49 protein-coding genes, 1 pseudogene, 1 riboswitch and 1 other annotated feature (2 of these 52 only partly in view) are annotated in these 57,671 nt (G+C 49.7%); of the genes and pseudogenes, 18 read left to right on the forward strand and 32 right to left on the reverse strand.

Features of this window, described 5'->3' with window-relative positions; genetic code table 11:
• Positions 1–1,402 carry the 5' portion of a NarK family nitrate/nitrite MFS transporter gene (locus U0008_RS15640; RefSeq protein ID WP_043494906.1) on the reverse strand. The gene continues 14 nt to the left of window position 1, outside the view, so only the first 1,402 of its 1,416 coding nucleotides appear in the window; it begins with the start codon at positions 1,400–1,402; the stop codon falls past the left edge of the window.
• 316 nt (positions 1,403–1,718) lie between these two features.
• On the opposite strand from U0008_RS15640, the gene narX reads away from it, so the two are divergent.
• Together narX and narL are read left to right on the forward strand one after the other, a co-directional pair.
• Positions 1,719–3,503, forward strand: coding sequence for a nitrate/nitrite two-component system sensor histidine kinase NarX (gene narX, locus U0008_RS15645; protein WP_043494840.1), 1,785 nt, complete (start codon positions 1,719–1,721; stop codon positions 3,501–3,503).
• Between the two features lie 31 nt (positions 3,504–3,534).
• Positions 3,535–4,197 (forward strand): two-component system response regulator NarL, encoded by a 663-nt coding sequence (gene narL / locus U0008_RS15650; protein ID WP_025799849.1) that lies wholly within the window; start codon positions 3,535–3,537, stop codon positions 4,195–4,197.
• Positions 4,198–4,255: 58 nt separating this feature from the next.
• On the opposite strand, the gene U0008_RS15655 is transcribed toward narL, so the two are convergent.
• The gene (locus tag U0008_RS15655) at positions 4,256–4,891 is read right to left on the reverse strand and encodes a DsbA family protein (RefSeq protein WP_043494908.1); all 636 of its coding nucleotides are present in this window, start codon (positions 4,889–4,891) and stop codon (positions 4,256–4,258) included.
• Positions 4,892–5,156: 265 nt separating this feature from the next.
• Positions 5,157–5,618 (reverse strand): inhibitor of vertebrate lysozyme family protein, encoded by a 462-nt coding sequence (locus U0008_RS15660; protein WP_025799851.1) that lies wholly within the window; start codon positions 5,616–5,618, stop codon positions 5,157–5,159.
• Positions 5,619–5,813: 195 nt separating this feature from the next.
• Here U0008_RS15660 and U0008_RS15665 point away from each other — a divergent pair, with 195 nt between their 5' ends.
• Positions 5,814–6,665: a hypothetical protein gene (locus U0008_RS15665; RefSeq protein ID WP_043494843.1), complete on the forward strand. Its 852-nt coding sequence runs from the start codon at positions 5,814–5,816 to the stop codon at positions 6,663–6,665.
• Positions 6,666–6,703: 38 nt separating this feature from the next.
• Here the strand turns inward: U0008_RS15665 and U0008_RS15670 are convergent, their stop codons facing one another.
• The 10 genes from U0008_RS15670 to cysJ all read right to left on the reverse strand — a co-directional run bounded on the left by U0008_RS15670 (position 6,704) and on the right by cysJ (position 20,388).
• On the reverse strand, positions 6,704–7,798 hold the full coding sequence (locus tag U0008_RS15670; protein WP_043494846.1) for an Ig-like domain-containing protein: 1,095 nt from the start codon (positions 7,796–7,798) through the stop codon (positions 6,704–6,706).
• Positions 7,799–7,858: 60 nt separating this feature from the next.
• The gene (locus tag U0008_RS15675) at positions 7,859–8,746 is read right to left on the reverse strand and encodes a SinI family autotransporter-associated protein (protein WP_051874168.1); all 888 of its coding nucleotides are present in this window, start codon (positions 8,744–8,746) and stop codon (positions 7,859–7,861) included.
• A 54-nt stretch (positions 8,747–8,800) separates the two neighbouring features.
• Complete coding sequence (locus tag U0008_RS15680; RefSeq protein ID WP_121626076.1) at positions 8,801–11,053, reverse strand: inverse autotransporter beta domain-containing protein; 2,253 nt, start codon at positions 11,051–11,053, stop codon at positions 8,801–8,803.
• A 375-nt stretch (positions 11,054–11,428) separates the two neighbouring features.
• Positions 11,429–12,076, reverse strand: a complete 648-nt coding sequence (locus U0008_RS15685; RefSeq protein ID WP_051874170.1) for a helix-turn-helix domain-containing protein — start codon at positions 12,074–12,076, stop codon at positions 11,429–11,431.
• 141 nt (positions 12,077–12,217) lie between these two features.
• Positions 12,218–13,018, reverse strand: coding sequence for a bifunctional hydroxymethylpyrimidine kinase/phosphomethylpyrimidine kinase (thiD, locus tag U0008_RS15690; RefSeq protein ID WP_043494873.1), 801 nt, complete (start codon positions 13,016–13,018; stop codon positions 12,218–12,220).
• On the reverse strand, positions 13,015–13,854 hold the full coding sequence (gene thiM, locus U0008_RS15695; RefSeq protein WP_043494875.1) for a hydroxyethylthiazole kinase: 840 nt from the start codon (positions 13,852–13,854) through the stop codon (positions 13,015–13,017). Before thiM ends, thiD begins: the two co-directional genes overlap by 4 nt.
• 33 nt (positions 13,855–13,887) lie before the next feature.
• Positions 13,888–13,989, reverse strand: a riboswitch (TPP riboswitch).
• 56 nt (positions 13,990–14,045) lie between these two features.
• Entirely contained in the window at positions 14,046–15,797 is a 1,752-nt protein-coding gene (gene dld / locus U0008_RS15700; RefSeq protein ID WP_390884678.1) for a D-lactate dehydrogenase, read from the reverse strand.
• 143 nt (positions 15,798–15,940) lie between these two features.
• On the reverse strand, positions 15,941–16,672 hold the full coding sequence (gene cysH / locus U0008_RS15705; RefSeq protein ID WP_040047247.1) for a phosphoadenosine phosphosulfate reductase: 732 nt from the start codon (positions 16,670–16,672) through the stop codon (positions 15,941–15,943).
• 165 nt (positions 16,673–16,837) lie between these two features.
• Complete coding sequence (cysI, locus tag U0008_RS15710) at positions 16,838–18,571, reverse strand: assimilatory sulfite reductase (NADPH) hemoprotein subunit (protein ID WP_043494933.1); 1,734 nt, start codon at positions 18,569–18,571, stop codon at positions 16,838–16,840.
• A 14-nt stretch (positions 18,572–18,585) separates the two neighbouring features.
• On the reverse strand, positions 18,586–20,388 hold the full coding sequence (gene cysJ / locus U0008_RS15715) for an NADPH-dependent assimilatory sulfite reductase flavoprotein subunit (protein ID WP_043494936.1): 1,803 nt from the start codon (positions 20,386–20,388) through the stop codon (positions 18,586–18,588).
• Between the two features lie 488 nt (positions 20,389–20,876).
• On the opposite strand from cysJ, the gene queD reads away from it, so the two are divergent.
• Positions 20,877–21,236, forward strand: coding sequence for a 6-carboxytetrahydropterin synthase QueD (gene queD, locus U0008_RS15720; RefSeq protein WP_008814216.1), 360 nt, complete (start codon positions 20,877–20,879; stop codon positions 21,234–21,236).
• An 82-nt stretch (positions 21,237–21,318) separates the two neighbouring features.
• Here the strand turns inward: queD and U0008_RS15725 are convergent, their stop codons facing one another.
• Positions 21,319–21,633: an ElaB/YgaM/YqjD family protein gene (locus U0008_RS15725; RefSeq protein WP_043494938.1), complete on the reverse strand. Its 315-nt coding sequence runs from the start codon at positions 21,631–21,633 to the stop codon at positions 21,319–21,321.
• 438 nt (positions 21,634–22,071) lie between these two features.
• Between U0008_RS15725 and alaC the strand changes: the two genes are divergently transcribed.
• Complete coding sequence (alaC, locus tag U0008_RS15730) at positions 22,072–23,286, forward strand: alanine transaminase (protein ID WP_043494941.1); 1,215 nt, start codon at positions 22,072–22,074, stop codon at positions 23,284–23,286.
• Positions 23,287–23,409: 123 nt separating this feature from the next.
• Here the strand turns inward: alaC and U0008_RS15735 are convergent, their stop codons facing one another.
• Positions 23,410–24,549, reverse strand: coding sequence for a 3-phenylpropionate MFS transporter (locus tag U0008_RS15735; RefSeq protein WP_043494942.1), 1,140 nt, complete (start codon positions 24,547–24,549; stop codon positions 23,410–23,412).
• Between the two features lie 318 nt (positions 24,550–24,867).
• On the opposite strand from U0008_RS15735, the gene U0008_RS15740 reads away from it, so the two are divergent.
• Positions 24,868–25,032, forward strand: a complete 165-nt coding sequence (locus U0008_RS15740; protein WP_166493508.1) for a hypothetical protein — start codon at positions 24,868–24,870, stop codon at positions 25,030–25,032.
• Between the two features lie 21 nt (positions 25,033–25,053).
• On the opposite strand, the gene U0008_RS15745 is transcribed toward U0008_RS15740, so the two are convergent.
• Together U0008_RS15745 and queE are read right to left on the reverse strand one after the other, a co-directional pair.
• Positions 25,054–25,815 (reverse strand): CDP-diacylglycerol pyrophosphatase, encoded by a 762-nt coding sequence (locus tag U0008_RS15745; protein ID WP_248298860.1) that lies wholly within the window; start codon positions 25,813–25,815, stop codon positions 25,054–25,056.
• Positions 25,816–25,853: 38 nt separating this feature from the next.
• Positions 25,854–26,525 carry a 7-carboxy-7-deazaguanine synthase QueE gene (queE, locus tag U0008_RS15750; protein WP_043494946.1) on the reverse strand — a complete coding sequence of 224 codons (672 nt, stop codon included), beginning with the start codon at positions 26,523–26,525 and terminating at the stop codon, positions 25,854–25,856.
• A gap of 210 nt (positions 26,526–26,735) precedes the next feature.
• On the opposite strand from queE, the gene hutI reads away from it, so the two are divergent.
• From hutI to U0008_RS15780, 6 genes are all read left to right on the forward strand, one after another.
• Entirely contained in the window at positions 26,736–27,986 is a 1,251-nt protein-coding gene (gene hutI / locus U0008_RS15755) for an imidazolonepropionase (RefSeq protein WP_043494948.1), read from the forward strand.
• Complete coding sequence (gene hutG / locus U0008_RS15760) at positions 27,983–28,936, forward strand: formimidoylglutamase (RefSeq protein ID WP_043494949.1); 954 nt, start codon at positions 27,983–27,985, stop codon at positions 28,934–28,936. The genes hutI and hutG overlap by 4 nt, the downstream gene beginning before the upstream one ends.
• Positions 28,937–28,948: 12 nt before the next feature.
• Positions 28,949–29,683, forward strand: a complete 735-nt coding sequence (gene hutC, locus U0008_RS15765; protein ID WP_025799889.1) for a histidine utilization transcriptional repressor HutC — start codon at positions 28,949–28,951, stop codon at positions 29,681–29,683.
• Positions 29,680–30,279 carry a HutD/Ves family protein gene (locus U0008_RS15770; RefSeq protein WP_043494951.1) on the forward strand — a complete coding sequence of 200 codons (600 nt, stop codon included), beginning with the start codon at positions 29,680–29,682 and terminating at the stop codon, positions 30,277–30,279. The genes hutC and U0008_RS15770 overlap by 4 nt, the downstream gene beginning before the upstream one ends.
• Before the next feature lie 129 nt (positions 30,280–30,408).
• Entirely contained in the window at positions 30,409–31,326 is a 918-nt protein-coding gene (locus U0008_RS15775; RefSeq protein WP_025799893.1) for an SPFH domain-containing protein, read from the forward strand.
• Positions 31,326–31,778 carry an NfeD family protein gene (locus U0008_RS15780; protein WP_043494953.1) on the forward strand — a complete coding sequence of 151 codons (453 nt, stop codon included), beginning with the start codon at positions 31,326–31,328 and terminating at the stop codon, positions 31,776–31,778. Before U0008_RS15775 ends, U0008_RS15780 begins: the two co-directional genes overlap by 1 nt.
• Positions 31,779–31,822: 44 nt before the next feature.
• Here U0008_RS15780 and cueR read toward each other — a convergent pair whose 3' ends face one another.
• Positions 31,823–32,230 carry a Cu(I)-responsive transcriptional regulator gene (cueR, locus tag U0008_RS15785; protein WP_043494954.1) on the reverse strand — a complete coding sequence of 136 codons (408 nt, stop codon included), beginning with the start codon at positions 32,228–32,230 and terminating at the stop codon, positions 31,823–31,825.
• A gap of 122 nt (positions 32,231–32,352) precedes the next feature.
• On the opposite strand from cueR, the gene copA reads away from it, so the two are divergent.
• From copA to ybaK, 3 genes are all read left to right on the forward strand, one after another.
• On the forward strand, positions 32,353–35,112 hold the full coding sequence (copA, locus tag U0008_RS15790) for a copper-exporting P-type ATPase CopA (RefSeq protein ID WP_043494956.1): 2,760 nt from the start codon (positions 32,353–32,355) through the stop codon (positions 35,110–35,112).
• Between the two features lie 107 nt (positions 35,113–35,219).
• Positions 35,220–36,032, forward strand: a complete 813-nt coding sequence (locus U0008_RS15795; protein ID WP_043494958.1) for a TraB/GumN family protein — start codon at positions 35,220–35,222, stop codon at positions 36,030–36,032.
• A 259-nt stretch (positions 36,033–36,291) separates the two neighbouring features.
• On the forward strand, positions 36,292–36,771 hold the full coding sequence (ybaK, locus tag U0008_RS15800; RefSeq protein WP_025799902.1) for a Cys-tRNA(Pro)/Cys-tRNA(Cys) deacylase YbaK: 480 nt from the start codon (positions 36,292–36,294) through the stop codon (positions 36,769–36,771).
• Between the two features lie 44 nt (positions 36,772–36,815).
• Here ybaK and U0008_RS15805 read toward each other — a convergent pair whose 3' ends face one another.
• The 3 genes from U0008_RS15805 to ushA all read right to left on the reverse strand — a co-directional run bounded on the left by U0008_RS15805 (position 36,816) and on the right by ushA (position 39,994).
• Positions 36,816–37,535 carry an acid phosphatase gene (locus U0008_RS15805; protein WP_043494959.1) on the reverse strand — a complete coding sequence of 240 codons (720 nt, stop codon included), beginning with the start codon at positions 37,533–37,535 and terminating at the stop codon, positions 36,816–36,818.
• Positions 37,536–37,750: 215 nt separating this feature from the next.
• Entirely contained in the window at positions 37,751–37,963 is a 213-nt protein-coding gene (gene cspE / locus U0008_RS15810) for a transcription antiterminator/RNA stability regulator CspE (RefSeq protein WP_004091792.1), read from the reverse strand.
• Between the two features lie 369 nt (positions 37,964–38,332).
• Complete coding sequence (ushA, locus tag U0008_RS15815) at positions 38,333–39,994, reverse strand: bifunctional UDP-sugar hydrolase/5'-nucleotidase UshA (RefSeq protein ID WP_043494961.1); 1,662 nt, start codon at positions 39,992–39,994, stop codon at positions 38,333–38,335.
• 312 nt (positions 39,995–40,306) lie between these two features.
• Between ushA and U0008_RS15820 the strand changes: the two genes are divergently transcribed.
• Both U0008_RS15820 and ybaL read left to right on the forward strand, forming a co-directional pair.
• Entirely contained in the window at positions 40,307–41,530 is a 1,224-nt protein-coding gene (locus U0008_RS15820) for an MFS transporter (RefSeq protein WP_043494963.1), read from the forward strand.
• A 352-nt stretch (positions 41,531–41,882) separates the two neighbouring features.
• Positions 41,883–43,580 carry a YbaL family putative K(+) efflux transporter gene (ybaL, locus tag U0008_RS15825; RefSeq protein ID WP_025799911.1) on the forward strand — a complete coding sequence of 566 codons (1,698 nt, stop codon included), beginning with the start codon at positions 41,883–41,885 and terminating at the stop codon, positions 43,578–43,580.
• A gap of 265 nt (positions 43,581–43,845) precedes the next feature.
• On the opposite strand, the gene U0008_RS15830 is transcribed toward ybaL, so the two are convergent.
• The 11 genes and pseudogenes from U0008_RS15830 to U0008_RS15880 all read right to left on the reverse strand — a co-directional run bounded on the left by U0008_RS15830 (position 43,846) and on the right by U0008_RS15880 (position 56,998).
• Complete coding sequence (locus tag U0008_RS15830; RefSeq protein ID WP_043494968.1) at positions 43,846–45,147, reverse strand: inosine/guanosine kinase; 1,302 nt, start codon at positions 45,145–45,147, stop codon at positions 43,846–43,848.
• Between the two features lie 116 nt (positions 45,148–45,263).
• Positions 45,264–46,238, reverse strand: coding sequence for a ferrochelatase (hemH, locus tag U0008_RS15835; RefSeq protein WP_043494972.1), 975 nt, complete (start codon positions 46,236–46,238; stop codon positions 45,264–45,266).
• A 184-nt stretch (positions 46,239–46,422) separates the two neighbouring features.
• Positions 46,423–47,067, reverse strand: coding sequence for an adenylate kinase (adk, locus tag U0008_RS15840; protein WP_025799917.1), 645 nt, complete (start codon positions 47,065–47,067; stop codon positions 46,423–46,425).
• 181 nt (positions 47,068–47,248) lie between these two features.
• Positions 47,249–48,388: a beta-galactosidase BglB gene (gene bglB / locus U0008_RS15845; RefSeq protein WP_025799919.1), complete on the reverse strand. Its 1,140-nt coding sequence runs from the start codon at positions 48,386–48,388 to the stop codon at positions 47,249–47,251.
• A 72-nt stretch (positions 48,389–48,460) separates the two neighbouring features.
• Positions 48,461–50,036, reverse strand: a pseudogene (locus U0008_RS15850) (MFS transporter).
• 347 nt (positions 50,037–50,383) lie between these two features.
• Entirely contained in the window at positions 50,384–52,252 is a 1,869-nt protein-coding gene (gene htpG / locus U0008_RS15855; RefSeq protein WP_025799923.1) for a molecular chaperone HtpG, read from the reverse strand.
• Between the two features lie 296 nt (positions 52,253–52,548).
• A complete protein-coding gene (gene recR / locus U0008_RS15860; protein WP_040045699.1) occupies positions 52,549–53,154 on the reverse strand; it encodes a recombination mediator RecR in 606 nt (201 codons plus the stop codon).
• The gene (locus U0008_RS15865) at positions 53,154–53,483 is read right to left on the reverse strand and encodes a YbaB/EbfC family nucleoid-associated protein (RefSeq protein ID WP_004091772.1); all 330 of its coding nucleotides are present in this window, start codon (positions 53,481–53,483) and stop codon (positions 53,154–53,156) included. Before U0008_RS15865 ends, recR begins: the two co-directional genes overlap by 1 nt.
• 50 nt (positions 53,484–53,533) lie before the next feature.
• Complete coding sequence (gene dnaX / locus U0008_RS15870) at positions 53,534–55,534, reverse strand: DNA polymerase III subunit gamma/tau (protein WP_043494975.1); 2,001 nt, start codon at positions 55,532–55,534, stop codon at positions 53,534–53,536.
• Positions 54,137–54,201, reverse strand: a sequence feature (DnaX frameshifting element). It overlaps the preceding gene by 65 nt.
• A gap of 346 nt (positions 55,535–55,880) precedes the next feature.
• The gene (apt, locus tag U0008_RS15875) at positions 55,881–56,432 is read right to left on the reverse strand and encodes an adenine phosphoribosyltransferase (protein WP_025799929.1); all 552 of its coding nucleotides are present in this window, start codon (positions 56,430–56,432) and stop codon (positions 55,881–55,883) included.
• Positions 56,433–56,617: 185 nt separating this feature from the next.
• Positions 56,618–56,998 (reverse strand): DUF454 family protein, encoded by a 381-nt coding sequence (locus U0008_RS15880; RefSeq protein ID WP_043494977.1) that lies wholly within the window; start codon positions 56,996–56,998, stop codon positions 56,618–56,620.
• Between the two features lie 131 nt (positions 56,999–57,129).
• Between U0008_RS15880 and priC the strand changes: the two genes are divergently transcribed.
• Positions 57,130–57,671: the 5' portion of a primosomal replication protein PriC gene (gene priC / locus U0008_RS15885; protein WP_043494980.1), read on the forward strand. It continues 1 nt past the right edge of the window; only the first 542 of its 543 coding nucleotides appear in the window; the start codon lies at positions 57,130–57,132; its stop codon straddles the right edge of the window (only 2 of its three bases are visible, at positions 57,670–57,671).

Below are 57,671 nucleotides of genomic sequence, written 5' to 3' on the forward strand. Positions count from 1 at the left end.
TTGTTGCCAGCGTTTTCAAATTACGGCCATAAACAAACCACGTAATCAGAATACAGACGACGTAAAACACCACAAAGACCTTCATAGCACCGGCCGGAGAACCTGTCAGCGCCAACGATGTACCAAAGGCTTTAGGAATGAAGAAGCCCCCTGCGGCACCAATCGCGGAGATAAAACCTAACGCCGCTGCGGTATCGGTGACGGCTTCACGCTGCGCCTGATCGTCACTGCCGCCACGCGCTTTCACGCTGTCGATGGTGATTTTACGGAATACCACCGCAATCATCTGGAACGTAGAACCGCTGCCTAACCCTGCGGTTAAGAACAGCAGCATAAACACGCTGTAGAAGGCAATAAACGAACCGCCCACGCCGTGGGTTGGCAGCGTCAGGAACAGCAACGCGGCAAAGATCGCCATCAGCACAAAGTTGATCAGCGTAACGCGAATACCGCCAAAGCGATCGGACAGAGCACCACCAACCGGACGAGCCAACGCCCCAAGGAACGGACCAAAGAAGGCGTAATGCAGGATCACCACGTCAGGGAACTGGGTTTTTGACAGCATGGCAAAGCCTGCCGAAAAACCGATAAACGAACCGAACGTCGAAAGATACAGCACGCTCAAGATCCACAGGTGCCCACGCTTAAGCACGGGCAGCTGTTGGCTGAGAGAGGCTTTAGACGCGGCTAAATCGTTCATGCCAAACCAAGCAAACAGCGTGGCAATAATCAGGAACGGCACCCAGATCCACGCGGCGTTTTCCAACCACAGGCTACTGCCGTCTGGCTGGGTATGGCCTGTACCACCGAAGATACCGAAAATGCTGATGGAAATAGCAATCGGCGCAATCAGCTGCATAACGCTGACGCCTAAATTACCCAAACCACCGTTTAAGCCCAGCGCTCCACCCTGTTTGTTCTTAGGGAAGAAGAAGCTGATGTTAGCCATGCTGGAGGCAAAGTTAGCACCGGCAAAGCCACACAGCAGGGAAATCGTCACGAAAACGCTAAACGGCGTCGTTGGGTCCTGCACCGCATACCCCAGCCATAGGCAAGGAATTATGAGGAAAATAGTGCTGATTGCCGTCCAGCGACGCCCACCAAACATAGGGATCACAAAGGAGTATGGCACGCGCAAAATAGCGCCCGAAACAGAAGGCAGCGCGGTCAACATAAACAGCTGATCGGTGGTGAAGTTAAACCCGACCTTATTGAGATTTACCGCTACCGCGCTGAACAGCATCCAGACGCAAAAAGCGAGTAATAAACAGGGAATTGAAATCCATAGATTACGTTGAGCTGTTTTTTGGCCAATTTGCTGCCAAAAATCAGGCTCTTCAGGGCGCCAATCCTGGATCACGCCCCCTTTCGATTGTGTATTTGGAGCGGATGCTTGTGTCATAAAAACCTCTGCCTTTATCCGGTTAGTAGCGGAGTTGTACGCATCACGCACCTGAGCAAACTTGATACAAATCAAGCCGCTGTAAGGTAGCAATTTGGCGAAATCAGCCATAACTCCCTTAATGAGTAGGCTATAATTGTAAAAATATTTTCGAAGAATCATTCGTTTAAAGCTTTAAAAATTGAGCCTTCGCTACGTGAGTGGCACAAGCAAATATTAAGGGTTACTTCCTTATGGGTATGGGGTTATAGGCTAGGATGATTTAAAAAGGCTTTTCAAAGGTATCTTTCCTTTTTTTCGCAGCTGGTAGATTTTCATGAAACATTTCTGTGCACGTTTTTCCATCGTCAGTCAGGTAGCCGTTTTGATGCTACTGCTTGGCATATGTGGTATTGCAGGAATGAGCGTTTCCAGCTGGATGGCACAGAGCATTCAAGGCAACGCGCACGCGATCAACACATCGGGATCGCTGAGAATGCAGAGCTACCGTTTACTCTCGATGGTACCGCTAAATGCCAATACAGATAGCAAGCGCTGCTTAGATGAATTAAATAACGATTTAAACAGCCCAGTGTTACTGTCAGCCGTCAAGGAAGAGCATCTCAACACGCAGTTCTCCGCCCTACAACAAGCTTGGCAAGGCGATCTGCGCCCCGCACTACTTGCGGCACAACACCCCGATGATGCACGGGATAACGTCGCCAAATTTGTCGGCCATCTCGATGAACTGGTTTCTGCCATCGACCATCAAACCGAACAGCGTTTGACGATGGTCAGCATGGTACAAAAGATTTTTATTATCCTGACGTTGTTACTGCTGGTTGGCACCGTGGTCTATTTACGCCGCCGATTACTCCATCCTTGGCGCCAACTGGTCGGCATGTCGCAGGCGATTGGACAAGGGAATTTCAGCCAGCGTTTTCAGCAAACCGATCATCAGGATGAAATGGCTATTTTAGGCTCGACGCTGAATGCCATGTCGTCTGAACTCTCGCTGATGTATGGCAAACTCGAGCAGTTGGTCGAGCAAAAAACCACGGATTTACAGAAGAAGAATCAGGTTTTATCGTATCTGTATCGCGCTAGCCGCCAGCTCCATTCTCGTGCGCCATTATGTTCTCGGCTGCTGCCGATACTCACGGAGCTTCAAGAGCTCACGCCCCTGCACTCGCTACAGATTCGCTTGTATGAAAACAACAGCGACGAACAGTTTGATGAACTGAACTGTGTGGAAACACAGCGTCCCAAACACTGTCCTGATACGCATTGCGTCCAGTGTTTAAACCATTCTGAGCATGTTCCAAATAAACCCAGCTCTACGGTTAGCTGGAGCTTGAACGATCAAAGCGGTCGCTATGGTTTGATTTTAGCCCAGTTGCCAGAAGGCGTGACGCTACAACCCGAACAAAAGCAGCTGATGATGACATTGTCCGAACAGATCACCAGCACGTTGGCTCTGGAACAGCAGGCCGACCAACAGCAACAGCTGGCAGTCATGGAAGAACGTTCTGCCATTGCACGTGAGCTGCACGACTCCATCGCCCAATCGCTCTCGTGTTTAAAGATGAAAATCAGCTATTTGCAGATGCAGTCCACGGCGTTACCTGACAATATTCAAACCCAACTGCAAGAGATGCGCGAAGAACTGAACGCTGCCTATCGCCAACTGCGCGAACTGCTGACGACTTTTCGCCTGAAGCTGAGCGAACCGGGATTGCTGGCTGCTTTGCAGGTCACCGTCGCCGAATTTAATCAACGCTTTGGTTTTACTATCGATTTTGACTATCAGCTTCCGGCCAAAAGTGTTCCATCCCATCAGGCAATTCATTTAGTACAAATTGCCAGAGAAGCCCTAAGCAACATACTTAAACACGCACAGGCAACGCAGGTTGATATGACCATCACCCTACAAGATGATGAAATCGTTATGTCTATTTGCGACAACGGCCTGGGTATTAGCACTTCCCCTGAGCGACAGAACCACTACGGTCTCGTGATTATGAGCGATAGAGCCCAGAGTCTGAAAGGAGAATGCCAAATTTCACGCCGTGCGAGCGGTGGCACCGAAGTACGAGTCACATTCCCACAGGAAATACGCTAATCCCACGGCATCTGGTTTAGAGGAGAAATTGATGAATTCCACATTAGCTCAAGACGATCAATATACGATTCTGTTAATTGACGATCACCCGATGCTTCGCAGCGGTGTAAAACAGCTGATTAGCCTTGAGCCACAGCTAAAGGTGATCGGTGAAGCCAGCAACGGCCAGCAAGGCATAGAATTGGCGGAAGAGCTCGATCCTGATTTGATTTTGCTCGATCTCAATATGCCGGGTATGAACGGGCTAGAAACACTGGATCAGCTTCGCACCCGCACACTATCGGGCCGAGTAGTGGTTTTTAGCGTATCTAATCATGAAGATGACGTCATCAGCGCGCTAAAACGCGGTGCCGACGGCTACCTGCTTAAAGACATGGAGCCCGAAGATCTGCTGCGCTCACTCCATCAGGCCGCTGCCGGACAAGTGGTCATCAGTGAAGCGCTCACGCCGGTATTAGCCGCTAGCCTGCGTGAAAGCCGCCCTTCTTCAGAGCGCGATGTGCAGCAATTAACCCCGCGCGAATGCGATATTTTGAAGCTGATTGCGCAAGGCTTACCGAACAAAATGATCGCCCGTAAATTAACGATCACCGAAAGTACGGTTAAAGTTCACGTGAAACATTTGCTGAAAAAAATGAAGTTAAAATCACGTGTAGAAGCCGCCGTATGGGTATTGCAAGAAAAGGTCTTTTAATTAAAAAATAAAAAGCCCGCGAGAAAATATCAGCGGGCTTTTATTACCGTATTAAAAACTATTTATTCTGATCGACCAGGAATTTCACAACATCTGCAAATTCAGTGCGGTAACCGTCAATGGTTTTACTCTGCATTCCATCATTTTTAATCTGATATTGACCACCAACATAGAATGATGGCGTACCGCGCACACCGAAAGCCTCGGTGGCATTTTGCTGTTTTGCGGTGATCGATTTCACCATAAAGCTGTGTAGCGCGCCGTCATATTCTTCGGCTGGAATACCCGCTTTAATAAATACTTGACGAATATCCTCTTTATTCTTTATTGATTGTTCTTTTTGAACCGCATCGAAAAGAGGTTTTTCTACTTTATTTTCAATCCCTAATGCAATAGCAACAGACCATGCTTCGGTCAGTTCTTCGCCCATAGAGCCCATGGCGCTGACGTGGTACTTCACCACTTTATCGTTCTGAGGCAGACGTTCGTTAACGGCTTCACTCACTTTATAAACATTCGCAAACTGGTTACATGGCGGGCAATAAAAGGAGAAAAATTCAACTACGACAGGGGCATTTGGCACCTTATTTTTCAGTTTTACGTACTGTTCGCCTTCCTGATAGTCTGCAGCGTGTGATGCAAAAGAAAATAAAGAGAATGTGCTGAGTAGCGCCAGCAAAAGATATTTTTTCATATTTTTGAACATTACCGTCATTAGAGAGTTAAACAACGGCCAAAATGTTAGCATCAACGGTTATAAAACCCTGCCGACTTTACGGTTTATTACACAATCAAAGGCATAGAAATACAAACTCGATTATTAATTGCGCTCTTATAGTTTCAAAAGTAAATACTTTTATATGCAATACTTTATAAATAGGATGCATTGAAGTATCAAAATATATTCCCCAAGCGATAAACAGACCTTGGGGAATACTCGATGAAAATGCGGTAAAACATCAGTTCCAATCAGGCGCGCTTTCAATTTGCTTGGTGAGCATCGCTTTTACCTGATTATCTGGCTTGCCTAGCCACTGGTATTTTGCGTGTTTACTTGGATGGTCGAGCGCGTCAGGCCTATCCGCTATTTCCACACGAACGCCCCAAGCCTGTTTCTTATCGTTGCTAAACGCCACGTACATAAAATTATTAGCGCAGTCATGTGGCTTGCAGATATTGCCAACCTGATATTTTTTGCCTTGCCACGTTACCCATTCTGGTGGCGTTGAAGTGCCTGAACCTTTACGTGCCCACACAGGCAAATTTTTCTGCCCTTTCACCATCTTCTGCCATGTTTGCTGATAGCCTGATTGTTGTACCAGTTCAGAGGTGGAGACCGGTATAGAAGCAGCCAAGCTGACGGTGCTCAAACTCATAACAGTACCTAGCAGCGCCACTCGTAGCATTTTTTTATCAATCATCATCAACATCCTTTGCAGTCAAATATCTATTACAAATTAAACAACGATAAATCATACATACATTTTATATGACCACGCCATACGACAAAAGTTGATCCATACCACGAAAGTTATGACAAAAAAGCGGGAAATCCTCGTTGGTATGACAACTTAAGGTAAGCTATCAACCATAAGAATCGACCAGAGAAAATCAGCATGTTCACACTCCCTTCGTTGCCACCGTTAGAAAAAAGCCTGCATAGCGCAGAACTTGCACACCCATTAAACAAGCTAGAAGAAGATAAAATTTCACAGATGGTGGCCGATCTGGATTTGAACGGTTCGATCAAAGAACATTACTTAACCGGCTGGATGGGACTTTGCCCACTGGTGATGATCCGTAATTATCAGGATAAACGCGGCACCTCCAATGGTTTTATGCTGACGAGTCCGGGCCATTTTCGCTTTAGCGTACAGGCCATTACCTTTCGTATTCCCAAGTTTCTGCTGTGGGCAACGTTTCGCCGCAAGCCGCGGACAATGTCGCTCATTGCCTATCAGCAATTAGGTGAAAACGGCGGTGGCCTGATGCAATATCGCAACATTCTCGACGCCGAGATGAAAGAAACGGTCAACCAGCAATGGCGGGATATCAATGATTATCTCGGTGCGGCGTGCTATCAGGTTGAAAACGACTATCCGCTATGGCAAATGCTCGAGCAGACGGTAACGGAAGAGAAAGCTAACTGCTTAGCCACGATGTTAGCGTCCAATGGCAAAAAGCTGCAAAAAGATGATGAGTTTAGCGGGCTATGGCAGGGCGAACTCTTCATTGCCACACGCCCTGCTGGTGAAACATCGCCTGCCACATCGGTCATCATCAGCTGGCACGTCGGCGATGACATTGGCAGTTACCTTTATGGCTGGCTGAATAACGAACAAGGCGAAAAGCAACTTGCGTTAGCTATTCGCCCTGGGAAAAATGAGCAGTTTTTCACGCTAAACCGCTTTGATGCCGAACACGTTCAGCGCGCAGTCGCATTGTTTAAGTTAGTAACCTCTGAATAAAAAAGGGGCCAGCTCATTGGCCCTTTTTTATCTATCAATTACGGCATAATGCACGCTACACCTTCCGTTTTCTCAGCAAGGTTCGACGTTATATGTCCTGTTGCGGTATACACATAATAATAAGCATCTTGATCGGCAATAGCTTCTTCCGAAGTCCAGAACACCGTACCCGCATGTGAAACATCATCCAGACTCGCTCCCCACTCTTGCCACAGTGAGTCACTTGGCACCGTACGATTGCCGTTTCCTGTAGATAAATCATCACGGGTTGGCATTCGGTATCCCTGATTTTCACACCAGGCTTTCGCGTCATACCAGTTAAGTTTCCCTGCGGCTTCGTCTCTAAAAATAAAGAACTTCTGCGGATTGAAAACAATGGATCCTTTCGCTTCGTTATGACGAGCCATTATTCTGAATGCCCCCTTAGCCTTAATCGTGACAACGCCTTTATCGCTCACTGTAGCAATAGATGGATTGCTCGTTGTCCATTCATCAACTTGATCGTCCTCGTTATCCGTTTCTAACTTAAGTTGAGCACCGGGAAACGCGGTATGCACTGTGGCATCCGCAGTAGCATAATAGGTAGCACTGTTATTTGAAGGCGCGATTAAATAGCCAATCACATTTAGCGTATGTGGGTTAACCGGGCCCGTCGGGATATTGTCGTTAACATCATAGGTACTAATATCTTTAATAGAGAGCACAGTATTTTCTCGAGGTATACCAGTAACCGTTGTCGGTGTGATGTTAACTCCGACTGTACAGCCTTTATCATTAGGATGAATCACATACTGATTAATCCCCGTAGCCAACACACGTTTATTGTTACTAGTGTCTGTACAAAACCACTCTACAGTTGGGAGCGTGACTTCCTCATCACCTTCGGCATCAGCGACCGTCCAGGACATTTTTATGATATCGGTAATATCCAACTCATCGTCTACGCCCATAGTTTCATTGACACGAGTGAAGCTCACTTTGCCTGCTTCATTTTTGTCATTATAAATAACAGGGGCAGTGCCATTAATTATGCCCGCAGAGCCTGTCATATCCGTTGCATTAACTATATTCAAGGAGCTAGAGATAAAAAAAATAAGTGCTACTGTGCAGCTATTGAAACGCTTTATTTTCATAAAACCATCCTGCAATAAACGTTGAGCACCGAAGCACTCAACGTTTATTATTTGCGCAGATTATTTACGCTTGGTCGATTTCAGTACTGATTTAACTTTAGCGGTGTAATCAACTTTCAGGCTGTAACCCTGAACACCGTCTGCGCCTGCCGTTGCAAACACATTTTTCGCATTAACGTTAGTTGCTGGGATAACCAGATCTTTATTATCTGTGCTGCTAACAGCATAACCACCTGCGGTACCGGTGGTTGCACTGGTGCCATCGAAGAACCATTTGTAGCTATAGTTAGCCGATGCATCAAGTTCGCCCGCATCTTGCTTACCGTTATTATTAACGTCATACCAAACTTTGAACTGATAGGTATGGCCAACCAACAGTTTGCTATCTGCTTTGCCGATCAGGTTCACCGTTGGTTCTGCACTATCGACAATCGCGGTACCGATAGTGCCACCCACAATTGGACCATCTGGAATATTATCGCTGCTATCGTATTTACTGATATCGTTAATAACGATGGTCTGGCCGGTTGTTGGCACACCCGTTGATGTTTGTTCAGTAATTTCCGCGCCTAAATAAAGACCGGCATCTGCATTCTGAATGGTGTAGTCGGCTTTGCCGTCGTTACCACTCAGCATCACTTTATTGGCCCCAGCGCCATCGGTGGTGGTGAACCACTTAATGGAAGTCGTACTGCTGTCGGTATCGCCTTCAGCATCTTGTAACACGTAGCTCAAGGTAATTTTATCGCCTGGAGACATCGCATCGGTGGAACCACTGTGGTGATCGTTGGCGAAAGCAACGCTGTGAGCAGCACCTGCGGCGCTCGCTTTAAGCACCGGGAGTGTACCATTGAGCGTTCCTGCTGAATCCGTCATAACCGCCATTGCAAACGGGCTGCAACTCGCGAAAACAAAGGTTGCAAGTAGTGTTTTATTAAATTTTTTCATATCGAAATGACTCATTAAGTTAATATTAATTAAAACCTAAATAATCTGGGCTTATTATTTTTCGCGCAGCTTATTCATGATTTGTTGTCCTTCTGGCGTTAGTTGATAGTCAACTTTCAGCTCATAGCCCTGCACACCATCGACACCCGCACCCGCTAATACTTGACTCGCTTCTGCATTCGTTTTAGGAATTAAAATAGTATTATTATTCGTCGTATTTACCGCATAACCACCTTTCGTCCCATTTGGGGAAACACCGTCAAACATCCATTTATAATTAACCAGTGAAATTAAAGGAGTCGGAACGCTATCAGAAACAGTTTCACGATCGGTGGCATCCCACTGGCCATTATTGTTGCTGTCATAGGCAATTTTAAATTGATATTTATGACCTAATTGAAGCAAATTCCCTTTTTTCGCCGTTAAATTAACGGTTGGATTTTCACTATCAACAATTGCGGTATATATCATTGTGCTTGCAGAACTAAATTCGACGAGCACAGCATTCGTTTTTTGTGTGTTGTCATCACTCTTTGATGCGATGATAGAAAACACGCCATTCGTTGTACTGCCTAATATGGCTTTAGACCCCGATGGCGGCTCTTTAAAGAACAAACATTCACTTCCTGATTTACATTCATTTTTCGAGGCATGGATAGCAATTTCATGAGCGTGAGATTTATCTTCCACTTTATAAGCATGGAAGATCAGGTTCAGATTCTTGTCATCCAACAGCGTCGTCTCACCAGATAGCCCCGTTGTTTTTGCACCACTGGCAACCAAGTTTGCAAAATTATTGCCATTTGCCAAAAGCTTAATCGCTTTCTTCTGCTCGCCACTGTCATCAATAACCAATTGGTAATCAATTGGGGCTTCCGCCACAATAATATTGACGGTGTTCGACTGTTTTGTATGGCCTTTTTCATCCACCAGCGTGACTGCAAGTCGGTATTTATTCGCGTTAGGATCGGTAGAATTCACCCATGCAGGGAAGGTCAGCGTCCAGTGGTTATTTTGCCCATTGCTAATGTTTTCTGCCGTTAGCGCTGGCAAGCCGAGCGTACTTTCAGGGCTAAAATTGCCTATCGGCACCCATTTCGCACTTTTAATTTTTAGATGCGAAGTCACGGTGGCATTCGCTGTCCAATGGCAGCCTTCATAAGCCTCGGCGCTGTCGGGATCATCAGACAGAATACAGGCCGTCGCAGTGCCGGTTGGCTTAAGATAAAGCCCTACATCGAGATCGTTTTTCTCGCGATATTCCAGCACGATGTCATTATTCCGATCGACAAAATCCATGCGGCTACCAGCCAGGCTACGCATATTCGCAACTTCATCACCATCAAGCTGTTTTGATAAAGGAACTCCGATGCGGTAATCCAAACTAAGATTAGCCGTCATCTCATTTTGATCCGAATCTCCTTTTTTATATCCTGCCTGCAGCGTAATTAGCGGAACCGGGGTGTAGTCGATACTGACCGTCACGGCTGATGGGTCTTCCTGCAAACTATCTTTGCCAAATAACGCGACCTGATTGCCGTAGTATTGTTCATATACCACCGATGAGCCCAGTTGCGGGTAAGCGGGGAGATAGGCCTGTAAGCGGACATCCCAACCACGTGCAGGACGTTCCTGATAATCATCAAAATCAGGGGAATCCTTCCAAGAAGAGAGTGGCATATAATAGTTGCTGCTCAACTTTAGAAAGTTTGTCCAGGCTTCGCCGCCTAATCCCGCTCGATGATGACCACGCGTTATATCATGATCATAAAAAATATTAGAACCAAGCATCCAGTCTTCAGTAATATTATGGCGAAGGCCGATCCCCATATTTGCAATCGTGCGCCCGTCTTTATTATGAACTGAAAATTGGCTAAACCAGAGGTCACTCTCACCGTCATACCACGGAACCAAATAATCAAGAGACGAGCCATCAAGACTCCCCTGATCATTAATGTTCAAATTCGTGGCAATGTGACCATAAGGTGAAAGCAGAGATTCTATTTCTGATTGCGCTGAAGCTGTGGCTAGATTTTTGCCATACTGCAATGCTTCTGACTTCATACCTTCTGGTGTTAAATTCTTGAAATTATCTTGAGCTTCATTAACTATAATTTCTGACGTTTTTTCCTCTGTAGGATTATTTTTTTTATTTGAATTTTCCGTTGAGGATGAGTTATTTTGTTTTGGCGCAGAATCACTGATACCGAGATCAGGTAATTTAATATTTGTAGATGAATAGCCAACGCCTGAAATTGCAATACTTAACGATGGCGCTATTAGGCAATACAAAACTATTTTTTTCATATTTACCGATAAGTATCATAAATGGAGAGTTACTTTATATAAAGTATATTTAAAATATCTCCTCCAGACCGTGAGCACGACAAATTATGAGCGAGTCGCCTAAACATTAAAACATCCAAAACTGGATAAACATTCAACTTGACTTGGAAAAAATCGCAGAAAAATAGTTATCATGAGAATAAATTCAATTAAATTCAAAATGATAAGTAATATTTAATTTATATATTTAGCATTGCTACATTATAAATTTTTATAGAATAACTTTCTTGCGTATTAATATGAAGAAGCACTTACACCACATACAATAAAGATAACGCGACTAATAACGATAAGACGCAACAAAAATAGCATGACTATTTAACACATAAGCGTTATTTAATAATTCCTCGGAAAGTTATTAAGGATTTTGATCAGCTTACCATGCTGAATATCAATGTAACCACCAAAGCGCAGGTCTGCTAGCACTTTCATAACACCACTTCGTGCCAGGTTTGAACGCTGTAAAATATAATCTGCGACGCTTAATTTCGCGCGTTCGCTATCAGAGTAATGAGATAAGTCCTTCAGAAATAGACAAACAATTTCATAGGTAGAACTGTTTATTAGCATTGATTCATGGTGCAACTGACGATCGTTGAGATACCCTTGATAGTAAAAAACATCACGCCATAGAGACTGCGACTCTATTATTTCCATAGCTGCTTGTAAGGGTATCGTGCTGACTTCAGCACCTGCAGGAAACTTTAAATGATAGTGATGAGAACGATAAACCGAACCTTGTAGCCCAAGAATTGAGGGCGCAAACGCCGTTTCAACAAGTCGATTATCCACTTCACGCCATATGTCCACTCGCCCTTTCGTCAGCAGATAAACGTCAAACCCAGCATCTTTACCTTTTAGCCGCGCTTCTATGTTCTTGCTGTCGAGTAGGTAGGGTTTGGAGATACTGACAAAAGCAGTCATCAAACGATGAATACTCTCCAGAGGCTTTTCTATGATGCTACGTTTAATAGAGTTACCCATAAAAATGTCAAATTTATTGTAAGTTCAGTCAGTATATCCTAAATCATCTTAGGTGTAGAAAAGCCCCTCTTGACAGTAGTTGGCTTTTCTCACTTGCCCATAGCATGCCACGGTTCCTTTAAAACGGTGGCAATCTCACACCTACCACCATTGATGGAAATGGTGTACTGGCCCTATACCATGGCCAACTTCTAATGAATCTGCGGCCTCTAAGGCTTTTTGCAGATAACTTTTGGCGGCAAGCACCGTTTCATTCCAGTTCTGATATCGTGGGCGTAGCGCCGCAAGCGCCGCCGATAGCGTGCAACCAGTACCGTGGGTATGACGAGTATTCACCCGTGGTGCGGTAAAGCGCTGTTCGCCATCGCGACTAAATAGCCAATCCGGACTTTCGCTGTCGCTCAGATGCCCGCCTTTCATCAAAACCGCTTGGCATCCCATATCCAACAATGCGTGGCCTTGTCGGCGCATTTCATCTTCATTGGTCGCCATTGGATAATCTAAAAGCGCAGCTGCTTCAGGCAGATTTGGGGTGATAAGCGCGACTTTGGGGAGCAGCAAATCCCGCACGGCCTGCACCGCTTCTGGGGCTAGCAATGGATCGCCGCTTTTTGCCACCATCACCGTATCCAACACCACAAAAGGAATAGGATACAGGTCTAACGCCTGCGCGACCTGCGCGACGATATCGGCGTTGGCCAACATGCCAATTTTTGCGCTGTCGATACGAACATCGGTGAGCACGGACGCCAACTGGGCGCCCACAAACTGAGGTTCAATCTCATAAACAGACTGCACACCGCGTGTGTTCTGCGCCACCAGCGCCGTGATCACGCTGGTGCCGTAGGCACCCAACGCGGAGAACGTTTTGAGATCGGCCTGAATGCCTGCGCCGCCGCTCGGATCGGTTCCTGCGATGGTTAGTGCATTAATACGTTTCATGAGCGATCTCCAGAGCGAATAAAATCCTGCGGGGTTAAGTGATATAGCGCGTCGATAAAAGCGGGTACAAAGCTGCCGGGGCCATGGGATACAGCAACCGCGCGCTCACCAGCTAATGACATCGCTTGGCAGGCGGTGGCAACGGCCAACAAAAGGTCGGTCTGCCGAACGCTAAACGCCGCTACCACGGCGGACAATGCGCAGCCAGTTCCTACGACACGAGTCATCAGCGCGTCACCGCCGGTGACGCCATACACTCTTTCACCGTCTGTGACATAATCCGTTGCACCGGTTACAGCCACCACGGCTCCCGTTTGCAGCGCCAGAGCCTGAGCCGCTGGCAATGCCGCCGCCGAGTCATCGGTGCTATCAACGCCGCGACCGCCCGCTTCCATTCCGCTCAATGCCAATATTTCTGAGGCATTGCCACGAATAACGCTGGGCTTCAGCGCTAGAAGCTGACGTGCAAATTCGGTGCGATAAGCCAATCCGCCAACGGCAACCGGATCAAGCACCCACGGCTTTTGATGCTGATTGGCAGACTCAATGGCCGCTAACATCGACTGCGCTCGTTGCGCATGCAAAGTACCAATGTTGATTAACAGCGCGTCAGCCAATGAAGAGAATTGCGCAGCCTCTTGCGGCTCAACCACCATGGCTGGCGATGCTCCTAGCGCCAACAGCACGTTCGCAGTAAATGTTTGAACGACTTCATTGGTGAGACAATGGACCAACGGAGCGTGATGGCGAAACTGAGCAAAAGCGGCAGCGGCGCTTTCACCGGGTAATTCGATGTGGGGAAATTCGGTAAGGTGTGGATTCGACGCGATGGACATATTCCTCCCAACCGGCGGTCAAGAAGACGATGCGCTCATGCACCGAGACTTCCCTACGCTGGCATAATCCAGATCAGGTAATACGGGTAAGTTCTCAGCCCTTTCATTTTCATGTGGGCACCCCGAGTCAAGGCATTCATTATTGGGAACACAGAGCGCCACGTCAAGGTCAACGGGCGCTCCAGCTCATGTTACTTCTGATGTTCTGCGCAGTCGCAGCCCCAGTTTTTCAACTTGGAGGTTTTACCGATGCCCGGATTAAGCGTGTTAGTCGGGTCATTTTGTTGATAGAAAGCTTTCAGCTGTGGCTTAGCCTTGTACAGATGACCAACGTTATGCTCCGCAGGATATTCCGCGCCGCGCGTATCCAGCAGCGCGAGCATTTTTTCCTTCAGCGCATGCACATCGACGCCTTTTTTAACAATGTAATCCTGATGGAAAACGTAGCACATGAAATGCCCATAATAGAGGCGGTGCACCAGCGCATCGTCAAATTCCGGCGGCAGACGCTCGAACCAATCATGATCGTTGCGGCGCAGCGCAATATCGAGCGCAAGAATGTCTTCAACTTCTTTGCTGTGCACCGCGTTATAGCGGATTGCCGCGCCCGCAGCGGCAAATCGATGTAAGAATGCTTTTGCTCCCTCTTCTGCCGTGCAGACAAAAAACTCCCCTTCGGCCTGAGCAAAATAGGATTCCAGCCACGCGCGCGCTTCCTCAATGCCCTCGCCCGACATTTTTAGCATCAGATGATGCTCAAAGCGGTTGCGATACTCTTTCAAACGTTTGGGTAAATGCGATGGCAGCAGGTGACTCAGTGTTTGCATGGTGCGATCGACCAAATGACTTGGCAGGAAAGGCACTTTGCCAAAGATGGCATCCATACGCCCTTTCAGGGTAAAGAACATCGGCATTTTGTCGGTGCCCAGTTTGTCGATCATCACAAAAGTATCTTTGCCATACACTTCCGCAATATCGAAAATATCGCGATGCATGTACTCACCCGCCACCGGCAGATTTTTGAAATTCGCCAGCATATGCCGACGCAGTTCGGTCAACACCTGCGGCTGGTTGGTGCCGATATAGAAGACCTGCGATGAGGATTGCGCCGGGAAAGTATCTAAGCGCACCGCAAATACCGCAAGTTTGCCCGCACAGCCAGAGGCTTCGAACAAACGGCGTTCATCGGCGTTAAAGCGTGATGGCGTATCCGCTTCAACGTCGCGAATTCGCTCGGCATAATCGTGATCGGACGCCTGACGTTCGCTATGTTCAACGTCTTGCGGGCCGTACTTCTGGTTTTCCAAACGCGTCAGGATCTCTTCTGGTGTACTACCCAGCGCAATGCCCAGATGGTTAACCAACTCAACCTGCCCGAGCTCATTAACTCGGCCATACAGCGCCATTTCGGTGTACGCAGGGCCGCGGTGTACCAGCGAGCCGCCAGAGTTATTACATACGCCGCCCACGACCGATGCGCCAATGCAGGAAGAACCAATCACCGAATGTGGCTCACGCCCCAACGGTTTTAAGATGCGTTCTAGATGCCACAGCGTGCTGCCCGGCAAAGCCACAACCTGCTTGCCTTCGTCCAACAGCTGAATTTTATCCAAGCGCTGGGTGCTAATAATGACGATTTCGCGATCGTAGTCGTTACCGCTCGGCGTGGAACCTTCGGTGAGTCCGGTGTTAGCCGCCTGCATCAGCACAATTTTATCGGCCTCAACGCTGGCCTTAAACACCTTCCATTGTTCGAGCAAACTGCCTGGGAAGACCACCGCCAACGCATCGCCCTGTCCGGAACGAAAGCCTTTGCGATAGCGTTCAGTTTTACGCGCGTCGGTAAGAATATGAGATTTACCCACGATATCCGTGAGTTGTTGAATTAACACCCGCGAGTCGGAAGTCTGACTCGCACCAAGAGGTTGTTCCTGCATAGCCATAGTCCTTTTATTAGTATGATGAATCCTTTCGAGGATACCGCTTTTTGCTTTAATGTGAAAAAAATTATACTGGAAAGTTAAATAAATAATATATGGGCAAAAAAAACCTGACGCTAAGGTCAGGCTGTTTATCTCAGTAAAGGCTACTCATGTAATCCACATTCGCGTTTTAGCCCAAAGAATCGCGTTTCTTCTTCCGCCATTCCCGGCTCCCATTTACGCGTAGTGTGAGTATCACCCACGGACAGATAACCTTGCTCCCACAGCGGGTGATAGCTGAGCCCATGCTGCTGTAAGTATTGATAAATCTGCTGATTATCCCAATCGATAATCGGCAGTATTTTAAACACCCCGCGCTGAATCGCGAGCACCGGTAAATGCGCACGGCTGCCTGATTGCTCGCGCCGCAGGCCAGCAAACCACGTTTGCGCCCCGAGCTCGCGCAATGCACGGTTCATCGGCTCAACTTTGTTAATATCGTTGTAGCGCTCAATGCCCTCAACACCTTGCTCCCAAAGTTTGCCATAGCGAGCCTCTTGCCACGCAGCCGACTGCTCAGCGCGGTAAACCTTGAGATTCAAATTCAGCTTTTCGTGCAGGGTATCGATGAACTGGTAGGTTTCAGGAAACAAATAGCCGGTATCCGTTAAGATCACCGGAATATCCGGTAGCTCACGGGTGACCAAATGCAGCGATACCGCTGCCTGAATGCCAAAACTCGAAGAGAGCGCAAATTCGGCGGGCAAATGCTCTAGCGCCCAACGCACCCTTTCCTGCGCACTCAGTTTTTCTAACTGAGTGTTAATTTCAGCTAACGCCATAACCTGTTCGACTTTGGGTAAGGCTTTCAGCTCATGTAAGTTTAATGCAGACATAAAATTCTCCGCGATGAACCAGCATCCCCCTCCCAACCTCCCCCTTCTCAGGGGGAGGGGCATAACAGCAACACCTTTTAGCTCTCAGAGAAAGAACATATACAGCATCACCGTTCAGCCCCCTCCCCTGACAAGGGGAGGGTTGGGGTGGGGTATTAGCATCAATCAGTCATAAAAATCTCTTGCCGGATCCAGCACCGGGCGCACGATCCCTGCGCGAATGGTGAAATCACCAAAGCCTTCATCGGCTTCACGCTCTTTCGCCCAGCGACCGACCAGTTCGTCAATCACGCCGAGGATTTCGGCATCGGTGATGTTTTCGCGATACATTCTCGGGATCCGCGTTCCGGCGCGATTCCCACCTAAATGCAGGTTGTAGCGCCCCAGCGCTTTTCCGACGAGACCAATTTCCGCCAGCAGCGCACGACCACAGCCGTTTGGACAGCCTGTGACTCGCAGAACAATATGCTCATCGCCAACGCCATGGCTTTGCATAATTTCTTCAACCTGAGTCACAAACTGCGGCAGGAAACGCTCGGCTTCCGCCATCGCCAGCGGACAAGTTGGGTACGACACGCAGGCCATCGAGTTTTTACGCTGCTCGCTGACGCCGTCGTCGATCAGGCCATGTTCACGCGCAATCTGTTCTATGCGGGCTTTGTCTTTTTCAGCCACGCCCGCCACGATCAGGTTTTGATTGGCCGTCAGACGGAAATCGCCCTGATGAATCTTGGCGATCTCCACCATGCCGGTTTTCAACGGCCGATTTGGATAGTCCAGAATGCGCCCATTTTCAATAAACAGCGTCAAATGCCATTTATTATCAATACCTTTCACCCAGCCAATGCGATCGCCGCGTCCGGTAAACTCATAAGGACGTACCGGCTCGAACGTCACTCCCGCACGCTTTTCCACTTCAGCTTTGAAGTTTTCTACGCCGACGCGCTCCAAGGTGTACTTGGTTTTTGCATTCTTACGATTGGTACGGTTTCCCCAGTCGCGCTGCGTTGTCACCACGCCTTCAGCCACGGCCAATGTGTGCTCGACGGGAATAAAGCCAAGCTCGCTGGCCGTGCGGGCATAGGTCGCCTTATCGCCATGAGCAATAGACAGCCCACCACCGACCAGCACGTTGAAGCCGATCAGCTTGCCGTTTTCCGCAATCGCCACGAAGTTGAGATCGTTGGCATGCAAATCCACATCGTTTTGCGGCGGGATCACCACCGTAGTTTTGAACTTACGCGGTAAATAGGTTGCACCGAGAATCGGCTCTTCATCGGTGGTTTCGACTTTTTCCTGATCCAGCCACACTTCTGCATAGGCGCGAGTGCGCGGCAACAGATGTTCAGACAGTTTTTTCGCCCACTCATAGGCTTCTTGGTGCAGCTCAGACTCCACGGGATTCGACGTGCACAGCACGTTGCGGTTAACGTCATTGGCGGTCGCCAGCGCATCTAACCCCAAACGATTAAGCAACTGATGCACCGGTTTGACGTTTTGCTTCAATATGCCGTGAAACTGGAACGTTTGACGGTTGGTAATACGAATGCTGCCGTACAGCGTGCTTTCGTCGGCAAACTTATCGATACCCAGCCATTGCTGTGGCGTCATCACGCCGCCCGGTAAACGGCAGCGCAGCATCATGGCATGACGTGGTTCTAACTTTTGCTCGGCGCGTTCGGCACGAATATCGCGGTCATCCTGCTGATACATGCCGTGAAAACGGATCAGCAGAAAGTTGTCGCCGTTAAAACCACCGGTCAGGCCATCATTTAAATCTTCGGCAATGGTGCCGCGTAAAAAATTGCTCTCACGCTTAAGGCGCTCAGCGTCGGCCAAGGGTGCATCAACCACCAAGGGCCCCGGGTGTTTGCTGCTAAAAGCGTAATTATCTTGCATCGATTTGCTCATTATTAGTAAACGTCCCGCTGATAGCGGCGCTCAACGCGCAGCTCACTTAAAAATTCATCGGCCTGTTCGGCATCCATTCCACCGTGTTCAGCCAATAGCTCCAGTAACGCCTGTTCAACGTCTTTCGCCATGCGGTTGGCGTCTCCGCAGACGTAAATATGTGCGCCCTGTTCGATCCAGCGCCAAACCTCGGCCCCTTGCTCACGCAGCTTGTCCTGTACATAGACTTTATGTTTTTGATCGCGTGACCAAGCCAAATCGATACGGGATAGAACGCCGTCTTTAACAAAGCGCTGCCATTCCACCTGATACAGAAAATCTTCGGTGAAGTGAGGATTGCCAAAGAAAAGCCAGTTAAGACCTTCTGCCCCTTCGGCTGCGCGTTGTTGAATAAACGCACGGAACGGTGCAATGCCGGTGCCAGGGCCAATCATAATGACCGGCGTTTGTGGATTCGCAGGCAGACGGAAATTGTCGTTATGCTCAATGAAAACGCGCAGCTCGCCATCTTCTTCCAGACGATCGGCCAAATAGCCAGAAGCACCGCCGGTGCGGGCGCGACCATCAATCTCATAACGCACCACGCCAACGGTAATATGCACTTCACTGCCCACTTCCTCTTGGGAAGATGCGATGGAATAAAGACGCGGCGTTAGCGGGCGTAACAGCGCCACTAGCTGCTCTGCGTCTAAATCTGCCGGTGCTTGGCGGATCATATCCGGCAGCGGCGTGGTTTGTGCGTATTGTTGCAGTTGATGCTTATCCGCTAAGAGCTCAATCAAACGCTCATCGCGCGAAAGCGCCGCGTATTTTTCTACGATAACGGTGGTGTTTTGCGTTAGCTCCAAGCGTTCGGTCAGCGCCTCACGCAGCGTCATCGTTTGGTCGTTGAGAGTGACCGTCTCGTCGCCGGTACGCCAAATCAGGCCAATAATTTCTTCAACCAAATCAGGATCGTTGTGATACCACACGCCCAGTGCGTCGCCCGGCTGGTAACTCAAGCCTGATTCGCCGAGATCGATTTCAATATGACGCACGTCTTTATCCGAGTTGCGTCCGGTAATTTTTTGCTTCACCGCCAAAGAGGCGGTGAGCGGGGATTCTTTGCTGTATGGGCTGCTCACGATCTGCGCCACGCTTCCCGCTACGCTAACCTGAGTCTGCGCCGCCGTTGCCTGTGGCACGCGCTGTTTCAAAACGTCTACGATCTGCTTACGCCATGCTTCTGCCGCCGATTTGAAATCAACATCGGCGTCGGCGCGGTCGAATAAGCGCTCACCACCCAATTCTGCTAAACGGGCATCAAAATCTTTTCCGGTCTGGCAAAAGTTTTCATAAGACGTATCACCAAGGCCAAACACCGCAAACGCCGTTCCTGCCATCTGAGGGGCTTTTTTGGAGAACAAATATTTGTGCAACGCGACGGCCTCTTCCGGCGGTTCACCTTCCCCTTGGGTTGAAGCAACAATCAGCAGCAGTTTTTCCTGCGCGATCTGTTTGAATTTATAGTCACCCGCGTTAACCAACGTCACACCCAAACCCGCGGCGGCCAAATCATCGCGTAGCTGTTCAGCCACCCGTCGCGCGTTGCCCGTTTGCGAAGCAGAAATCACGGTAATTGAAGCGGCCGCAGCCGGTGCTGGCGTCACCGCTACCGTGCCCGGCTGTTGATTAACCATTCCCCAGAAATAGCCGGAGAGCCACGCCAGCTGGTGTGGTGAAAACTCACCAATCGCCGACTGGAGCTTTGCCAATTGCTCCGGCGTGAGTGGAAGCATAGAAGTAGGAGGAGCCTGAGTCGTCATTGCTAAGTGTTCCTTGCACAGTGATCCCTTTGGTACTTCAAGCAGCCTCAGACTTAGCTTTAAGAACCGTGGGTGTGGCGAATTGATGTAGCGCTTTTTGTAAGGTTACCTAGCTGGATAATAACAATTAAATAAGTGATGGAAATAACAAATAACCATTTGAACTAACCACTAATTCAGGTAGGTGATAGAGGCTGGGGTGTTTTAGGTTAAAACCTATAAAATCAATGAATAACAGCTAGTTATTACATAATCATTTCTGCTCACTTTACTATTGGCTTTATTCTTTACATCGAAAGGAGTCTTAATAGATAGGATCAAACTTTTCATAGCCCGTTAAAAAAATAACGGGTCAGAAATAAAACAAGTCGCCTCTTAGACATTAAAGAATAAATTTTCTGCTTATACTCAAACAATCGCGGTAAAACTACCGCCAACGGGCGCTTTCCGGTAGTATGCGCAGGTTTTTTAGGTTACGAGGCGTCATCATGACAACCACCCTGTTTAAAGATTTTCAGTTTGAAGCTGCGCACCATCTGCCCCACGTTCCGGAAGGACATAAGTGTGGTCGCCTGCATGGCCATTCGTTTTTAGTACGCATTGAAATTACCGGCGAAGTGGATGCTTATACCGGCTGGGTGATGGATTTTGCCGAGCTGAAAGCGGCGTTCAAACCCATTCTGGATCGCCTCGACCATTATTATCTGAATGATATTCCTGGTCTTGAGAACCCAACCAGCGAAGTGTTAGCCCAGTGGATTTGGCAACAGCTGAAACCTGAGCTGCCGTTGCTAAGCGCCGTACTGGTGAAAGAAACCTGCACCGCAGGCTGCACCTATCGCGGTTGATAGTTGCCATGATGTGACCGGTATGGCACCGGTCACATAAACGTCTTGCCGCTATCGCGCGTATCAATAGCGCAGTGATTGATTAGCGTTTTGACAGCAAGAGCCCCAGAATCAACCCTGCCGTTGCCCCAATTCCCACGCTGTGCCACGGTTTATTCCGCACGTAGCCATTCACATCACAGCAGGCATTTTTCACCCGATCCGTTACAGGACACGGTGTATCGCCGCTGATGCGCGCTTTCACCTCACGCAGCGTATCTTGTGCGCTACGGCGCAGCGAAGCGATTTCATCCTCCGTTTTATCCGCCCCCTCCTGCAACACACCTTCAAGTGCATCCGCCAGCAATGAAACCTCTTCTTCGATGCTACGTTCAACTTTATCGGTTTTTCTAAACATAGTGTTCCCTCTTGCTGTATCAAAATCATGTTCAAAGGATTGGCGAAAAATGATTAGCAAATTTAATGTCAGCTAACATACCCAAAATAATTGGAGTTGCATCAAGGCGGCAAGCGAGTAAATCCCGATGAGCTTACTCAAGTAAGTGATTACTCGGCCCATCCATGGGCCTCGCCACTAGGGCCGCAGTAAACTGCGTTTAAATCTGCTCCAAGCAGATTTATCGGGTGAGCGAGAGCAGCCAACACAGATGCAGCTTCAAGTATGACGGGTATAAGCATAGTTGAAACTCAGCGATAAGGGCTCGGAGTGTTCTGGAAAGCGCTGTTTAAAAAATCTGCTCGACAGAATCTTCGGCTTCGCCTATTTTCGTTAATAGCCTGTACACAGGCAGCGTCGCTCGGACGGTCCGGGCGCTAACGTCATCTTGAGGTATCTATGACAGACTCACGCACTCCGCGTCGTTTTACTCGTATCGATCGTCTTCCCCCTTATGTATTTAACATTACCGCTGAGCTAAAAATGGCTGCGCGCAGGCGCGGCGAAGACATTATCGATCTCAGCATGGGGAACCCTGACGGCCCAACGCCGCCGCACATCGTTGAAAAAATGTGTACGGTGGCACAGCGTGAAGATACCCACGGCTACTCCACGTCACGCGGCATTCCACGTTTACGCCGCGCGATCTCGCATTGGTATCAAGATCGTTATCAGGTCGATATCGATCCCGATAGCGAAGCGATTGTTACCATCGGTTCTAAAGAGGGTCTGGCACATTTGATGCTGGCAACGCTCGATCATGGCGATACCGTTTTAGTGCCAAATCCTAGCTACCCCATTCACATTTACGGCGCGGTCATTGCTGGCGCGCAGGTGCGGTCAGTTCCGCTGGTTTCAGGCATCGACTTTTTCAACGAATTAGAACGCGCCATCCGTGAGAGTATTCCCAAGCCTAAAATGATGATTCTGGGCTTTCCTTCAAACCCTACCGCCCAGTGCGTTGAATTAGATTTCTTTGAACGCGTCATTAAGCTGGCGAAAGAACACGATATTTTAGTGGTACACGATTTAGCCTATGCCGATATTGTGTATGACGGCTGGAAAGCGCCTTCGATTATGCAAATCCCCGGCGCTAAAGACGTCGCCGTCGAGTTTTTCACCCTGTCGAAAAGCTACAATATGGCTGGCTGGCGTATCGGTTTTATGGTCGGCAATCCTGAGCTGGTTAACGCTCTGGCACGCATCAAGAGCTACCACGACTACGGTACTTTTACTCCGTTGCAGGTGGCGGCGATTGCGGCTCTCGAAGGCGACCAGCAATGCGTGCGTGATATTGCCGAGCAATACCGTCAACGCCGCAACGTGCTGGTCAAAGGCCTGCACGAAGCCGGTTGGATGGTAGAAAACCCTAAAGCATCGATGTATGTTTGGGCAAAAATCCCCGATGCCTATGCGCACCTTGGATCGCTAGAGTTTGCCAAAAAGCTGTTGGCCGATGCCAAAGTTTCCGTTTCCCCAGGGATTGGTTTTGGTGACTATGGCGATACCCACGTTCGTTTCGCCTTGATCGAAAACCAAGATCGTATTCGTCAGGCCGTGCGCGGGATTAAAAGCATGTTTAGAAAAGATGGGCTGATTACAGGCAAGTCATAAGTTCAAGCCCCCCCTAACCCTCCCCTTCGCAGGGGAGGGAACTGTTCAGTGATGTTGGTAAGAATCTCGATCGGCTCCTCCCCCTGCGAAGGGGGAGGCTGGGAGGGGGTCTTAGCCACAAAACTAATGGCTTGTCACTTTCGGTCTAAAGAAAATCACCGGCAACACCACCAGCGCCATCGCATAGAACATGCCGCCTTGATAGTGCTCAAACAGGAAGCCCGACAGCATCGTCATAATCGCTACGCTTCCGCCCATGCCTAACGCCGAATAGACCGCTTGCAGACGGATCACATCGCCACCCTGCCGTGCCGAAATAAAGCGCATTGCCGCCAGATGACATACGGTGAAAGAGCCCGCATGCAGAATTTGAATCAAAATAAGCCACGGCAGCGCGGTTGTTGAGCCCATTAAGCTCCAACGGATCACCGCACAAAAACACGACAACAGCAGTAGCTGGGAAACCGACATACGACGGAATAAGCGCTTGCTTAATGCAAAGACGATAACCTCAGCAACAACGCCTAGTGACCACAGATAACCGACTACCGACGCGGAATAGCCCGCCTCCTGCCAGTAAATCGTACTAAATCCGTAATAGCCGGCATGAGCGCCTTGAAGTAAAGCGGCACACAATAAAAAACGCCATACCGGCGCTTCTTTTAATAAAATTTTCCACGGTGTGGTTTCCTGCACCGCGCTATCTTTTGGTGCATCCTGTGGCATGTGACGCGGGCGTAAAAGCATTCCCACCAGCATGGCCGCCAGACCCGCCCACAGGCAATACATAATAGCCTTATGGCCAAAGGCATTGACCACCTCCCCCGTTACCGCAGAGCCAATAACAAAGGCCATCGATCCCCACAGGCGTACCTTGCCGTAGTCCAGCCCCACCTGGCGTTGCCACGTCGCGGCCAGCGCATCGGTCAGCGGAATTAACGGCCCATAGAAAAGGCTAAATCCGGCCATCACCACCAACAGCCACGCCCATGCAGTACCAAAGGAAAATGCGATAGAACAAATCAGGGCGAGGAGAGCAATAAGGCGGAGAGCGGTAATCAGTTGAGAGGTTTTTTTAACGGCGGGAGCAATGAATAAACTACCAAGAAAACGGGCTATCATCCCTGCGCCAAGCAATAGGCCAATGGATTCGGGAGAAATTCCCTCGCCTTGCAGCCACAAGCTCCAAAACGGCAGAAATATGCCAAAAGAGAAAAAATAGGTGAAATAACTGAGTCCTAACCAACCTGCAGACGGCAACATTTTTCCTCCTTAATTTTAAACGCGTTACTTTGACAGAGGCATCCCATGCTGGCAATGAATATTGTCGCAAAATCAATTAGCAAATGAGATGTACACATCCCCCTCATCAAATTTTTTTCGAGAGGATATATAGGAAATAGGTAACAGTTTTTAACGCGTGTAGGCAGCTTTGTTTATCGGTTGTTTGCCAAGCGTAAACGGCGGTGAAACAGCTTAAACTTTTGTGAGAGGCGGGTCTAAATTTAGGATTTGATTGATTTTATATATCGGAATGCTGGTTAACATAGGCATCCCTGTTTTTGACTAGGAAGCTGACGAGTGACGGAAACCACTTCGTTAAACAAAATTGATGCACTTAAAGCCGAAATTAATCAGGAAATATCCATGATCGAATTCGACCTGAAGCTGCAAATTTCACATGATGCATTAGCCGATCATTCAGAGAAAGAGCCCGACGTCGCTTTAATAGAAGAGGCGTACTAAATCTGACTCCCTTTTCCCGGTTCACTGAGCCGGGATTGTTTGCAGCAGCTCGCAGCGCTTATCCAACAATGACTCCACCGATGCCCTATTTCGCTCTCCCATTCCCACCCGTGTCGCCAATAAAATAAAGCCCGGCTGATTTTCAAACGTCGTTGGCACCACGGCTACGCCATAATAGGCCAGCTGTTCAGGCGTAAGATGAAACCGATCGGCAAGCGATTTGATTGGGTTCACGCCGATGAGCGCCGGTTGCTCGATACGCTTGGCATAAAACCGATGACGCAACAGCAAATCAGGCAGCAAACCCCATTCGCGACCAATATAGGGACGTTCGGCTTTTAGCTGGCGGCGAACATCTTCACGCAAACAGGTGAGATGAATATGAAGCTGATTCTGGCTGCGTCCATAGGCTGAGTTTAACGCCAGCCCCAGAACATCGTCGGGAACCGGTCGGCCATATTCATACGCCAGCCGATAGCGCATCGTCCATGCGTAACCGAAATAATCCGGCGCGTCATTTTCTAGCAGCACAGGGCTCTCAATGCCGCTCATCCGAGCATTGGGGACCAAAATAAAATGAGCGGGAAAGCGCGGGTTTTGAATGACGGTAAACGCAGATCGCCGATCGTGAGTCGGCGAGTAGATCTGGGCGCAGGGTGCGGGATCGTGCTTTTGCTGATAGTTAACGCGACAAACTTTATCCACCACGCCCCACAGCGCGTCAGATTTGGCACAGCCGGTCAGCAAAAATACCAACATCAGAAGCGCGGTGCCAAAAATCATCCGATAATTATTTAGCAGCGCGCTTCTCATCAGCATAGTTAGGCGATGTTCAAATACTTATGGGTTTGCATCGACAAGCGCCAGTTGCGCGCAATACAGGTTTCTATACACAGCTTGGTCGCGCTCTCTTTTTGGCTAATCGGCTGGAGCGCGATAATGCGTTTCTTGTCATCGTGAAGCACGGAAAGTAATGCATCTAAATCTTCAATATCGCGCTCACGTGCAACGGGATGCTTAACCTCATCGGCGCGTACCAAAGAAGACTCCAAAACTTTCATTCCACCTTTCATGTTGACCTTCGGAGAGACCGTCACCCAGGTTGCCTCAGAGCAACGGATGTCATGGGTGCCGCTGGTTTCTATCTGGCAGGAAAAACCATTTTGATTCAGCAATTCCGTCAACGGACGTAAATCATGGATGCAGGGTTCGCCGCCGGTGATCACCACGTGGCGAGCGGTATATCCGCGATCGCGCAGGATATCCAGCAGTTGCTCAGGAGTAGCGCTGCCCCACGCATCGCTCTCTTCAGTTTTGATCAAGATTTCGTTCATGCCGATTTCTCGTTCAGGTAACTGTTCCCATGTATGTTTGGTATCACACCAGCTACACCCTACCGGACAACCTTGCAGGCGAATAAAAATAGCCGGAACACCGGTGTAAAAACCTTCCCCTTGCAGGGTCTGGAACAGTTCGTTTATCGGATACGACATGACACTCTCATTGTTAATAAAACTTTCTTACCATAAAAAAGCTGCGTCGCATTGTCGCAGATTTGCCCCCGCGACGCCAAATACGCCGCACCTCAGTCGCACATCGCATTTGAAGTCACAATTAAATAACATTTTCATCAAAAACGTTTGACACACATCGGCCTTTCGAAAATAAATGTATATACAACTCTATACAGGTTTGGGGATGCTATGAATTTATTGGAGTCCGACGTTATTTGGCGCAACGGACGCTTAGCCACCATGAGCGCACAAAGCAACGCGCCTTATGGTCTTCTCGATCGTCATGCACTGGTGGTGCGCGATAAGCATATTATAGCGGTGATCCCAGAGGATGAGCTTCCCGCGCAGCATCCCCAGCAGATCGATCTCCAGAATCGGCTCGTAACTCCTGGTCTTATCGACTGTCATACGCATTTAGTCTTCGGTGGCGATCGTGCCTACGAATGGGAACAGCGCCTGAACGGCGTGTCATACACCGAAATCAGCCAGAAAGGCGGCGGAATCAATTCAACCGTGCGCGCCACGCGCGATGCCTCACCGGATACGTTGCTCAGCATCAGCCAACAGCGTTTACAGGCTTTAATGGACGAGGGCGTAACCACGGTAGAAATGAAATCTGGTTACGGTCTGGATCTTATCAATGAAGAAAAACAGCTACGCGTTGCCCAGCAGCTGGCTCGGCAAAATGCCATCGACGTTAGCCCAACGCTGCTTTCAGCACATACCACGCCGCCGGAATATCATGGCCGCTCAGACCACTATATCGACCTGATTTGTGAGGAAATCCTACCGCAGCTGTGGGAGAAAAAACTGTTTGAATCGGTCGATGTATTTTGCGAAAGCGTAGGTTTCTCACTCGCGCAAAGCGAAAAGCTGTTCACGGCCGCTAAGCAGCTCGGAATCCCTGTGCGTGGGCATATGGAACAGCTTTCTAATCTTGGCGGCAGCGAGCTGGTGGCCCGCTATCACGGGCTGTCGACCGACCATATTGAGCATCTGGATGAGGCCGGTATTCAAGCCTTAGCGCACAGCCAAACCGTGGCGGTTCTGTTGCCCGGTGCCTTCTATTTTTTACGCGAAACCAAACGCCCTCCGGTGGATTTATTACGTGAATATCGCGTTCCTATGGCGGTAGCCAGCGATTTCAATCCCGGAACCAGCCCTTTTGCGTCTTTGCGCCTCGCGATGAATATGGCCTGCGTGCAATTTGGCCTTACGCCGGAAGAAGCATGGCTAGGCGTGACTCGACATGCGGCTCAGGCGTTAAACCGCCAGCACACCCACGGACAGCTTGCCGCCGGTTTTCAGGCTAATTTCGCGGTGTGGGAGGCAGAAAAACCGGTTGAAGTAATTTATGAGCTGGGGCGAAATCCACTGTATCAGCGGATTTATCAGGGTCAGGCGACTCTAAAACAGAGCGAAAATGAGGAAATGCAATGAGCCACTGGCAGCCCACCGCTAATGACGTTTGGCAAGGACGTAACGATCTAGCGGAATCTCCTGAAGCGTTACGCTTATTTCAGACCATTGGGCAACACAATGAGCTTCGCCCTATCGTGTTGCTCGGTTTTGCCTGTGATGAAGGCGTTAAACGCAATCATGGCCGCACCGGTGCTGCCGCAGCGCCCGATGCGCTGCGCAAAATGCTGGCTAATCTTGCTGCGCATGCAGGACATGACCGCGTCACCGACGGCGGCACGTTACGCGTTGGCGATACCCCATTAGAAGAAGCACAGGCGCTCTTTAGCCAGAAAGTCACGCAATACCACCAGCAAGGGGTGAGAACCTTAGTCTTTGGCGGCGGACATGAAACCGCCTTCGCTCACGGTTTAGGGATATATCAGGCGCATCCCGACAAAACCGTCGGCATTATTAATTTTGACGCTCATTTGGATCTGCGCCGCAACGACGTGGCGACATCGGGCACGCCGTTTCGCCAGCTCGCTCATTACTGCGAGCAAAACCAGCGACCGTTTCATTATCTCTGCGTTGGCGCCAGCCTCGCGGCGAACACGCAGGCGTTGGTCACCGAGGCCGAGCGCTTGAACGTTGAGATCGTATGGGATACCGACGCGCTTACGCGATCGCTCGACGATCTGCATCGCCAGATCGGCGCATTTATGGAGAAGTGTGAGATCGTCTATCTGACGATCGATCTGGACGTACTTCCCGCATGGCAAATGCCCGGCGTCTCAGCGCCCGCCGCCGTGGGATTGCCAATTGAACGACTTTTACCGTTAGTGGGTACGATATGTGAAAGTCCGTCATTGTGGGGAACGGATCTGGTGGAATACAATCCCTCTTTGGATATTCAGCAATTCGGTGCCCGCACGGCGGCACGCATTGCATGGCAAATTCTACATCAATGGAACATCGGCGATTGCCCATAAGGAATGTTATCCATGACTCTTCCCGCTGATTTATCACCGCTATCAACGCCTGCGCCGCTGTATGAGCAGGTCAAAAAAATGATTACCGATAACATCAGTAACGGAGCTTGGCCGCCAAATTATCGCATCCCCTCAGAGGCCGAGCTAGTCGCGCATCTGGGATTCAGCCGAATGACCATTAATCGGGCGTTGCGAGAGTTAACTCATCAAGGATTACTGGTGCGCATGCAGGGCGTTGGCACTTTTGTTGCTGAACCTAAAGGGCAATCTGCGCTGTTTGAAGTTCACAGCATTCGTGACGAAATTCTGGCACGCAATCACCGCCATCACTGCAAAATTATCTTGCTGGATAAAGTGCAGGCCAATAGCGAACAGGCCGCAGCCTTAAATCTCAGCGTGGGCGCGCCAATATTTCACTCCATCATCGTGCATTACGAAAATGACACGCCGGTGCAGATTGAAAATCGCTATGTGAATCCTATCGTTGCGCCTGATTACCTACAGCAGGACTTTCTCAAAATCACGCCGCACGACTACCTTTCGCGCGTGGCACCACTCACCGAAGGGGAACATATTGTTGAAGCCCTGCTGCCTTCGGCAGAAGAAAGCCAATGGCTTCACATTCAGGCTAATGAGCCTTGCCTATTGATCGAACGTCGAACTTGGTCTAAACATCATAATGTTACCTTTGCAAAATTGCTGTTTCCCGGAACTCGACATCGTTTAAAAGGACATTTCACCTCATGAATCAATGGCAGATCATACGATGGGCTGATTATCAGGCTATGCCTTGGAAAAATGGACAAGGCGTTACGCAGGAGATCATGCGAGTGGATTCCCCAAGCGGGCGCGATTTCCGCTGGCGTTTATCCATGGCAGAAGTTTCCTCTGACGGTGATTTCTCCAGCTATACGGGATATCAGCGCATCCTTTCCATTTTGGAAGGCGATGGCTTGCAGCTGAAAATCGATGGACGTATTGAACCACCGATTTTGACCTGTGGCATCCAGCGCTTTTCCGGCGACAGTCGCGTGAGCAGCACGCTGCTCAATGGCAAAGTACGCGATCTAAATTTGATTTATGATCCACGCTATTATGGCGCACGCCTTCAGTGGGTCACCACCAGCCCGAATATGCCGCCACTGCGCTGCCACGCTAGCACCATTATTTTATTCTGCCACGACGGCGAAATTTCACTGACGCCGATTGGCGGCGGTGAATCAATTACGCTAAACCGCTACGACAGCGCCGTTCTAGTCACGCCTCGCCCACAAACTCACACCGTTAATTTAGACGGTCACGGCCATCTTGGGGTCTTTGAATTAACCGGATTTGATGAATAAACCTGAGATGTCTTATTCTTCGTTAATCTAAAATGATTTATTCCTGTTAATCATGTCAGTCTTACGCACGATTGGTTAAACTAATATCAATCGTGCGGTATGAGGCCGTTCGCTAACAGGAGGTTGTCGATGTTTACCGTTATTCCCGTCTTAGTGGTTGTTGCGTTGGTCATCGTATGGTCAGGGATTAAAATCGTGCCGCAAGGCTTTCAGTGGACCGTTGAACGCTTTGGCCGCTACACCAAAACATTAATGCCTGGCCTGAATTTAATCATTCCATTCATGGATCGCGTCGGTCGTAAGATCAACATGATGGAACAGGTGTTAGACATCCCTGCCCAAGAAATCATTTCAAAGGATAACGCCAACGTCACCATCGATGCCGTTTGCTTTATTCAGGTTATCGACCCAGCCCGCGCCGCCTATGAGGTGAGCAATTTAGAACGTGCCATTGTCAATTTAACCATGACCAATTTCCGTACCGTTCTGGGCTCGATGGAACTGGATGAAATGCTGTCACAACGTGACCACATCAATGGCCGTTTGCTGCATATCGTTGACGAAGCCACTAATCCTTGGGGCGTAAAAGTCACGCGTATCGAAATCCGCGACGTGCGTCCGCCGGTCGAACTGGTTGCTTCCATGAACGCCCAAATGAAGGCCGAGCGAACCAAACGTGCAGACATTCTCGAAGCGGAAGGTGTGCGTCAGGCAGCTATTTTGCGTGCCGAAGGTGAAAAGCAGTCTCAGATCCTGAAAGCCGAAGGTGAACGTCAGTCTGCATTCTTGCAGGCAGAAGCGCGCGAACGTGCCGCGGAAGCTGAAGCTCAGGCCACCAAAATGGTGTCAGAAGCGATTGCCGCAGGGAACATTCAGGCGATTAACTACTTCGTGGCACAAAAATATACTGACGCGCTGCAAAAAATCGGTTCTGCCACTAACAGCAAAGTGATCATGATGCCGCTGGAAGCCAGCAACCTGATGGGCTCCATCGGCGGTATCGCTGAATTGCTGAAAGAAACAGGACCCGTTAAAGGCAAATCATAATGATTGATTACATTGCCCAAAATCCGCATGGTTTTTGGCTGTCGCTGGGCGGTGTGCTATTAGCTGCGGAGTTATTAGGCGCTGGCGGATACCTGCTGTGGTGCGGCATTTCAGCGCTGCTGGTTGGCCTGCTGACGTGGGTACTTCCGTTTGGCTGGGAATGGCAGGCAACGCTGTTTGCTATCATCACCGTCGCCACCGCGCTACTTTGGTGGCGCTGGTTGAGACGCAGCCAGCCGGTATCAAGAAATAACGATGACCTGCTTAATCAACGTAGCCGCCAGCTTATTGGTGCGCGTGCCACGCTTGAAGCGCCGATCGTCAACGGCAATGGACGCATCCGTATCGGCGACAGCAGTTGGCGAGTCACCTGTTCGCAGGAATTACCGATCGGTGCCGTCGTTGAAGTTATCGACGTAGAAGGTATTACGTTAGTGGTGAAAAGTATTTAAATCGCCCAATCCCCCGCGCAGAGGTTTGCCGGGGGATAAACCACTTAAGCCGTATGCCCGTGGCAGCACCCCGCCAGATTATTAATGATCGGGCAATCCGCACTTTCATCGCCGGGGCACTCATCGGCTAACGCCATCAACCGGTGGCGCATCTGCTGCAATTCTTCAATATGTCGTTCCAACTCAGCGACTTTCTCTAACGTACGTCGCTTAACGTCGGCGCTATGGCGGCTTTTATCATGAAAAAGCCCGACCAGCTCACGGCATTCGTCCAGCGTAAAGCCCACCTGCCGCGCCTGACGCAGCAACGTGAGCTCTTCAATATGTTTTTCACCGTAGAACCGATAGCCGTTATCAGCGCGATTTGGCGCAGTCATCAGCCCTTTTTCTTCGTAAAAACGGATGGTTTTACTGGTGAGTCCGGTTTTCTTGGCAACCTCACTGATATTCATTCTGCCTCCCCTCTTGACCTTACCCTTGCAGGAAGGTTTAAGCTTAGTCCAAGTGAAGAATACCATGTGATTCGCCCATCAACACCACGTGTTCATTGGGCAATACTCGAGAGGATTTTATTATGTCACAAACTCAACTGTTCGCGCTGCAAGGCTTGTCCTGCATGAACTGTGCGAAAAAAGTCAAAACCGCGCTGGAGGCTCGCTCTGATATTGAACTGGCCCAGCTGAATAATCCACGCTATGCCAAAGTCACCGGTGATGCCGATGCTCAGGCGATTATCTCAACCGTAGAGCAAGCGGGCTACCATGCCACGGTTGCGGGAGTGCCTGACGTAGAGCTGGCGCTAAGCGGCCTAAGCTGCAGCCATTGCACCGCCAGCGTCACCAAAGCGCTGGAGGCCGTTGCTGGCGTTGACGCGGTTGAAGTTTCATTAACCGACGCCAAAGTCTATGGTTCCGCCGATCCAACCACGCTGATTAATGCCGTTATAGCCGCTGGCTATGAGGCTTCATTGGCAAGTGGAGAAAGCTACCCAAAAACTGAGCCGCTGACACAGTCTGCAACAGCAAACTCGACAGCACCACAAGCGCCGGAAACTCTGGCAGCGGCTGAAACAACGTCTCCGGCGACAGCAACTCCAAACGCTTCTGACAATGACGATAGCGTTCAGCTGTTGCTCGACGGCATGAGCTGCGCGAGCTGTGTACTGAAAGTGCAGAATGCTTTGCAGAGCGTCCCCGGTGTTCAACAAGCCCGCGTAAACCTTGCCGAACGTAGCGCATTGGTCACCGGGCATAGCGATCCTGATGCCTTAATACACGCCGTTGAAAAAGCCGGTTACGGTGCTGAAATCATCCAAGATGAAGAGAAACGTCGTGCACGCCAGCAGGAATCAGCGGAAAAATCGGTGAAAAAATTCCGCTGGCAGGCCGCTTTGGGCTTAGGGCTGGGTGTACCGCTGATGGCATGGGGGCTATTCGGTGGAACGATGGAGCTCACGGCGAGTAACCAGAATAACTGGCTGATCGTTGGTCTGGTGACCCTTGCCGTGATGGTATTTGCCGGTGGGCATTTTTATCGCAGCGCGTGGCGTAGCCTGATGAATCGTAGTGCCACGATGGACACTTTGGTCGCATTAGGCACCGGTGCCGCGTGGCTCTACTCCATTACGGTAACGCTGTGGCCAGATGTGTTCCCGATGGAAGCACGTCATCTTTACTACGAAGCCAGTGCGATGATTATTGGTTTGATCAACCTCGGGCACGCCATGGAGGCCAGAGCACGCCAACGTTCTTCCAAAGCACTTGAGCGTCTGTTGGATTTAACCCCGCCGACCGCTCGCGTGGTCACCGAAGAGGGAGAGACAACGTTACCGCTGTCCGAGGTTAAGCTTGGTATGACGTTACGCTTAACCACCGGCGATCGGGTTCCGGTTGATGGTGAGATTATTTCCGGCGAAGTATGGATGGATGAGGCCATGCTAACCGGCGAACCGATTCCACAGCAGAAATCCTCAGGCGATCCGGTGCATGCGGGTACCGTCGTGCAAGATGGTAGCGTTCTGTTCCGTGCGGGTGCCATCGGCAGTCAAACAACGCTGGCGCGCATCATTAAATTGGTGCGCCAAGCACAGAGCAGCAAGCCTGAAATTGGGCAAATGGCTGACCGCATTTCCGCAGTTTTTGTCCCTACCGTCGTTGGGATTGCGGTGTTTAGCGGCCTGATCTGGTATTTCTTCGGCCCACAGCCGCAAATAGTTTATACATTGGTGGTGGCGACCACGGTACTGATTATTGCCTGCCCATGCGCCTTAGGTTTAGCAACGCCAATGTCGATCATCGCCGGTGTTGGGCGAGCCGCTGAGCTGGGTGTATTGGTACGTGATGCCGACGCATTACAACGCGCCAGTGAACTCGATACGTTGGTATTCGATAAAACCGGTACATTGACTGAAGGCCAGCCAAAAGTGGTTGAAATTCACACCTTTAACGGCGTTAGCGAAGCGCAGGCGCTGCAGTGGTCTGCGGCCTTAGAAGCGGGTTCAAACCATCCATTGGCACGCGCAATCACAGAACGAGCCGATCGTTTGGTTATCCCTGAAGTTACCCAGTTCCGCACGTTACGTGGTCTTGGCGTCAGCGGTGACGTTGATGGACATTCGTTGCTGTTGGGGAACGACGCGCTCATGGAGCAGCAACAGGTTGATACTTCAGAGGCTAAATCCCTGCTTAAACAGCAGGCCGAACGCGGGATAACGCCGGTACTGTTATCCGCAGACGGGAAACCTGCCGCATTGCTTTCTATTCGTGACCCGCTACGAAGCGACAGCGTGGAAGCACTGCAACGCCTGCATGGTTTAGGCTATCAGCTGGTGATGCTAACCGGTGATAACCCACTCACGGCGAATGCAATTGCTAAAGAAGCGGGTATCGATCAGGTTATCGCGGGCGTGCTCCCCGAAGGTAAAGCCGATGCGATCAAAGCGTTACAGGCTAAAGGACATAAAGTCGCGATGGTTGGCGATGGTATCAACGACGCCCCTGCTTTAGCTCAGGCTGATGTGGGTATTGCGATGGGCGGTGGCAGTGATATCGCCATTGAAACCGCGGCGATTACGCTGATGCGCCATAGCCTGAATGGTGTGGCTGACGCGGTGGAACTTTCCTGTGCCACGTTGCGCAATATGAAGCAAAACCTGTTAGGCGCGTTCGTCTACAACTCGCTGGGTATTCCGATTGCTGCCGGCGTGTTGTATCCGTTAACCGGCGCCCTGCTTAGCCCAGTGGTTGCCGGAGCAGCTATGGCGCTGTCATCCATTACCGTGGTGAGTAACGCTAACCGTCTGTTGCGGTTTAAACCCAAATCACAGGCTAAATGAAATCTAAATAGACACTGAAAGACACAAAAAGCACCGACGTTTCGGTGCTTTTTTTTGCCTTTACCTCCACACTGCACGTAGCATAGAAAAAAAGGCAAAGGTGACTTATGACTCAATGGCTGCGAAAACTCGCTCTCTGGTTGGGAATTATTCCGACGACCACCTATGCCTATCCCGCGCTTGATATTCATCTGCAAGGCGGCATTCATCTGCATCTGGTGGGAAGTATTCATATGGGCACTGAAAACATGTCGCCCCTGCCTGCGGCATTAATTCAATGCCTTAAACGCGCGGATGCACTGATTGTTGAAGCAGACATAACCCAAGCATCGCCCGCATTTGATACTGCTGAAGTTGCTGAGGCTTTGGAGTCACAGCTTTCACCTGAGCTTTGGCAGCAAGTTTTACAGCGCTGTCAGGAAACCGGCATTCCTGCTAACGCGATTCAACATTATCCGGCGTGGCGTACGGCGTTGACCCTACAGGCACAGCAGGCACATCAGCTCGGTTTGCGCTCTGAATATGGTATCGACTATCAAATGCTGCGTTTTGCCCAGCAAACGTCGCTAAAAACTATTGAGTTGGAAGGCGCCGATACTCAGATGGCGCTGCTGTATGCGCTGCCCGATAACGGGATCGTCCTGTTAAAAGACACCTTGGCGCACTGGCATACCAACGCACGCCTGCTGCAAATGCTGATCGGCTGGTGGATTTCACCCACGGAATCTAGAGCAACGACAGAGCTACCCGCGACCTTTAGTGACGATCTTTATCAGATTCTGATGGGCGAACGAAATCACAAATGGCAAAAAATGTTGCTCGCCCTACCGGCAGGAAATTATGTGGTGGCGGTAGGGGCATTGCATCTTTACAGTGAAGGAAACCTGCCCGAGCTGCTGGCACCGTATGTGATTCATTAGGCGAAAAAAATGGCCAATATTTCTATTGGCCAGTCAAAGAGGAATTTCATTATTATCGTTATGCTGTAAGCGCAAACATGGCGTTTACTCTTACAGTTTCACACATAGATTAACAATCCAGCAGTGATTCTGGCAATGGTTATTCGCCAGATGGTGTCTCGCGTATGCATATAACGCACGAATAAATAACTCTCCGAAACTGACTCAGCGAAATAACAGCGCTATCATTGCGTGATTCGTCATCGTAGAGGCTTAGAAAATGACTCCCGCAGTTCTTCTTCTTGAAAAAAACAAGGTTCCTTTTACCCTCCATCAGTATCACCACGATAGCGACGAAACTAATTTCGGCGATGAAGTCGTCCGTAAATTGGGTTTGAACGCCGAACAAGTCTACAAAACCCTGCTCGTTTCGCTCAACGGTGATAGCAAGAATTTAGCCGTGGCGGTTACACCGGTTGCCTCAATGCTGGATTTAAAAAAAGTCGCCAAAGCGTTATCGGCTAAAAAAGCTGACATGGCCGATCCTCAGATCGCTCAGCGCGTAACAGGCTATCTGGTCGGCGGCATTAGCCCACTTGGGCAAAAGAAACGCTTGCCTACCGTGATCGACAGCGGCGCTCAAGAGTTTGCTACGATCTTTATTTCAGGCGGAAAGCGCGGTCTGGATATCGAACTTGCAGCTCAGGATCTTAGCCGTATGACCAGCGGCAGCTTTGCGGAAATTGCCAAGCGAGATTAACGAGCCCCGCATGCGGCAAGACTCGTTAAATATTTAAGGCAGGATTAGTTTTGAGTATTTAGTTTTTGCACTTCAGCCTTGGCCTTCGCCAACTGAGTTTCAAACGCTGGATTATTATGCAGAGTGGCAACAACCGCGCTTCCAACTACACGCGCAGCATTGACGTCGCTCTGCCAGTGATAACCGCAGATCACACGGCTTTGCCCAAGCTCATAGCCACGCTTGAGAATTTCATTCTGTCTTGCAGGATTCACTTCCGCTAGCACCAGCGCCACTGACCAGCCGATCGTGGTATGGCCCGAAGGATATGAACCGTTGGTGGAGAGCTCTTTTTCATCTTCTGGGCGACAGGTTGCTTCCTTATAGAAAGCAAAAGGACGCACACGGTTATAGTGCTGCTTCGCAGAACGCGTTGCGTATTCACCCGCATCTTCTTTCATCGTTGTAATCAGCGTGAACGTTTCAGGGGTTTTTTCTTTAGAAATTGGGATGCCAAAAGCGGTGGAGAAATTTCTCGCCAAGCTATCTTTAGACACATCGGCATCATCATAAGCCTGTTTACCACGCTCGGTGCTGCGCAGCGCTTTACCTTCATCGTAATGAGCTTTATCGCTCAAGAAATCAATGCTGGTGTAAGACGGCGGCGGTGGTAGCAGCTTTAAGCTGTCGGGGGCTTGTTCATATTTAAGATAGTGATCGTCGGCAGCCATGCCGTAACCAGAAACTAATAAACCAACTAACGTCGCTAAAACAATTTTCTTCATCAGTGTGTTTCCTCCTTTTTTGGCATCTTAATCACTCTTATTTCATCTGACCGTGACAGCGATAACATTTGCGCCACAAATGAGAATAGATATTTGATAACTAGAGTAAAAGTGCTGAAAAACAGAAGATGACAACCCTCAGAAACGCAAAAACCCGCACAAGGCGGGTTTTTGGTTCGCGGTAACTCAGAGGTTACTGCGATGGCTGTTGGCTATTACAGCGCAACAACGTTTACTGCTGATGGACCTTTAGCGCCGTTCTCGATAGAGAACTCAACTTTTTGGCCTTCATCAAGAGTTTTGAAATCGTTGCTCTGGATTGCAGAGAAATGTACGAATACATCTTTGCTGCCATCTTCAGGAGAGATAAAACCAAAACCTTTACCAGCGTCAAACCATTTTACTAAACCAGTCATTTTATTAGACATAGATACTTCCTTTATTTGTTTTGTGTGCCGCCATGATTCAAATAAATCGTGCAGCGAAGGTGGTCGTCTTCAAAGAGTTACTTATTGAAAAGTTCTTACTTAGCACTTAGGAGAAGACTCACAAGAAGAAGAGGTATCTATGCGGATAGCGCTTGAACTGAGGACTGCTTTACTAAAACTGCGTTCATAAGGTCTGTGTTTCAAACCGATGACGCTATTTACTCACACCCACCCTTGCTTATCAAGAACTATTTTCAAATAATAATTTTCTCATCTAGACGGCTAGACTGGTGGAAGTTTAGATGAGGACGATGTTTGCACCGCTCAGAGGGCAGAATCTGCCCTCTGAATCAGTGTAGTTTGTACAGATTAATTCGCCGATTTATAAACAATCTCACCCTTCGGCTCATAGTCTGCGACTTTAAGCGGAGAGTGTTTTTCGATGTACTGTTTTAACACTTCAGCATCGACAAACCCCGTGTTCACATAGCTTGGTCGATCGCTCACAATGGGATAATCATCGCCGCCGGTGGCGTTAAAACTCAGCAAAGCTAAACGATACGTTTTGTCTGCCTGCAAAGGCTCGCCTTTAATTTTTACATCGCTGACGCCTTGTCCGTCGGCAACCAGGCTCACGTTAGCAAACTGCGCATACGCGCCGGAGTCGACTTTTTTATTGGCAACTACCGCCAGATATTTTTCAAGGTCGTGGCCATTCATCTCGACGTAGGCCACCAAATTGCCAAAAGGCTGTACCTTCAGCACATCTTTGTAGGTGATATCGCCCGGCTCAATTGAATCTCGCACGCCGCCGCCGCTCATCACGGCTAAATCCGCCTGCGTGCGCTCCATCTGAGCGGCAAGCAGTAAACGCGCCATATTGGTTTGTTCGAAGCGAACTTTGCTACGATCGCCCATCAACTTGCCATCAACGCTGCCAACCTTAACCTCTAACTGCGCTTTACCCTTCTCTTCAAATGGCGTTAGCAGTTTGAGCATCTGCGGGTTTTCGTCAATTTTGTGGGTGTAGTAAGCGCGTTCCGTCGTGCCATCGTCTTTAGTGACTTTCTGGCTCAGATTGACGGGAATCAGCTGGTAGTGTTGCAAAGTCAGCTCGCCGTTACGGAAGGTGAAATCAGCGCGTCCAACGTATTTCCCCCACTCATGAGCCTGTACGATCCACGTTCCATTTTGGCGATCGGGCGCGCACGGCGTTCCCGGAACATAATCAACCTGTTTTTTGTTCTCGGATGCCATACACACGGGATCCTGTGAATGACCGCCGACGATCATATCAAGATACCCGGCTGGTAATTTTCTCGCCATTTCAACGTCGCCCGGCGCGTTCGAACCGTGGTTGCCGTTGTCATAATGCCCCATATGGGTGGCGGCAATAATGACATCTGGCTTTTCGTTTTGTTTGATCTGCTGAATCAGCGTTTTTGCTTCGACTGCGGGATCGCGGAACTCGATACCTTTCAGCAGCTCAGGATTACCAATTTTGGCCGTATCGTCAGTGGTTAAGCCGATTACCGCAATTTTGATATCTTGCTTATCGAAAATCTCATACGGCTTAAACAGGCGCTTTTCCGTGCCTTGCTGATAAATATTGGCGGAAAGTAGCGGGAACGTGGCCCATTTCTCCTGCTGGCGCAGGACCGACAGTGGGTTATCGAATTCATGATTACCAATAGCCATCGCGTCGTAACCCACGAGGTTCATGCCACGGAAATCAGGCTCGGCATCCTGTAAATCAGATTCAGGAACACCGGTATTAATGTCACCGCCGGAAAGCAATAAAACGCTACCGCCCTGCACAGCCACTTCATGGCGAATCTGATCCACCAGCGTCTTTTGCGCCGCAAGACCATATTCACCGTTAGCGTTCTGCCAAAAATGGCCGTGATGATCGTTAGTATGCAGAATGGTGATGTTATAGGTTTTATCTTTTTCCCACGCTGCCGCCCAGGTTGGCACCAGTGCCAAAGTGACCGCTAACGCACATACGCTGCCTTTCAAAGCCAATTTCATACGGATTCTCCGTGTCGTCATATTCATCATCCCAAAGACTTTCTCATTATTATGATTATCAAATTCAAATCACTGTGCTTGATACCAAGTCTAAAATTCTAACGGCAAGATAAGGAGATCTTTTCATTTTTTTGCGAGCCATTTCAAATTACGCAGTCCGTTTTGCCTCAATAACCGGTAAATAGTCCATATGAAGGCAAAAACAACGGTTGACCAAGAATGATAAACTTTGTCATTGTTAGCGTGATGTCTATCCCTATTTATCTGCCTGCATAAATAGCTCCTTAACTGACGAAATCATAAAAACAGACTATGACTGACCGCATCGATCCGGTGTCCGACTCCGTGACACAAAAGCCCGTCAATCGCACCTCGTTTTCCATACTGGGCGCTATCAGCGTGTCCCATTTGCTAAACGATATGATCCAATCGCTGATTCTGGCGATCTACCCTATTCTGCGCGGTGAGTTTTCACTGAATTTTGCACAGGTAGGCCTTATCACTCTGACCTATCAACTGACGGCCTCTATGCTGCAACCGTTGATCGGTATGTACACTGATAAACATCCGAAACCCTACTCTCTGCCAGTCGGCATGGGATTCACCTTAGCAGGGCTTTTACTGCTTTCCGTTGCGCCTAGTTTTGAAATTGTGCTGATCGCCGCCGCATTGGTGGGTACGGGATCGTCTATTTTCCATCCTGAGTCCTCTCGTGTCGCGCGTATGGCTTCTGGCGGACGCCATGGCCTCGCGCAGTCGGTGTTTCAGGTGGGCGGTAACTTTGGCAGCTCGCTCGGCCCCTTGCTAGCAGCAGCGGTCATTGCACCTTATGGCCAGGGGAATATTGCGTGGTTTTCTTTGGCGGCACTACTGGCTATCATTGTTTTGCTTCAGGTCAGCAAGTGGTATCAGCAGCAAACTCGACAAAGCAAAGGCAAACCTAAAGGCCACAACAATGTGAAAGTGCTCCCACGCCGTACCGTGGTGATTTCCTTATCCATACTGCTGGTGCTGATTTTCTCAAAATACTTCTATCTCACCAGCATTAGCAGCTATTACACCTTTTATCTCATCCATAAGTTCGGCGTTTCACTGCAAAGCGCACAGATACATTTGTTTGCCTTCCTGTTTGCCGTTGCTGCCGGAACCATTATTGGCGGGCCTCTGGGCGATAAGATAGGGCGTAAATATGTTATTTGGGGCTCTATTCTGGGTGTCGCACCGTTTACGCTGGCTTTACCCTATGCATCTCTTTACTGGACTGGGGTTTTAACCGTGATCATCGGTGTGATTCTGGCCTCAGCGTTTTCAGCTATCTTGGTGTACGCGCAAGAGTTGATCCCTGGCAAAGTTGGGATGGTATCTGGCCTCTTCTTTGGTTTTGCCTTTGGTATGGGTGGCTTAGGTGCCGCAGTTTTAGGCTATGTTGCCGATTTAACCAGCATTGACTTGGTTTATCAGATCTGCGCATTCCTACCATTACTCGGCATCTTGACGGCATTATTGCCAAATATAGAACATAAAGACGCTAATTAGACTTAATAACCCGACTTATCCTGTAGGATTGGTCGGGTTTGCTTTTCCTCAAAGCCGCGTGCTGCATGCTGTTGTATCACAAAACCTCTCTTTACCGCCGTTGGCGCGTTTTTTTTCTAAATTCAGACCTATTTCCCAAAATTAACTCAGCAGAATTCCGATAAATACAATAAACTTATTACAGATACCTGTGAGTTTCACTCAACCAATACACATTGATTGCAATAAAAGAGTGGAAAATGCCGGATTTATACACACATTAATTGAAGTTGCGGCGAGCTATCCAGCGCTGCTTCAAGTTAAGAAGGGTATTAATTATTTAGCTGTTCGTGCAGTGCTAGAAGGAGTCTAGATGCATCACTCAACCCCGCTTATTACGACAATCGTTGGAGGCTTAGTTCTCGCCTTTCTTTTAGGTATGCTGGCAAATCGTCTGCGAATATCCCCATTGGTGGGCTATCTCGTTGCAGGCGTGCTTGCTGGTCCATTCACCCCCGGTTTTGTGGCAGACACCTCGCTTGCCCCTGAACTGGCCGAAATTGGCGTTATTCTGCTGATGTTCGGCGTTGGTTTGCATTTCTCTCTAAAAGATTTGATGGCGGTTAAAAACATCGCCATACCCGGCGCTATTGCACAAATTGCCGTAGCGACGCTGTTGGGTATGGGGCTTTCGTCGTTGTTGGGTTGGGATTTAGTCACCGGTTTAGTGTTTGGCCTATGTTTATCCACCGCGAGTACCGTGGTGTTGCTGCGCGCTCTGGAAGAGCGGCAGTTGATTGACAGCCAACGCGGCCAAATCGCCATTGGCTGGCTGATCGTTGAAGATCTGGCCATGGTGCTTACGCTGGTTTTGCTGCCTGCTTTTGCCGGAATTATGGGCGAAGGCCAAGATATGCAGCTCAAAGACTTGTTGATCGAGCTGGGGATCACGCTAGGTAAAGTCGTGGCCTTTATCACCATTATGATTGTGGTAGGTCGCCGTTTGGTGCCGTGGATTTTAGCGAAAACCGCCAGTACCGGTTCACGCGAACTATTCACGCTCTCCGTTTTAGCGCTGGCGATGGGCGTGGCATATGGCGCCGTGGCGATCTTCGACGTTTCCTTTGCGCTGGGCGCGTTCTTTGCCGGGATGGTTCTGAACGAATCTGAGCTTAGCCATCGAGCGGCTCACGATACGCTTCCGCTGCGCGATGCTTTTGCGGTTCTGTTCTTTGTTTCCGTGGGCATGCTGTTTGACCCAATGATTCTGGTTGAACAGCCGCTGGCGGTGTTAGGCTGCTTGGCGATTATCGTCTTTGGTAAATCCCTTGCCGCATTCTTCTTAGTAAAAATGTTTGGTCACTCCAAGCGTACCGCCCTGACCGTTTCAGTAAGCTTGGCGCAGATCGGTGAGTTCGCCTTTATTTTGGCGGGATTAGGCATCTCGTTAAATATGCTGTCGCCAGAAGGACGGAATTTGGTGCTGGCGGGTGCGATCCTCTCCATCATGATCAACCCGCTGCTCTTTACGCTGTTAGAGCGCTATCTCGCTAAAACCGAGACTATCGAAGACCAGAGCCTGCAAGAGGTCACAGAGGAAGAAGAGAAGCAGATCCCCGTTGACCTATGCAACCACGTGCTGTTGGTTGGGTACGGGCGCGTAGGCAGCCTGATTGGGGCTAAGTTACACGATGCCGGCGTTCCTTTGGTGGTTATCGAGAACTCACGCCCACGCGTTGAAGCGCTGCGTGAGCAAGGTATTCATGCCGTGCTAGGGAATGCGGCTAATCCTGAAATTATGGAGTTGGCGAGAATTGACTGCGCGCGCTGGCTGCTGCTCACCATTCCAAACGGTTATGAAGCCGGTGAGATTGTGGCCTTCGCCCGAACTAAACGCGATACGCTGGATATTATTGCCCGTGCGCACTACGACGATGAAGTGGCCTACATTTCAGACCGTGGCGCCAATCAGGTGGTGATGGGTGAACGCGAAATTGCGAACAGTATGCTGGAGTTGCTACAGGTCGATAAGATGACGGATGCGGATAAGATGCAGGAGTGTCCGATTTAATCCCTTCTCATCCTCCCCTGTGAAGGGGAACTGACCCCCTCCCAACCTCCCCCTTCGCAGGGGGAGGAGCCGATCGAGAGTTTTACAAACATCTCCGAACAGTTTACTACCCTGCAAAGGGGGGAGCTGACTCCCACCCAGCCCCCCTTTGCAGGGGTGGGGCTGAACGAGGATCTTCTCAGCATCACCGAACAGTTCCCTCCCCTGAGAAGGGGAGGGTTAGGGTGGGGTCTTTGTAGGGCTTTATGGGGGTCTTTGGCCCCACTTACCTCTCCCAGTACGACTCTTCCAAACTATCTTCTCGTTCCGGCAGGCCGCGCGTTAGACGTGGTGAATGCTGGTTAAGCACCTGATAACTCACGCGGTTCGCGTATTTACAGACCTGTGCCAGCGAAGAATACGTCAGGTAAGTTCGCTGATGTTTGCTGGAGTTTGGCACGTTGGTACGGTGGAAGCCGTTGGCAGCCACGTCATGCAGCAAGGCGGCAAGTGCACCGTCGCCAGCCCCGTTGGTATTCATGATCTTCTCAGGGCCGCCCATGTATGGCGCAATATGCGAGTAGATTTTGAACGGGTTTTCACAGGCGCTTTTGCGCATCGGACGGCTGAATTCATACAGGTTAAATTCGGGAATAACGCCCGGCAGCAATGGATGCTGAGTCTTACGTTTACCTTCTTCTTCAGTATAACCCGCCATATATAAGCCAATCGGCCCCGCGGTACACAGAACCAGATCGACCCACTCCAACGCTTTATCTGATGCTGCAAGCGGATCGCTTAATCCAGTTAAGGCTTCTGCTTCTTCTTCATTCATCGCCACAACTGTGACGTTATCGCGCAGGAAATCACGCCACCACTGCGGATCGTCAGCAATCACAAACTTAGTCCCCAGCGTCAACACCACTGGTACATTGTGCTTTTTCGCGTATTCAATGGCTTTCATCGTGGCATCGCGCATCGGCTCGCCCGGTTTGCAGCGCACCAAATAGGCCGTCAACACCAGTGCAGAAGCGCCAGCGATAACCTCTTCCGGAATGCTTTCAGGACGCAGCTGATTCATCATTCCTGGGCTGATAGCAAAGGTACGTTCGCCGTTCTCACTAATTAAGGTGAAACAACGACCAATCGCGCCATCAACGCCTTGCAGATAGTTGAGATCGGTACGGCTGGAGGTATTACATAGATAACGATAGGCATAGCTGCCAATTTTCACGTTGCTGCACATCACGCCCAGTAAAATGGAGCGATCGTCAGCCAAAACGGAGTAGTTGTGCATGGTGTTGCCGATAGTGCCACCGGCAAACTCATGGGTGATCAGTTCGTTATCTTTCAACTCTTGATACAGCGCTTCCGCAACATCGTCTTCAATCACCAGAGAATGTCCCTGACTCAGACGGTAACGGGTAATAAATTCGTCGCTGACTTTCGCCTCAATATCCACCAGCGTTTGGTCGATGCCGACCACGTAGGAGGTATCAATCTCGCTTTTTTGCGTTGCATGCAACAACGGATCGCGCGCGTTTACAGGAAAGTAGTGTTTAGATTTGCGTTGGCCAGGGAATTTCATCAGTGTTGTCAGCAGTTATGGAGCGTTGTTATTAACGGGAAGCCGAGAATTCTAACACATCACTTGCTTAATCGTCAGAGCCCAAGACTCTGACGATTAACTTTAGCCAACGGCGATCACGCAGGGCGCGTCATCTGTTCCATCACCAGTTGATAAAACAGTTCGATATGCAAAGCGTCATCGTTGAGCGCAGGAATATATTCAAACTGCGTTCCCCCCGCTTCTATAAAGAACTCTTTGTTTTGCACTTTGATCTCTTCAAGCGTTTCCAGACAATCGGCGGAAAATCCTGGGCAGATAACCTGAAGATGCTTCACGCCTTTAGCTGGAAGCTGCTCAATCGTTTTGTCCGTAAACGGAGTTAACCATTGTTCACGGCCAAATCGCGACTGGTAGGTCATCATGTAACGCTCAGCGCTAAGCCCTAAGGCATCGGCCACTGCGCGCGTGGTCGCACGGCAACGCTGCGGATAATCATCGCCCTGATCGGCATAACGCTGTGGAATTCCGTGGAATGAAAACAGCAGCATGTCCGGTGCGCCATGCTGGGCAAAGCTGGTTTTAATCGTCTGAGCCAGCGCCGCAATATAAGCAGGATGTTCCGCGTAATCACGGATAAAGTTCAACGAGGGGATACGGCGCATCTGAGCAAAATGTCGGGCGACCGCATCAAATACCGCCGCATTTGTCGAACAGGAATATTGCGGATAAAGCGGCAGCAGAATAATGCGATCGACACCGGCGTCATGCAGTTTATCAATTGCGCTTTTCAGCGCAGGCTGACCATAGCTCATACCCAATTCAACCGGAATATTTGGCAAACGCGCCTGCAAAGCGGCCTGCTGGCGGCGGCTATACACCATCAGCGGCGAGCCTTCATCCATCCAGACTGATTGATACAGTTTAGCCACTCGAGGAGAGCGGATCGGTAAAATGATGCCGTTTAAAACCGGCCACCAGATCAGGCGAGAAACATCAACCACGCGTTTATCGCTGAGAAACTCAGCGAGGTATCGTTTAACCGCTGACGAGGTTGGAGCCTCTGGCGTGCCCAGATTAACTAACAGTACGCCGAACTTTTCTTGCCTCATGCTGCCCTCGGTTTTGCATTATCTTGATAGATTGAAAGTTTTGATATTGTAACCAAAATGCTGCAAATCCCAACCCATTACTCTGATTGGTCAACCCCATCACTCGGAGATATAGAAAAGGCGGCTATTTATTAGCCGCCTTTTATCGCTCTAGGCCAAACTCGCCTAAAATCGTTCTTATTTCTTAGCCTAGGATAGTTTCCAGCTCAGCACGAACCGCTGCAACAGACTGGGTGCCGTCTAATTTGACGTACTTAGTCTTGCCGTTCGCAGCTTCTGCGCTGTAGTAACCGATCAGCGGAGCAGTCTGCTGATGATATTCAACCAAGCGCTTACGTACAGTTTCTTCTTGATCGTCCTTACGGGTAACCAGTTCTTCGCCGGTCACGTCGTCTTTACCTTCAACCTTAGGTGGGTTGAATTTAATGTGGTAAACACGGCCAGAACCCTGATGAACACGACGGCCAATAATACGTTCAACGATCAGTTCGTCAGGAACATCAAATTCCAGTACGAAATCAACGTTGATGCCTGCTTCTTTCATGGCATCAGCTTGAGGAATGGTGCGTGGGAAACCATCTAGCAGGAAACCGTTGCGGCAATCTTCCTGAGTGATGCGTTCTTTAACCAAAGCGATAACCAGTTCATCAGTTACCAGCATGCCGGCATCCATGATTTCTTTTGCTTTTTTGCCCAGTTCGGTACCGGCTTTCACTGCTGCACGCAGCATGTCACCCGTAGAGATTTGCGGAATGCCGTATTTCTCCATGATGAACTGTGCCTGAGTGCCTTTACCCGCGCCAGGAGCGCCAAGCAGAATGATACGCATCGCGTAAATCCTCTTAAATTATTTTTTATAAAATTCAAAAACACTAAACCTTACCATTTTTGTGACCGCTACCTCAAGGAATCGGGCCGCTGCTGAAACGTGAAACTCACATAATAAAACGGGCGCAGATGATTTTTCTCTCACCTGCGCCCGTTTTTGGCCTGATTCTCAGCAATGAACGTTATAGATAAACGCGCATATATTCTGACAGACACAAAATAGCCATCGCCTGACCATACGGCATTGAGGTCAGTGGGATCTGGCGATAATAATCGTAGTCTCGCCCCATCGCCGTGCCAAACGACACATTGGTCAATTCACCCTCGGCATTAATATGCTTGATCACGCCTTTCACCGCTTTTTCTGCCGTGTGCGCATAGTCTGCGCTGATGTAGCGTTTGCGCACCGCTTTGAGAATGCCGTAGGCAAATCCGGCGGTGGCAGACGACTCAACGTAGGAATCAGGATCGTCGAGTAAGGTGTGCCACAAACCGCTGTCATCCTGACATTTCGCCAATGCTGAAACCTGGCTTTCCAGTACCTGAATCAAGAAACGTCGCGTGGCATCATATTCAGGGAGATCCAGCAGATCGATAAATTCAGGGATCACCATCGTCAACCAGCTGTTCCCTCTCGCCCAACGCGCTTTGGCAAAGTTGTGGTGGCCTTCAAACGTCCAACCGTGGAACCACAGACCGGTTTCACGCTCCATCAGATGCTGGGTATGCACCAAAAACTGATATTTTGCTTCTTCAATATATTCAGGCTTGTTCAGCAGCTTGCCAATTTTTGCCAACGGCAACACGCTCATCATCAGGGTGTCATCCCAGAGCTGTTGATGATTCTCTTCTGCCAGCGTGACGTGCTGCATTCCACCACGTTCGGTACGCGGCATTTCATACATCACCCATTCGGCCCAGCGCTCTAAGTAAGGCAGCCAGCGCGGATCTTGAGTCTCTTCATAGCGATAAGCCAGTGTCAAAAACGGACACACCGTATTCACGTTTTTGGTGGGTGTCCCCTCAGCAAAGCGCTCGGTAAACCAGTCATCAATGATGGCGCGCATCGCTTGATCGCCGGTCTGCTGGTAATACTGATAAATGCCGTAGAGACCGATACCGTGCGTCCACTCCCAGCCCGCCCAGCCTTTGGTATCAATCACTCTTCCATCATCCAAGCGCAGCAGGAACTCTCCGGTTTCGTCGCTGATATTAATCAGATTGTCAGTCATCTTACAGATTAATCCCTTAAGCTCATCGCGAGCGATGAAGCGCTCAGGCTGACGCAGTAATGGGCTGTGTTTTACCGGATATACGAGCATGGGAACTCCCTTAATTAATTCAGAAAATAATTCAAATTCATTTCACTGTGTCATTTCGCTGCGCCGTGCGGATTAGGCATTTTTTAATATATGCAACTCCTTAGGCGCAGGTTTATCCCGATTGAGATAGCCAATATTGTTGTTACCCCATAACGATTCGTATGGCATACCGGCCAGCAGTTCGACGGTTGCTTTCGCTTCTGGCGTGATTTGCTCTGGCACGATATGCCCTGCCTCGCGCATTTTGATGGTTTCTTCGCGCAGCACGCTGTGCGTTTGCAGGTTGAGCTTGAAGCGTAAGGAGATATAAAAACCGACGCATAGCACACAAACGGTGCCTACGCTGAGGATCATCAGAATGGTATGGCTGACTGTTGAAGCCTGCTGTGCTTGGCCCGAAACAAAACCGGAAAGTTGCATTACAATCCCGACTAACATCACCGCGCAGGCCTGAGAAGCTTTACGGGTGAGCGTCATAATGCCGGCAAAAATGCCTTCACGGCGTTGTCCCGTGATCACTTCATCAACGTCAGCAATATAGGTGTAGGTATTCCACGGCACATAGTTGATACCACCGCGCCCCAACCCTGCCACCGCGGAAATCAGCAACAGCAGCGACATCGCGTCATTCATGCCTGCGTAATACAATACGCCATAAGACAAGGCGCTAAGGCCGAACAACACCACCACCAAGCGATATGAAGGCGCGGGGCCAAAGCGGATACACAGAGGGATCATGCCAATAACCGCAATAAACTGCATGATGGCCATGGTTCCCATCAAACTAGACGCGACGGTAGCGCTTTGCATCAGCACAAACACCACGTAGTAGGTGAACACCGCGTTAAAGACGTCCTGTGCTATACCCACCAAGGTACATCCCCAGATGCTGGCGGAAGATACGAATACGCAGCGTTGAGGTCAGTTCCACGTTTAAACGCTTCAGGCTTTGTAGCAAGGTGAGTTTTTGCTTCTCCTGCTCGGCTCTGAGTTGAGCTTCAGACATCTCTTCTCGTGGTCGTTCCCACGTATAGAAATAGACCAGCGTCAACACACCCGCGCAGATAACGGAGAACACTAAGCTGGCGTAGAAAAAGGAGATGGCGTTATCTTTGCCGAAATAAGCCAACAGAATGCCCGGTAGAAATGCCGCCAATATGGCAGAGAGCTGTGCCAAGGCAATTCGAGCGCCGGAAAATTTGGTTTTCTGTTTAAAGTCATCGGTCATTTCTGGCACCAGCGTTTCGTATGGCACCAATATCATCGAGTAAACAACGTCAAAGAAAAGGTAGGTCAGCAGATAGTACCAATAGTGCATCTCGCCAACCCACATTAGGCTATAGCTGAACACCAAAGGAATGCCGAGCAGAATAAAGAATTTACGGCGGCCAAAGCGCTTACCCAAACGCGTTGAGCCAAAGTTGTCGGTTAAAAACCCCATTAAAGGACTGACTACCGCATCAAGCACTCTCGCCATAGCAAAAATAAACGTGGCTTCAATCGGGCTTAGTCCACAAAACGTGGTGTAAAAATAGAGAAGCCAGGCCGCTGTTAGGGCCGTGGTGCCTGCACCGAGAAAATCTCCGGAACCGTAAGCCAAATAGTTCATCAGCCCTATTTTGCGTGTCTTTTGCAATGGCATCGTCATCACTTTCGTTCCCCGTAGTGTCTTATCTGAGCCCCCTCCGCGATTTCGGTCACTCACGAAATAGCAGAGGGAACTCTTCCTATGGGTCTAAAGTAGGTTTATGACCGACTGAAAACCTTTGTGCTTTTGCCACTTGATGACGGTGAATGGCAAAAATATAAAGAGATTACCGATCAACCTCTCCGTTTTTATAAAACAGCGTTTTGTTTTTATCAAAGTTGATGTTCAAAAATGCAATGCACGACGCAAAAACAGAGGGGGATTGAAGAAAAAAACGGCAATGACAGGATAAAAAAATGCCGCCCCGTATCACGGCGCGGCATAGGTTATGACTTGATTAACAACGATTAAGCCAGCAGTAAATCGTTAACACGTTTAATGAACTGGTTTGGATCTTCCAAGCTACCGCGTTCAGCCAGCAGTGACTGATCCAGCAGCAGTTCAATCCATTCACCAAAGCGAGCTTCGTCTTGCTCATCAGCGGCACGTTTCACCAGCGCATGGTCAGGATTGAGCTCAAAGATATATTTAATTTCAGGCGCATCCTGACCGGCAGCAGCAAACAGTTTTGCCATCTGCGTGGTCATTTCATCCGCGTCGGTAGTGACTACCGCTGGGGTTTCGGTCAAACGATGCGTCAGACGTACGTCTTTCACACGGTCGCCCAGCAGGGTTTTCACGCGCTCAACAAATGGTTCCAGCGCCTTTTCAGCTTCTTTCTGTTCGCTGGTTTCTTCATCAGCCAGCTTATCCAGAGACTCATCTTTTTTGCTGACGGATTGGAATGGCTTACCATCGAACTCGGTCAGATAGCTCATCATCCATTCGTCGATGCGATCGGAAAGCAGCAGCACTTCGATACCTTTCTTACGCAGCAGCTCCAGATGTGGGCTGCTCTTCGCCGCCGCATAGCTGTCGGCCGTGATGTAATAAATCTTCTCTTGGCCTTCCACCATACGACTGATGTAGTCAGTCAGAGAAACGTTCTGCACCGCGCTGTCGTTGTGAGTCGATGCAAAGCGCAGCAGCTTAGCAATGGCTTCAGCGTTGCTACCGTCTTCGGCTGGGCCTTCTTTCAGCACCAGACCAAACTGCTGCCAGAATTTCTGGTATTTCTCAGCATCGTCTTTGGCCAGTTTATCCAGCATCTGCAACACGCGTTTAGTCAGCGCAGCACGCAGACTTTGCGTCACGCGGCTATCTTGCAGAATTTCACGCGAAACGTTTAATGGCAGATCGTTTGAATCGATCAGACCACGCACAAAGCGCAGATAGTTCGGCATGAACTGCTCGGCGTCATCCATAATGAATACGCGCTGCACATACAGTTTCAGCCCGTGCTTATGGTCGCGATTGAACAGATCCCACGGTGCCTGCGCAGGAATGTACAGCAGGCTGGTGTATTCCTGCTTACCTTCAACGCGGTTATGGCTCCAAGTGACTGGATCGGTAAAGTCATGGGCAATGTGCTTGTAGAACTCTTTGTACTCTTCGTCGGTAACTTCAGACTTGGTACGCGTCCACAAAGCCTGCGCCTTGTTGATTTTTTCCCACTTCTGCTCGCCGTCTTCACCTTCAGTGGTCAGGATCTCGACCGGCAGGGCGATATGGTCAGAGTATTTGCTGATGATATTGCGCAGACGCCAATCATCAAGGAACTCATCTTCACCTTCGCGCAGATGCAGCGTGATCTCAGTACCGCGCTCGACTTTTTCGATGTCAGCGATGGTGTAATCACCCTCGCCTTCTGATTCCCAGAATACCGCCTGATCGGCGTTAGCACCGGCTGAACGCGTGCGAACGGTGACTTTGTCTGCCACGATGAAAGCAGAATAGAAACCAACACCAAACTGGCCAATCAGTTGGCTGTCTTTGGCTTGATCGGAACCGATAGATTCCAAGAATGCCTTGGTGCCTGATTTCGCAATCGTCCCCAGATTGTCGATAACTTCGTCACGGGTCATCCCGATGCCGTTATCGCTCAGAGTCAGGGTGCGTTTTTCTTTATCTGCTGAAATGCGAACGTGCAGATTACCGTCGCCTTCATACAGCTCAGGGCTTGATAACGCGCGGAAACGCAGTTTATCGGCCGCGTCGGATGCGTTGGAAATCAGCTCACGCAGGAAAATTTCTTTGTTTGAATAGAGTGAGTGGATCATCAAATGCAGAAGCTGTTTGACTTCTGACTGGAAGCCACGGGTTTCTTGGCCTTTCATAATTTTGCTTTTACCTCAATGGATAGCACTCAGACAAAATGTTTTACCCTTCATTGTTCAAGCTGTATGTGCGTTAGCTGCGTTTATTCGCCCAAGTCACATAGTTATCTATGCTCCTAGGGACTCATAAACTCGCTGCCTTACTACAACTTGAACTATTTTGGGTAGAGTGGTTAAAAAATGGGGATGGGATGTTGAATTTCAAGGGTAAAAAATACAATCGAGGAAAAAAGAAATGCGGCGTGTAACCCAGATCACTTTATGAGTGGGTAAATTACACGCCGGTCAGGCAGAGGTTAAAAACGAACGGGGTTACGTCCGGCCAGAGAGTGCGACAAAGTAGTGCCGTCCACCATCTCAAGCTCACCGCCAACGGGAACACCGTGGGCAATGCGGGAAGCCAATACGCCGTGAGCATTGCACATTTCAGCAATGTAGTTCGCGGTTGCTTCGCCTTCAACCGTTGGGTTAGTGGCCAAAATCACCTCGGTGAGTGACTCCTGTCCCAAACGCTCTTCCAAGCGATCTAAACCGATATCCTGCGGGCCGATACCGTCCAGCGGGGACAAATGCCCCATCAGAACAAAGTAACGGCCTGAGAATTGCCCGGTTTGCTCTATCGCATGGATATCTGCTGGGCTTTCGACCACGCAGATTTGTCCATTTTCTTTACGACGCGAGTTAGAACAAATCGTACATATATCCTGTTCGGTAAATGTACGACAGTCTTCACAATGGCCGATTTCCGACATCGCTCGGGTAAGCGCCTGCGCCAGACGCATTCCACCGCTGCGATCGCGCTGCAGCATGTGGAATGCCATGCGCTGCGCCGACTTCGGGCCAACGCCCGGCAGGCAGCGCAGTGCTTCCATTAATGATTCAAGAAGCGGGCTGGTTTGCATCAGAATGGCATCTTGAAGCCCGGCGGTAACTGCATACCGCTGGAAACTGAAGCCATTTTTTCTTTCTGAGTTTCTTCAATACGGCGTGCCGCATCGTTGAACGCGGCAGCGATCAGATCTTCCAGCATCTCTTTATCGTCTTCCATCAGGCTTGGATCGATTTCGATACGACGGCAGTTATGCGCACCGTTGATGGTCACTTTTACCAGACCCGCGCCAGATTCACCGGTCACTTCCAGCTGAGCGATCTCTTCCTGCACTTTCGCCATTTTGTCTTGCATTTGCTGGGCTTGCTTCATCAGGTTGCCCAATCCGCCTTTACCAAACATAGTGTTCTCTCTTTGCGTGGGGCTGTGTCGGCCTTGTGCTGACACAGCGGTTAAACAGGGCGGATGCTCTCTTCATCCAGTTCGGCGTCAAAGAAACGTCGCAAAGTCTGGATGTTGCTATCCGCAGCAATGGACTGGCGAGCCTGCGCCAGTTTTTCTTCGTAAATCGCCTGCCGCCATTCCAGCGGCGTGAGTCGTTCTGGATTATCGTCTTCGATAATCGTCAGCTCAACTGGGCGACCATAATGTTCACTCAGCGCCTGAGACAAAGTCTGCTGCGCAGAAGCGGAGTTTAAATGACGTTGCGAAGAACGTAAATGCAGAAGCACTTTGCCCTCTTCTGCCGGTTCACGAAACGCATTCAATGCCAGCTGCTGAACCAGTTTTGGCAGACGTAGCTGATTTAACTCAGCCGCCCATTCATCACGGGTCAACGATTCCTCAGCCAGCTTGGCGGCAAGCTCAGGCGTTTTTTCATACTCTAGCGCGGTGCGCAACGCTTTCGGCGTAGCAATTTCTTCGCGCTTGGCCTCTACCGCTTTGGTTTGTGCTTTCCAGCGGTAGGCTTCTTTCTTGGACGGTTTCGCTTCTGCCGCGGCAGCTTGACGCTGCTGGCTGCGCTCCGTCACTGATGCCAAACGCTCCAGTGCTGAGCTTGCCGGCCGCGCGGTTACTGGCGCTGCCGGCTCATTCTTTTTTGGGTCAGTTCCCCCACCCGCTTTCTGTCGTAGCTGACTTCGAGCCTGTAATAGCTGGGCGGTGGCATCCGAAAGCCCGGCCGGTTTTGCCGCAGGCTGTGCCGGAGCCACGTTCTGCGGTTGGAACTGCCCCGCTGGCGGCATGGTATTCTGCTGTGGCGCTGTATTCTGCGCTGGCATGTAACCAGACGTCGAATGAGCCCCGCCTTGCGCAGGCATGGTCGGCAACGCCGTTTGCGGTGCGGCAACAGGTTCAGCAATCACGGCTTTGGGATGAAACGCCAGCGCACGCAGCAGCGTCATTTCCACGCCCATGCGACGATCTGGCGCATAAGTTAATTCTTTGCGGCCTGTCAGTAACACCTGATAGAACAGCTGTAAATCTGACGGCGGCAGCGTACGCGCCAATTCACGCAGGCGCTGCTCAACGGAAATATAGTGGCTGTCTAACGCATTTGGCAGCAGTTGCAGCATCGCGATGCGGTGCAGCAGAGTCAGGGTTTCAATCAGCAGATTTTCCCAATCAACTCCGCGTGAAGCCGCCTGTTCAACCAGCGCCATGACTTTCTCGCCATCGGCATCCACCAGCGCCTCAATAATCGCCAGTGGCTGCTCGTCATCTAGGGTGCCGAGCATTTGGCCAACGGTTTCTGCTGTAATTTGGCCCAGCCCCATCGCAATCGCCTGATCGGTGAGGCTCAATGCATCGCGCATACTGCCTTCGGCGGCACGCGCCAGCAGTTGCAATGCGCGCGGCTCGGCGGTTAATCCTTCCGCGGTGGAAATTTTTTCCAACTGGGTGCGGATCTGCTCAACGTCTAAGGCTTTGAGATGAAACTGTAGGCAACGAGACAAAATCGTTACCGGCAGTTTTTGGGGATCTGTCGTCGCCAGCAGGAATTTGACATGTGGAGGCGGCTCTTCCAGCGTTTTCAACAGCGCATTAAAGCTGTGGCGGGAAAGCATGTGCACTTCGTCGATCAAATAGACTTTGAAACGACCACGCGCAGGCGCGTACTGAACGTTATCCAGCAGATCGCGGGTATCTTCAACTTTGGTTCGCGAGGCGGCGTCGATCTCCAGCAAATCCACAAAACGGCCCTGCTCAATCTCACGGCAATTATCACACACGCCGCATGGCGTTGAGGTGATGCCGGTTTCGCAGTTAAGCCCTTTCGCCAAAAGGCGCGCGATGCTGGTTTTACCCACGCCGCGAGTGCCGGAAAACAGATAGGCGTGATGAATACGCCCTAAAGAAAGGCCGTTTGCTAGCGCGGTCAGAACATGTTCCTGACCCACGACGTCAGAAAACGTTTGTGGACGCCACTTACGGGCAAGTACCTGATAGCTCATTGATACTCATCATTGATTTGTAAGGGGTAATTTCAGTATGACTGCAAAAACCGCGATGCTGATCGGGGTTATCATATACCGACCGGGGGTTCATTCTGTTCAACGAACTCGTTATATATGGTGCTAAACAGAAAGATCTCAACTTATGATTACGCTCAGCCGCATTATGACGAGCTATTTCTGTATTGTAACAGCAGCTTTATGTTGATTCCTAATTACTTTCGGCGCGGTGAACGAGAGGGTTTTGTGACCTTACGCGCTCGGTATATCTCGTGGTCTGAAAAATACAAAAGCCCCGTATTAACGGGGCCTTATCTCAGCGATGGTGGATGCCTGTCACCGGTAATTAATGACCAGCAAAGTCAACGAGGCTATAGCAATTGATGCCTTGCGCGGTCAGACGAGCTTCGCCGCCCAGTTCTGGCAAATCAATGATAAACGCCGCATCGGTCACCACGCCGCCTAAACGACGGATCAGTTTCACCGTGGCTTCAATGGTGCCACCGGTTGCCAGCAGATCGTCAATGACTAAAACGTTATCGCCAGGCTGGATGGCATCCTGATGGATTTCCAGCGTGTCGGTACCGTATTCCAGTTCATAGCTTTCGCTTAACGTAGCACGCGGCAGCTTGCCCGGCTTACGCACAGGAACAAAGCCTACGCCCAACGCCAGTGCCACAGGCGCTCCGAACAGAAAACCACGGGCTTCGGTGCCCACGACTTTGGTTACGCCGGTGTTACGGTAGCGTTCAACAAGCAGCTCGATGCTCAGTGCATAGGCTTTTGGGTCTTCCAGCATGCTGGTGACGTCGCGGAACAAAATCCCTGGTTTTGGATAGTCCGGGATAGTCTTAATGCTTTCTCTAAGGAATTCGATTTGTTGTGCTGTAGCGGTCATAAAATTGTTGCCTGATAAAACAGCGGGTCCGGGCTAACGCAAGCCACCTGAACTTCCCCCGATACGTGGCCTGTAGTCTCAGACCTGCGGTGTTCGGTATAGAGCAAAGGGACAGGAGGTAACCCGCGCACGAAAACGCTCAAATCTATTGAAACTGGCGAACAAATGCAACTGTAGAGTTCATTTCACGGTGTTTTTTCTTGCTCTGCATCAATTACCGGCAGGCGCCACATAAAGATCAGCAGGCAGGCCAAAATCACCAGCAGCAATATACGTACCCACCACATGTTCACCAACCACAACGAAAGCGCGAAGGTCAGAATAATAAAAATAATGGCCTTTGGCTTAGCTCCTGATGGCAAACCACGATGTTTTTGCCAGTGGCGTAAATAGCCGCCAAACCAAGAATTATACAATAGCCAGTGGTGAAAACGCGGTGACGAACGAGAAAAACACCAAGCCGCCACCAGCAGGAAGGGCGTGGTTGGTAATAAAGGCAAAATGGCGCCTAGGCAAGCCAGTCCAAAAGCGAACCAGCCCAAAACAATGAGTAATATGCGTTGCATGATGTCTCTTGCCCTACTCCCCACGACTCCATTACCATCTGATGTTACATGAGCATTGCACCGAAAGTCATGGGTGATAACTATTCCGCCCTCCTTCTTTAAGCCCGATAATCACCGCTAAGGTATCTCTGATGTCAAGCCAACAGCTTTTACAGGTGTTAGAACAGCGCATCATCCAACTGGAGCTCTCGCTAAAAAATAGCGGTTATATCCCGACCCGACAGCCACGTTTTGATCGTGCTCTTTTTGCCAGCGTCGAAACAGGCCTGAAGGATTATTTGCAAGAACTGCGCGGTAATTTTGTAAAACTCACTGATGCCGTAAAGCGTAACCATACACAGCAGGTCAGTTTTTTGGCTGAACGTTTAGTCGCTCAGATCGAAGCGCTACAGCGAGAGTTCGCCACACAGCAGTTGCGCCGCCAAGATGCTAAAAGTCGGCGTTCACCGCTTTCCATTATGCAACAGAAATTAGCAGAAAATCAGGGCTATGAGCGCCGTTTAAATGACATGCTCTATGAGCGTGAAAGCCAGCTTGGACAGTGTCAAACGTTGCAGCAGCAACAAGGGATTCAGCAAGAACTCGTGGCCTTAGAGGGACGTTTAAGTCGTTGTCGCCAAGCGCTGAAAAAAATTGAAAAACAAATAGAACAAATGGAGCTTGGCTTTTCCTA

It is taken from the genome of Hafnia alvei, from assembly GCF_034424155.1.
Taxonomy (GTDB): Bacteria; Pseudomonadota; Gammaproteobacteria; order Enterobacterales; family Enterobacteriaceae; genus Hafnia; species Hafnia alvei.

What these genes read in the sequence shown, in the direction of transcription:
- bglB (WP_025799919.1), bottom strand. Translation starts at nt 48,388, where the DNA reads ATGCTCGTATATCCGGTAAAACACAGCCCATTACTGCGTCAGCCTGAG.
- U0008_RS15795 (WP_043494958.1), top strand. Translation starts at nt 35,220, where the DNA reads ATGACTCAATGGCTGCGAAAACTCGCTCTCTGGTTGGGAATTATTCCG.
- U0008_RS15775 (WP_025799893.1), top strand. Translation starts at nt 30,409, where the DNA reads ATGTTTACCGTTATTCCCGTCTTAGTGGTTGTTGCGTTGGTCATCGTA.
- thiM (WP_043494875.1), bottom strand. Translation starts at nt 13,854, where the DNA reads ATGTCCATCGCGTCGAATCCACACCTTACCGAATTTCCCCACATCGAA.
- U0008_RS15735 (WP_043494942.1), bottom strand. Translation starts at nt 24,549, where the DNA reads ATGTTGCCGTCTGCAGGTTGGTTAGGACTCAGTTATTTCACCTATTTT.
- htpG (WP_025799923.1), bottom strand. Translation starts at nt 52,252, where the DNA reads ATGAAAGGCCAAGAAACCCGTGGCTTCCAGTCAGAAGTCAAACAGCTT.
- cysJ (WP_043494936.1), bottom strand. Translation starts at nt 20,388, where the DNA reads ATGACGACTCAGGCTCCTCCTACTTCTATGCTTCCACTCACGCCGGAG.
- U0008_RS15830 (WP_043494968.1), bottom strand. Translation starts at nt 45,147, where the DNA reads ATGAAATTCCCTGGCCAACGCAAATCTAAACACTACTTTCCTGTAAAC.
- U0008_RS15660 (WP_025799851.1), bottom strand. Translation starts at nt 5,618, where the DNA reads ATGATTGATAAAAAAATGCTACGAGTGGCGCTGCTAGGTACTGTTATG.
- ybaL (WP_025799911.1), top strand. Translation starts at nt 41,883, where the DNA reads ATGCATCACTCAACCCCGCTTATTACGACAATCGTTGGAGGCTTAGTT.
- U0008_RS15675 (WP_051874168.1), bottom strand. Translation starts at nt 8,746, where the DNA reads ATGAAAAAATTTAATAAAACACTACTTGCAACCTTTGTTTTCGCGAGT.
- dld (WP_390884678.1), bottom strand. Translation starts at nt 15,797, where the DNA reads ATGGCTATGCAGGAACAACCTCTTGGTGCGAGTCAGACTTCCGACTCG.
- dnaX (WP_043494975.1), bottom strand. Translation starts at nt 55,534, where the DNA reads ATGAGCTATCAGGTACTTGCCCGTAAGTGGCGTCCACAAACGTTTTCT.
- U0008_RS15770 (WP_043494951.1), top strand. Translation starts at nt 29,680, where the DNA reads ATGAATCAATGGCAGATCATACGATGGGCTGATTATCAGGCTATGCCT.
- U0008_RS15685 (WP_051874170.1), bottom strand. Translation starts at nt 12,076, where the DNA reads ATGGGTAACTCTATTAAACGTAGCATCATAGAAAAGCCTCTGGAGAGT.
- ybaK (WP_025799902.1), top strand. Translation starts at nt 36,292, where the DNA reads ATGACTCCCGCAGTTCTTCTTCTTGAAAAAAACAAGGTTCCTTTTACC.
- hemH (WP_043494972.1), bottom strand. Translation starts at nt 46,238, where the DNA reads ATGAGGCAAGAAAAGTTCGGCGTACTGTTAGTTAATCTGGGCACGCCA.
- apt (WP_025799929.1), bottom strand. Translation starts at nt 56,432, where the DNA reads ATGACCGCTACAGCACAACAAATCGAATTCCTTAGAGAAAGCATTAAG.
- U0008_RS15665 (WP_043494843.1), top strand. Translation starts at nt 5,814, where the DNA reads ATGTTCACACTCCCTTCGTTGCCACCGTTAGAAAAAAGCCTGCATAGC.
- queD (WP_008814216.1), top strand. Translation starts at nt 20,877, where the DNA reads ATGACAACCACCCTGTTTAAAGATTTTCAGTTTGAAGCTGCGCACCAT.
- U0008_RS15820 (WP_043494963.1), top strand. Translation starts at nt 40,307, where the DNA reads ATGACTGACCGCATCGATCCGGTGTCCGACTCCGTGACACAAAAGCCC.
- U0008_RS15880 (WP_043494977.1), bottom strand. Translation starts at nt 56,998, where the DNA reads ATGCAACGCATATTACTCATTGTTTTGGGCTGGTTCGCTTTTGGACTG.
- adk (WP_025799917.1), bottom strand. Translation starts at nt 47,067, where the DNA reads ATGCGTATCATTCTGCTTGGCGCTCCTGGCGCGGGTAAAGGCACTCAG.
- recR (WP_040045699.1), bottom strand. Translation starts at nt 53,154, where the DNA reads ATGCAAACCAGCCCGCTTCTTGAATCATTAATGGAAGCACTGCGCTGC.
- hutG (WP_043494949.1), top strand. Translation starts at nt 27,983, where the DNA reads ATGAGCCACTGGCAGCCCACCGCTAATGACGTTTGGCAAGGACGTAAC.
- narL (WP_025799849.1), top strand. Translation starts at nt 3,535, where the DNA reads ATGAATTCCACATTAGCTCAAGACGATCAATATACGATTCTGTTAATT.
- queE (WP_043494946.1), bottom strand. Translation starts at nt 26,525, where the DNA reads ATGTCGTATCCGATAAACGAACTGTTCCAGACCCTGCAAGGGGAAGGT.
- narX (WP_043494840.1), top strand. Translation starts at nt 1,719, where the DNA reads ATGAAACATTTCTGTGCACGTTTTTCCATCGTCAGTCAGGTAGCCGTT.
- U0008_RS15680 (WP_121626076.1), bottom strand. Translation starts at nt 11,053, where the DNA reads ATGAAAAAAATAGTTTTGTATTGCCTAATAGCGCCATCGTTAAGTATT.
- cspE (WP_004091792.1), bottom strand. Translation starts at nt 37,963, where the DNA reads ATGTCTAATAAAATGACTGGTTTAGTAAAATGGTTTGACGCTGGTAAA.
- U0008_RS15805 (WP_043494959.1), bottom strand. Translation starts at nt 37,535, where the DNA reads ATGAAGAAAATTGTTTTAGCGACGTTAGTTGGTTTATTAGTTTCTGGT.
- U0008_RS15780 (WP_043494953.1), top strand. Translation starts at nt 31,326, where the DNA reads ATGATTGATTACATTGCCCAAAATCCGCATGGTTTTTGGCTGTCGCTG.
- U0008_RS15670 (WP_043494846.1), bottom strand. Translation starts at nt 7,798, where the DNA reads ATGAAAATAAAGCGTTTCAATAGCTGCACAGTAGCACTTATTTTTTTT.
- cysH (WP_040047247.1), bottom strand. Translation starts at nt 16,672, where the DNA reads ATGTCTGCATTAAACTTACATGAGCTGAAAGCCTTACCCAAAGTCGAA.
- thiD (WP_043494873.1), bottom strand. Translation starts at nt 13,018, where the DNA reads ATGAAACGTATTAATGCACTAACCATCGCAGGAACCGATCCGAGCGGC.
- U0008_RS15745 (WP_248298860.1), bottom strand. Translation starts at nt 25,815, where the DNA reads ATGATTTTTGGCACCGCGCTTCTGATGTTGGTATTTTTGCTGACCGGC.
- cysI (WP_043494933.1), bottom strand. Translation starts at nt 18,571, where the DNA reads ATGCAAGATAATTACGCTTTTAGCAGCAAACACCCGGGGCCCTTGGTG.
- ushA (WP_043494961.1), bottom strand. Translation starts at nt 39,994, where the DNA reads ATGAAATTGGCTTTGAAAGGCAGCGTATGTGCGTTAGCGGTCACTTTG.
- alaC (WP_043494941.1), top strand. Translation starts at nt 22,072, where the DNA reads ATGACAGACTCACGCACTCCGCGTCGTTTTACTCGTATCGATCGTCTT.
- U0008_RS15865 (WP_004091772.1), bottom strand. Translation starts at nt 53,483, where the DNA reads ATGTTTGGTAAAGGCGGATTGGGCAACCTGATGAAGCAAGCCCAGCAA.
- cueR (WP_043494954.1), bottom strand. Translation starts at nt 32,230, where the DNA reads ATGAATATCAGTGAGGTTGCCAAGAAAACCGGACTCACCAGTAAAACC.
- hutC (WP_025799889.1), top strand. Translation starts at nt 28,949, where the DNA reads ATGACTCTTCCCGCTGATTTATCACCGCTATCAACGCCTGCGCCGCTG.
- U0008_RS15655 (WP_043494908.1), bottom strand. Translation starts at nt 4,891, where the DNA reads ATGAAAAAATATCTTTTGCTGGCGCTACTCAGCACATTCTCTTTATTT.
- U0008_RS15725 (WP_043494938.1), bottom strand. Translation starts at nt 21,633, where the DNA reads ATGTTTAGAAAAACCGATAAAGTTGAACGTAGCATCGAAGAAGAGGTT.
- hutI (WP_043494948.1), top strand. Translation starts at nt 26,736, where the DNA reads ATGAATTTATTGGAGTCCGACGTTATTTGGCGCAACGGACGCTTAGCC.
- copA (WP_043494956.1), top strand. Translation starts at nt 32,353, where the DNA reads ATGTCACAAACTCAACTGTTCGCGCTGCAAGGCTTGTCCTGCATGAAC.